The following is a 57,671-nucleotide window of genomic DNA, read 5'->3' on the forward strand; positions in this document are numbered from 1 at the left end:
CTTTAGGAATATTCACTCAGGGTCTTAGGAATACTTACTCAAGGCTTTAGGAATACTCTCTTTAGAAATTCCAACACAAACCAAATATTCTCATCTTGTCTTTTTTCTTTTTTCGTGGGATAATCCAAACTGCCACTTTGGATTATCCCACGAAATTTAATTTTGGAAGAAAATATGGTTTTTATAGAGCGTCATGCAGAAAAAACAATAGAACGGATGTCCCAGTCGTTCCCGGCAGTGCTTGTTACGGGAGCAAGGCAGACTGGAAAGACAACTCTTTTAAAAAACGTAACGGACAAAAAATCCGTCAGTTATCTTACATTTGACGACCCGACGGAGGAGCAGTCCGCAAAAAACGATCCGCAGTCGTTCATTGATTTTCACCCAAGCCCTTTCTTGTTTGATGAAGTTCAGTATGTTCCAGAGTTGTTCCGGTATTTAAAAATCGAAATTGACAAGAACCGGCACAATGGAATGTATTATCTGACAAGAAGCCAGCAGTTTAGGCTTATGGAAAGAGCTACAGAAAGTCTTTCTGGCAGAATCGGAATCGTGCAGCTTTATCCGCTTTCTGCACGTGAAAAACGAGGCGACAGCTTTAATCAGCCTTTTATTCCTTCAAGAGAATACATCTTGCAGAGAAACAGTGAATTTTTCGGAAAGGAATTTTCTGCTTCGGAAACTTGGAATTCAATTTTTACAGGAGGCTATCCAGAAGTTGCAAAAGGCAATGTCTCGCCGAATGATTTTTACTCAAGCTATCTGAAAACTTACATCGAGCGTGATATTCGGAGTTTGACTCAAGTTGCAGACGAGATGCAGTTTCTCCAGTTTATTGCGGTTGTCGCGGCAAGAACTGCGCAGCTTGTGAATTACGGAGACATTGCAAACGAGGTCGGAATAAGCGAGGTTACGGCGAAAAAATGGCTTTCTCTTCTTGTAACTTCGGGGCTTGTTTATCTGCTGCCGCCTTTTTCAGTGAATGTTGAAAAACGTGTTGTAAAAACTCCCAAGCTTTACTTTGTTGATACAGGACTTGCCGCCTATCTTACAAGATGGACGAATTCAAATGTGCTTCGCTCCGGTGCTATGTCGGGCGCGTTTTTTGAAACATACATTGTTGGCGAGGTGCTTAAGTCTTTCTGCAATGCTGGAATTGAGCCGCCGCTTTATTTTTACAGGGACAAGGATAAAATCGAAATTGATTTGATTATTTTTCTGAACAATACAGTCTATCCTGTTGAAATAAAGAAGACCGCCACACCAAAAACAGACGACGCGAAGAATTTTTTTATCACAGGCAGAATCAAGAATGTGGAAGTCGCTACGCCGTGCATTGTCTGCAACTGCGGAAAGCCGGTTTCTGTTGCAAAAGGAGTGATTGCGATTCCGGCAGAGTATGTGTAGTTACTCCGATAATAATATATGAGCAAATTATATATTGTTAATTTTTCAAGGTCGGAGTATGCAATGCATATTCCTGTGTTCAGGGTTCTTTGTCCGTCTTATGCTTCTGAGTACCTTGAAAGCCATAAAATTAAGGGCAAGGAAATTAAGGAAACTGACCAAGTTCTTATTGGGTGCACGGCTGATGAAAGAAAGGCTCTTGAAGCTCTTCTTATTCTAAGAGAAAAAAAGCTTTATATAACGCTTTATTCAGAGAGACCTCCGACTGCTCTTTTTCTAAGCATTGTCCGCAAGCTGGATAACATTTCGCTTCTTTTCTGCCCGGAAAGCATGGAAGACGTTGCTCATTGCGCGGAGTTCTGCAGAATAAAAAAGAAGTTTATGTCAAAGTCGGCGCAGAGAAAAACCGAGACAGATCTTTTAGGCAGATTTATAAACATAGAATCCCTTAGCGAAACAAACAGGCTGCTTGTCTTTGCAATTGCGGAAGGATTGTCCTTAAAAGAAATGCAGTCGCTTACAAGGCGCAAGGAAAGGTACATACAGACTTGCCTTCATAGGCTTAAAGAAAGGTTCAATGTGCTTGAAAGGCGGGAGCTTTTTAGCGCGCTCTTAAAATGGCTTTCCTTGGACGTTCAAGATTTTCAGGCAGGATAAACAATAGACGCGCAGAATTTTTCTTTGTCTTTCCAAGCCGGAACAAGCACGCGGGTATTCTTTAAGGCTTTTTTATATAAAACCGGCAGCAGGCTTGAGAATACTTCCACTTTGTGAGTTCTGGACTTGGACTTTACAGTAAGAAGACAGCCGAGCTCTTTTTCTTTATTAAGAATTGGCTCGGCATCTTTTTCAAGTATTCCCAAAAGCATAACGTTTTCTTTTGTTTCCATGCATTATATATATGCTTTTTTTTACAGAAAATGACTCATTGACAATCAGTAAATTATAAGTTACAAATAACATTTGTTATAAACAATACACTTTGGAGAAACTTGTAATGATAAAAAAAATCAGCTTAGTTGCAATTTTAATGTCCGCTCTTTTTATGCCGGCGTTTTCAAAGGAAGAGCTTATTTTCAACAGCAGTAGAATTAAAATAGAAGAAAAAGAATGGAGCTGGGAAAATTCTGTTACAGACGAAGAAGAATCCAGCGATAGTTTTTTTGGTCTCTTAGTTGATATGCTTATAGCTGAAAACTTTTTGATTTTCTACGGAAAATATCCTTTCTACAACAACGAGCCTTTTATAAATTTTTGCTCTGATGACGAGCCTACTTCCGGAAAGTTCTGGAGAATGGAAGTAGAGACAGGCGCATTCAGTTTTCCCGCAAAAAAATTCATAGGGAGCGAAACTCGCATTGAAGGCGTTCTTTACCATATAATCGGACCGGTAATTGAATACCAGCACATCGCAAAAACGAACAAAGACGACATCATGGGAAACCTTAAGCTTGGCGGACAGTTCTTTATCTTTCAGTCAAACTTTATCTGCGCATCCATAATGTTTCAATGGAATAAAGTTTTTATAATCGAGCCTGAGCATGACAGAGCTTCTGGTCCTGGACTTGGAATAATCTTAAAGTCCTACATCATTCCAAAATGCATTCTTGAATGGAGAGCTTCAGTCGCAGTTGTTTCAGGCTACACAGATGAAAGCTGCGCAATTTCAGAATCACACTTGGAACTTGGATACATGGTCGCAGGTCCTCTTGAAATTTACGCCGCCTGGAAAAGACAGGAAAATGAAATTCTTGACTACAACACAAACGGATTTGCGCTCGGCTTGAAATTCCATTTTTAAGCAATGGGAAAAGATTATCGGGTCAAGCCCGATAATGACAAACTGCAATACTGATAATGACAGAATCCATGTCTGATAATGACAAAATGCCATGCCCGACAATGACAGAGTGCGATGTCATTCCCGCACTTGATGCGGGAATCTATTGCAGAAGATTAAAACCTTTAGTCAGAAATCTTTTTTCCGCTAAGCTCGCCTGGAACAGAAATTGGATATTCGCCGGTAAAGCAGCCTTTGCAGAATCCGTACTGTTCTGGATTGCATTCACGGCAGGCATCAAGCATTCCTTCCGCGCTAATAAACGCCAAGCTGTCAGCACCTATTTCCTTGCAGATTTCCTCTTCGTTGTGAATGCTTGAAATGAGCTCGCCTCTAGTTGGTGTGTTGATTCCGAAGTAGCAAGGAAATTTTACAGGCGGACTTGAAATTCTAAAGTGAACTTCTTTTGCTCCGGCGCGTCTTAAAATCTGTACAAGGCGGCGGCTTGTTGTTCCGCGCACAATGGAGTCGTCGATTACAACAACTCTTTTTCCGTCAACAACAGATTTTACAGCATTGAGCTTTACAAAAACCATGTTCTCACGCTCACGCTGAGTCGGCGCAATAAAGGTGCGTCCTATATATTTGTTCTTTATGATTCCGCTTGCATAGGGAATTCCGGCTTCTTTTGCATATCCCTGGGCAGCGCCAATTCCAGAGTCAGGAACTCCGATTACAACATCAGCAGGAACTCCGCTTTCACGTGCAAGGCAGGCGCCCATTTTTTCACGTGCTTCTGTAACTGGGATTCCGTCGATTATGCTGTCTGGGCGCGCAAAGTAAACGTATTCAAAAACGCAAGTCCGTTTGGAAGTTCGCTCTCCAAATTCAAATGAAAGAACTCCGTCTTCGTTTATTATTACGATTTCTCCAGGCTGAATGTCGCGCACGTAAGTTCCGTTTACAGAATCAATTGCGCAAGTTTCGCTTGCAAGAATCCAGCCGTTTTCAACTTTTCCAAGGCAGAGCGGACGGATTCCATTTGGGTCTCTTGCGCCGATAAGACATTTTTCTGTTGAAACAACAAGCGCAAAAGAGCCTTTTATCATTTGGATTGTATCGGTCAGAGCGCGCTCAAGTCCTTTTTTGTAAGACTTTGCAATAAGCTTTAAAATAACTTCTGTGTCGCTTGTAGAAGAAAATGTGCTTCCTGAATCTTCAAGCATTTCGCGAAGCTGCTCGTAGTTTACAAGCTGTCCGTTGTGGGCAACTGCGACTGCTCCAAGCTTTGATTTTAAAAGAAGCGGCTGGGCATTTTCCAAAGTCGCGCTTCCTGCTGTTGCATAACGGACGTGTCCGCAGGCAATGTTTCCTTTTAAGGCTTCAAGGTTTTCCGGCTTAAAGACTTCCGCAGTTGTTCCCATTGCCTTGTGAATGGAAATATCTTCGCCGTTACTTACAGCAATTCCAACGCTGTCCTGTCCGCGGTGCTGCAATGCGTAAAGCGCATAATAAGCCTGAGTCGCGGCGTTAAAGTCGCTGGCAGAATAAGCCACATATTCTTTTTTTTCTGGTTCGCCCTGCTTAGGTGGATTCAAATAAATTCCGACAACACCGCATTCATCGCGCAGCTTGTCTTCCTCTTCTTCAACAAGAAATTCACAGCACTTCATTTTTTTTCCATTAGATATTTATTAAATTACAGTTCGATTCCTGAACCGCCATTTGATTCTGCATCGGCAGTAATATTTGCGCGGAATTCTATAAGCTTTGTTTTTATTTCAGGATATTTGATTCCGAGGATTTCGAGCGCAAGGTAGGCAGCATTTTTTGCATTTCCGATTCCGACAGTTGCAACAGGAATTTGCGGCGGCATCTGAACAATAGAAAGGAGAGAATCCATTCCCGCAAGTCCGTTTGATTTTCCTGGATTAATGCATTCAAGAGGAACGCCTACAACAGGAAGAACTGTGCGGCTGGCGATAACACCCGGAAGAGCCGCGCTAAGTCCTGCGCCTGCAATAATTACATCGCAGCCTTCTTTTTCTACAGCTGCAATAGTTTTTACAAGCAAATCTCCTGCTCTGTGCGCAGAAATAACGTAAGCCTTGTATTCAACGCCAAATTCTTTTAGAACATCAGCGGACTTTTTCATTGTATCCAAATCAGACTTGGAACCTAAAAAGATAGCAACTTTCATACTGTAAAATATCACAATGAATAAAAGAAATCAACACAGCCCGCTTTTTATTCGCCTGAATACGGAAGCAGGATTTCTGACATCCTGTTTATTTCCGCAGAAAGCAAAGTTGAAATTTGTTCATCCTGAATATAATTTACAAGCTCCTTTAAGCACAAAATAACTTTTAAAAGAAGCTTTATGCCGGTTTCGTTTTCCTGTGCGGAAGGAACAAAGCCAGAATTTTTTCTTGCATTTTCCGCGGAAGCAAAAAGACCTTGCTTTCCAGACAGGCGCGAAATTATATATTCAAGCTGAAGATTTGTCTTGCTTTCAAGAAAATTCTTTTTCTGCTGTTCTGGAAGATAACGGCACAATGACTTTAATTTCTTAAAAAGCTGCGTCTGGGAATTTTCTAATGATTTTTCATCGTTCTCGTTTTTCTCTTCTATATTATCCGCAGCACTTTCATCGCTCAAATTTAAAGAGTCTGTTTCGTTTGCAACTTGAAGCGGCTCTATAGATTTTTCAGGCGCGTCGCTTTCCATAAAGAATTCTTGAGCCGCAAGGTCTTTTTCCTCTTCACCAAAATCATCATCTTCAAAGTTCAAGTTTTCATCTTCAAACAAATCTTCGGAATCTTCAGTTGAATCAGCAGGCTGTTCCGGCAAATCAAAAATGTCATCTTCAGAAAAATCTTCATCATCAATAAATTCTTCCGGCTCAGAAATTTCTTCTTCTTGCACAGGAACTTCTGGTTCTGTTTTTTGCGGCGCAGGAATTTTTTCTTCCGGCATTTTATATTCACGCTTAGGAAGCTCTTTCTTTGCATTTTTTTCTTCAAGCGGAATAGAAGTTACAGCAGGCTTTTCTTCTTCCAAGTCAAAACTTTCTGTTTCAAAATCGGGTTCAAAAGAATTCTCTTTGGGAGCAGAAGTTTTGTCTCCGGATGAAAATGGATTCTGAGCAAAAAAATCTTCTGCGCTTGTTTCGTCTTCTTCAAGCCCGCCAACATCTTCGTCTTGATATTCTTCTGGAACTAAATTGTCAAGGCTCTGGGAATATTTTTCCTTGTCATTATCTTCTGATTCAGCATCAAGTTTTCCGTCTGAAAAAACTTCTTCAACGGCGACTTCTTCATTTTGAAGATTTTCAAATTCCAACTCTGGTTCGCTTATGGATTCTGTTTCAGTTTTTATTTCACTTGGAGCAGAAGGCAGCTGTCCAATTTCAGAAGAAGAAATTTCTGGAGATTCAGTTTTTTCACCAAGTCCAATTTCAAAGTTTTCGTCTGCATCTCCAAATTCATCTTCAATGGAATTTCCTGCGTTTGCAAAAATATTTGTAGAGTCAAGAAGCCTTTTGTTTATTCGCTCAATGCCATTTTTCCAAGCTTTGTTTTCTGAATCGAATTTTTCAATCTGCTTGTAAGTGGACATTGCCTGAGTAAGATTTCCCTGCGCCTCGTAATTTTTTGCAATAGAATGAAGACCGTCTACGTTTTCTGGATTTTGAGCGATATAGCGAAGATAAAATTCTTCCGCTTTTTTTAGCTCGCCTTTTTGTGAATAGCGCATTCCGCCTTCACGGTAAAAATCAGAATAGCTAGGATTCAACGCCTTTATCTTTTTAAAGCAGCCGGAAGCCTTGCGCTCGTCTCCAATGCAAATGTAATACTGCCCCAGCAGATTCAGAACATGGACATCGCTTGGATTTTTTTCGTAGGCGCACTGAATTTTTTTTCCAGCTTCTTCAATTCGGTCTGCGCTCAAAAGAATATGCGCATACTGGCAAAGCATTGAGGAATCTTCTGGAGATGCTGTTTCCATGCGGTCCATTATTTCAAGAGCATCTTCATTTCTTCCAGTTGATTCGTAAGTAGATGCAAGTCCAGAAAGTGCCTTTGAAAATTCCGGGCGGATTTTTAGCGCCTCATTGTATTCAACTTCCGCATTATCAAAGTCGCTTTGCTTTGTGTAGACATCTCCAAGTTTTGTGTGCATGGCGGCATCTTTTGGATTTAAATTCAGAGCGTGCCTTACAAGCTCGCCGGCATTGCGTGTCTTGTTTTTTTTCAAAAGCAAGTCGGCGTAATTTTCTATAGCTTCAAGCCAGCCCGGTTTTGTTTTTAAGGCGGCTTCATATTCAGACTGGGCTTTTTCAAATTCTCCAAGAGAGTCATAGCTTTTCGCAAGATTCAGATGAAGAATCGGATGGTTCGGGTCAATTTTAAGTCCGCGCAGATAAGAAGACACAGCGTCTTTGGGCTGATTTTTCAACGCGTAAATTGAGCCGATATGGTTGAACGCAAGAACATCTTCCGGATTTTCCTCGACAACTCTGTTAAAGCAATTAAGGGCATCGTCATATTTTCCCATCAGCTTGAATGTAAAGCCCAAGTTGTAAAAAGACTGAACGTTTGACTCATCGGCAATAACTGCCTGCTCAAGAACAGAAATGGAATCGTCGTATTTTTTAAGGCGGCGGTAAACACCTCCAAGCGAATTCAAGGCTTCAACATTTTTTGAATCAATGCGGATAATTTCATTAAAATATGCAAGAGCTTTTTCATCATCTCCGCTTTTTACATAAAGATTTCCCAAGGAACTTAGAAGCTCAATGTTCTGAGGATCGCTTTTTAAAAGTCCTCTGTAAATGCGGGCTGCCTGTTCAAAATCCCTGGAAAGAATCGCGGCATTCGCTCTGTCCAAAATTCCATTGTTTCGCTTGCTCTCGTTATCCATAACTTTCTTCCTATTTTCTTGAAGGACGGGCAAAAACTTCTTTAGAAAGTTCGCCCATAATTCTTGAGTCATATTTTGAGTAAGAGGCTATTGCAAAGTAATAAATTTTTCCGTTCTTCAAGCCGTTTAATTTTATAGAAACAGAATTTCCTGCATCAATAGGAGACTGACCTTCCAAGGCTTCTCTGCCTAAATATTCGCCCGGACGCTCTCCATAAAAAATATAGTAGCCGCCAACGCTGTCATCAACTGAATAAGGCCAAGTCAAAACCACAGAGCCGTCCATTGGAACAGCTGTCAATTTGAACGGAGCAAGAGGCGAAGGAATTTCTTTGTAGTTTATGCTTAGCTGTGTAACAGAAGGAGAACGCGAGCCTTTTCCGTCTGGATACAATTCCGCTGCAATCTGAAAGTAAAGTCCAGAAACATTTTCAATTTTTTCTTCAGGCTTTACAGGAATCCATTCAGGGAAATCCTGCGTCCAGTTATAAAAGTTGTCTCCGCTTCGGATAAAAAATTCAACTCCAGTTTCTGAAGGCTTGTCCACAATTGCATCAATGCTTACAACGCTTGAACCTTGGCTTAAAAGAACCGGCTCTGTTTCAAATCTTCCGCCTGAAATTTTATAGTTGTCAATTCTAAGGTCTTCTGAAACTTCACTTTTTGATGCGCGCTGAATTCTAAAGTCGTCAATCAGGCCAGTGTACTGCGGGCAAATATCAATGTCGGCAGGAACTCCCATAATTGGAGAATACACAGAGCCGCCAGTTTCATGCCCAGAAGTTGTAACATATTTTAAGTCTTCAAGTTTGCCGTTGATTCTATATTCAAACGCTCCTGTATCCTGATCAAAGTGAATGGCGTGGTACATCCAAATTTCTGGAATTATTGTCGTGTAGCTTGAAAGTGTTATTTCTCCGCCGTCTTTAACATATCCGTTGAAAACATTTGTAAAAGACCACTCAAGATGATTTCCAAAGAAGCTTGCCGTAATCATCTGGTAAAGCGGATACCCTGCGACAGTTCTTGATGACCGCCATGAAAAAACAATTTCTCCGTTTTCCGCAATTGAAGGCTTGAGCCAGAATTCAATTGTGATTGAGCCGCCCTGCCCTTGCTTTCCAAAAATCGTATCACCTTTGCCGCGTAAACGCACTCCGCCAGTTCCACGTGAAAGCCCTGAATATTTTCCCATAAAAGATTTTTCTGCAGGAACTAAAGAGTTGCTTGTAACAGTATAATTTCCTGAAACGTCTTTTACTTCATTGTTTTCAAAATTAATAAGGAGATCTGTATCTTTATCTAAAGGCCTGCTGTTTGTGGCAAGAACCATCGCGTCATAACCGAACCTGCCCTTTCCCTGAACAATTCCATCCATTTTTGAAAGTGCCGGCCATCCATCTTTTCCGCCAAGCACAATGGATTTTTCCTGGGCAAAGGCAGTATTCAAAAGCGCGAAAAAAAATGCTATAATTGCAATCAAAATATTTTTATTCATAATATGAACGACCATAAAATAAATTCTACGCCAAAACTTTCACATAGAGAGATTCTCCATCAAACCGCGCTAAAGGCACCGTTAAAAAGCGGAGTTTATCTTTGGCGGAATGAAGAACAAACCGTAATCTATGTAGGCAAAGCAAAAAATTTAAAAAACAGGCTCACTTCGTATTTCAGCGGAAACAAGGACATAAAGACAAGACTGCTTATAAGCCGCGCCCGCTCTATTGAGTATATTACAACCGACAATGAATATGAAGCGTTCCTTCTCGAAAACAACCTCATAAAAAAATATTCACCGCGCTATAATATCAGCCTGAAGGACGGAAAATCTTATCCTGTAATAAAAGTTACAAAAGAAAAATTTCCGCGCCTTTTTAAAACAAGAAACATAACGCATGACGGCTCAATTTATTTCGGACCGTTTCCTGACGCTTCGGCATTGGATTCATTCTTAGAAACGCTCTATGAAATCTATCCGCTGCGAAGATGCAAAAAGTTCCGCGAAAAAAATTTTCCGTGCATGTATTACCACATAGGAAGATGCAAAGCTCCGTGCTGCAAAAAAACAAACGAATCCACCTATAATGAATTTATCGAAGAAATTTGCTCGCTACTTGAGGGCAAAGGCGAAGAAACTGTAAAAAAACTTCAAGCCCAGATGAAGGAAGCGGCAAAGAACTTGAACTTTGAAAAAGCCGCAAGGTTGCGCGATGGAATCAAAGCATTGGAAATTCTTCAGCACAGAAACATTGTTGAAAATTTTGAAGGCACAAACAAAGACTACATTGCTCCTTGGCGCGAAGGCGAGCTTGTAAGTTTTACAGTTCTAAAAATGCGCGGCGGAAAACTGCTTGGCAGAGACAATTACAGAACCGTAAGCCTAAACGAAGACTCGGAGCTTATCCCGGAATTCATGGCTTCATATTACAATGAAAAAGAGCTTATTCCTCCGCAGATTTATATAATGCAAAGCGACGGAACTGAATTTATGAAGCGGTGGATTTTTGAAACCTACGGAATCAAAACTGAAATAGTCGCGGTAAATGAAAATTCACCAAGCGTCCATAAAGCCGCAATAGGAATGGCTCAGCAAAATGCAAAAGAAGACATAGTGCGCAGAATGAGGGAGCGCGGAGACTTCCCGGCAATGGAAGAGCTTAAAAAAGAACTGTCGCTTCCAAGTCTTCCTGCAAGAATTGAAGGCTTTGATATTGCGCATATCGGCGGAAAATTTCCAGTGGCCAGCTTAATCAGTTTTTACAACGGAAATCCAGACAAGAAAAACTACAGATATTTCAGGCTGAAAACAACGGACGGAATAATAGACGACTTTGCTTCAATGAAAGAGGCAGTTTCAAGAAGGTACACAAGGCTTGTAAACGAAAAAAAAGAATTGCCTGATTTGATTTTAATCGACGGCGGAATCGGGCAAGTAAATGCTGTTGATTCCATCTTAAAATCGCTTGACCTTGATATTCCAATCGCAGGTCTTGCAAAGCGCGATGAAGAAATTTACCGCCCCGGAAACAGCACGCCAATCTGTCTTCCAAAACGAAGCGACGCTCTAAGATTGCTTCAGCGTGTGCGGGATGAAACCCACAGATTTGCCACAAGCCGAAACCAAGAGCTTAGGACAAAAGAAAACACAGTTTCACCTTTTACAAAAATACACGGAATCGGTCCAAAACGAGACGCGCTTTTAATGAAGAAATTCGGAACGTTAAAAAGCCTTGCAGAATCAAATGAAAACGAAATTGCAGAGACTCTAAAAGTAACAGAAGAAGCCGCTCAGGAAATTTTAGTTTCAGCAAAAAAACTTTTCCAAGAGCAAAACGCTTTGCTTCAAAAACAAAGGCTTTCAATTGGAGCTGCAGGAACAACAAAAGAAAAGGCCGCACGAAGCAAGCTTAATGAAAACTTAGCATCGGCAGCCCTTGAAGTTGCAAGTCCGGATGATTTTTCCTAGAAAGGTTTTACAGTAACACCCAACGCAAGCATTACAACATCCTTTGAAAGTTCCATTGTGTATCCTGCTTTTTTGTAATCCTCGCTGAAATATTTGCAGTACATCGCAGAGCCGGAAATTGTAACAAGTTTTACAGGCGAATATTCAACACCAGCACCAATAACAAAGTTGTCAAGAACCGGGCTGAAGACATTGTTTACATCAGACTTTGCGCCTTGCTTTCCATAAGAAAATCCAGTTCCAAAGCTAAGCTGCTCATTCAGTCTGTAGTCCGCTCCAAGAGCAATTTCCCAAGAATCATCGTAGTCATATTCAGAGCGGTCAATCGGACTTTCAATTGTAGCCTGCTTGTTGAAATAATAGTTGAAACTCATGCTGGCATTAAGCTTGTCAAAGAAAGTGTAGCCTACGCCAAGGTTTAAAACTGCCGGCAAATCATTTTTAAAGTTGTCGCCTTCATCTGCGTTAAGGAAAGAAGACGCATAGGCACCAGTCAAGTCATCGTATTTGTACTTGAGCTTTGTAATTGTCTGATACTGAATTCCAACATCGAGAGTATTCCAAGGCTTGATATGAATACCGAAAATTCCGCCGAATCCATATCCGTTTGACTCATAGCCGATTTTTGAGCTTCCGCCGTTAACTGACTTCAAGCCGTCGCATTTAAGTGTAATGTTCTGCTCACCGTGCATAAATCTTCCTGCCGCCGCAACAGAAACCATGTCGTTGATTTTATATGAAGCGCCAAGGATTTCTCCAAGCTGAACTGAATAAACTTCAAGAGAATGTGAAGAAAGCTGCTCCAAAAGTTTTTGGGCATAAGCCTGAGACTGTGCAAGCGTAAGTTTTCCAGCCATAACCGCCTCAGTAACTTTCGCTTTTACAGCAGATGCCATTCCCTGTTTAAGCGCCAATGAAGTAAGTCCGGTTCCGTCGCTGTAGTCAAGAGTTCCGCCGCCGCCAAAAACGCCAAAGCCAAAGAACGCCGCCCAATTGTCTTTCTTGTAGACAACCTCAGCATTTGGATAAAAGTAAACGTTTTCATCGTCTTCAAATTTCTGTCCGTCAAGTTTGTCAGCGTAATTCTTTAAAACAAACTGGTTTCCAAGCTCAAAGTAAAGTCCGTCGTTCATAAATGCTGTTCCGCCGATATTGTACAAAACAGCTTCCGGACGCAAAGTTTCTGTATTGCGGCTAGGATTTCTCATGTAGCCTTGATTCAAATTTGTCTTGTTATCTACACCGCCTGCAAAAGCAAATCCAAGACCAGCGGTAAAAGCCAGCAAAGCAATTTTCTTCATAATAGTTACTCCAATAAACATAAAGTTTAACTGGAGAAAAGACTAGCACGGATAAAAGATTTTATCAAGACACTTTTTCAAAAAATGTCATAATGACACAAGATGATTTTATGTCATTAAAAATCATTTTATCTAATGTCGAGTTTTACACATTACTGTCATTATCGGGCTTGACCCGATAATCTGCTGAAAACTCAAAGCAAATTCCTAATCGAATTATTTCTTGTCCTGCCTTAAATTCGGAATCACTTCTGCCAAAACTATTGCGCAGAAAATCAAGGCGCAGCCAACGAACATTTTTGGCGTGAGGCGTTCACCAAGGAAAATGCAGCTGCAAAGAACTCCGAAAACGCTTTCCAAAGAAAGAAAAAGAGAAGCCAGCGCAGAAGGAACATATTTCAATCCGACGTTCTGAAGCACAAAGCAAACCATTGAACTGAAAATTCCAAGGTAAAGCATGGAAACAACAACCGTTGAATTTTTTATAAGTGAAATGTCAAAGTTTCCGTCTAAAAAAGGCGCAGTTACAAATCCCAGAACTCCGCTAGCCGCAAACTGAAAAAATGTAAGAAGAATCACATCTTCTTTCTTTACAAAAAATGAACCTGCAATTATATGAAGCGCAAAGAAAATTCCACAGATTAAAGTAAGAACATCTCCGCGGTTCATGATGTACCAGGCACCGTCTCCGTCAAGAGCAAGCAAGCCGATTCCTGTAAGAGCCACAGCCGCCGCAACCCAGACATACCAGCCCGGCTTTTTCTTAAAAACTGGCCAGCCGATAAGCGGAACAAGAATTACATAAAAAGTTGTAAGGAAAGCGTTTTTTCCGGCAGTTGTAAAATTGCAGCCAATTGTCTGGGTAAGATAGCCCAAAAACAAAAGAACTCCCAAAAAGCATCCGTGAAAAAAAATGTCTTTATTTAAATGCTTAAACCGTTTTATAAAAATCAAGCCGAAACAGACAGCGGCAATTGTAAAGCGGATTGCAACCATCCAAGTAGGTCCGACAAAATCCAAGCTGTCTTTTACAACAACAAAAGCAAATCCCCAGATTGCGGCAGTAAGAACCAGTCCCGCTCCAAAAATAATAGAAAGTTCACGTTTTTCCATAGCGGATAAGATAATAAGTTTTCAGTCTAAAGGTCAATACGGCCATGGCAAACGCATTATAAATGTATTCAGCATAAAACTGGCTCCCAGGCACGGTTTCCTGGTTCAAAATCGCACAATAATGCGCTACACACTGATTGTTGCAAAGTAACTATAGAATTACCCGCTCACGCGGTCGCAACAATCAGAGTGTTTTTGCCCAAGGAACCGTTCCCTCGCGCAAACTTTACTTAAATTATTTATAATGCGTTTGCCCTGTCAATACGGCTTGGACAAACCCAAAATAAAAAAACTCCGTGCAGAAAAATCCACACGGAGCCGAAACGGGTTATTCAAAAAGCAACTTTTATGTCATTTTCGGGCTTGTGTCAAAAAGTCTTTGCCAACACAAAGTTTATTAGATTGCCGGATCAAGTCCGGCAATGACATTTTAACTTATTGAACAAACCCAGTGCCAAAAGTTATTTTACAACGACTTTCTTCAAGTGCCAGATGTCTTTTACGTAGTCTTCAATTGTGCGGTCGCTTGAGAATTTTCCGCTGTTTGCAATGTTGATTAAAGCTTTTCTTGCCCAGGCTTTTTTGTCAGCATATTCAGCGGCAAGTTTTTCGTGAGCCTTAACATAAGAATCAAAGTCAGCAAGAATAAAGTAAACATCAGGCTGCTGTCCTTCAACACCGTAAACAATCGAATCGTGAAGTTCCTTGAACAAAAGTCCGCTTGGATCGTAAGTTCCGTCAACAAGCTGATTTACAACTTTTGCAAGAGATGGATTTCTGTCAAGATATTTTGTAGGATTGTAAGAATGCTCCTGCTTCATCTTGACAATTTCGTCCGCCTTAAGACCGAAGATAAATGCGTTGTCTTCTCCAGCCTCTTCAACGATTTCAATATTTGCGCCGTCCAAAGTTCCGATTGTGAGCGCGCCGTTCATCATAAACTTCATGTTTGAAGTTCCAGAAGCCTCAAATCCTGCTGTTGAAATCTGCTCGGAAACATCAGAAGCCGGAATGATTTTTTCTGCAACTGAAACGCGGTAGTTTTCAACAAACACAACACGAAGCTTGCCACGGACGCGGCGGTCATTGTTAACTCTTTCTGCAACAGTGTTGATAAGCTTGATAATTGCCTTTGCGCGGCGGTAACCAGAAGCTGCCTTTGCGCCAAAGATAAATGTGCGTGCAGGAGGATTATAGCTTGGATCTTCCACAATCTTGTTATAAAGATACATGATGTGGAACACGTTCAAAAGCTGTCTCTTGTATTCATGCAAACGCTTTACCTGTGTATCGAAAATGCTTTCCGGGTCAAGGAATTCATTCTGGCTATGCTTTAAGTATTCAGCAAGCTTTTCCTTGTTGTGGCGTTTGATTGCAATGAGTTCTTCCAAAGAAGCGTCGTCATCAACATATTTTTCAAGGCCTTTGAGAAGAGAAAGCTCTTTTTCCCAGCCGTGTCCGATTCTCTTTGTAATGAAATCAGAAAGTTCTGGGTTTGCGAACAAAAGCCATCTTCTCTGTGTAACGCCGTTTGTCTTGTTGTTGAATTTCTCTGGATAAATTTTGTACCAGTCCTTAAGTTCCTGCTCCTTAAGAATTTTTGTATGAAGGGCAGCAACGCCGTTTACGCTGAAACCTGCATGAATTGCAAGCCATGCCATATAAACTTTTCCGTCATGGATAATTGCCATGTGGTTCTGCTTTTCATAATCGTTAGGGAACTGCTGGCGAAGCTCAATTACAAAGCGGCGGTTGATTTCTTCAACAATCTGATAAATACGCGGAAGAAGTTTCTGGAAAACTTCGATTGTCCATTTTTCCAAAGCTTCTGAAAGAATTGTGTGGTTTGTATAAGCGAAAGTTTTCTGAACAACGCTCCAAGCATCGTCCCAGCCCACATTGTATTCATCAATGAGAATTCTCATAAGCTCAGGAATTGCAACTACTGGATGAGTGTCGTTAAGCTGAATAACATGATATTCAGGGAACTTTGAGAAATCAGCTCCGTAAGTATTTACAAAGTGATGAACCAAATCCTGAAGAGATGCAGAAGTAAAGAAATACTGCTGGCGCAAACGAAGTTCTTTTCCCATAGGACCATTGTCATTTGGATAAAGAACACGGCTGATATTCTCAGCATCGTTCTGGCGTTCAACTGCGCGGTGGTACTGCATATCATTGAAAAGCTGAAGATCGAATCCGTTAGGACTTGAAGCCTGCCACAAGCGCAATGTGTTTACATTGTTTGAACCGTAAGCAACAATCGGCATATCGTAAGGAGTCGCTGTAATTTCCTCTGCGTTTTCAAGATAGAATCTGTCCTGTCCGTCAGGAGTTTTTCCATATTTAATCTGTCCGCCGAATTTTACAGTTACAGCAAGGTCGCTTCTTTTTACTTCCCAAGGATCGCGGTGCTTAAGCCAGTTGTCAGGGAATTCAACCTGCTCGCCGTTGATGATGTGCTGCTCAAACATTCCGTATTCATAGCGGATTCCGTATCCATGTCCTGGATATTCAAGAGTTGCAAGTGAATCAAGGAAGCAAGCCGCAAGACGACCAAGACCGCCATTTCCAAGACCAGCATCAGGCTCTTCGTCTTCAATAAAGTCATAGCTGATGTTCATGTCTTTAAGGACATCTTTCACCTGCTCCATAATGCCAGAATTAATCAGGTTGTTTCCCAGCGCGCGTCCCATCAAAAACTCTGCGCTCAAATAATAAAGCTGCTTTGTAGGCTTAGCTTCATACTCTTTGCGGGTATTCATCCAGTTTGGCATGATAATTTCAAGCGCACTCGCGCTTACTGCATCAAACAAGTCGTGCTTATTTGCCTGTGTGATGTCTTTTCCATACTGGCGGCGCAGACGGGCTGTGAGATTTTCCTTAAACTGCTCTGCATCAAAAGTCATTTTTATATTCCTCCAATCAGCCTGTTAAGCTAAAAAGCAAAACGGCATTATGTTTACCTAGTATAATATGGAAACGTTTCCTTATTCAAGTTCCCGCCCGATTTTATTTTGCAACCAGAATCAGCATAGAGCTGGCAGGAAGCACATAGCGGTCTTGAGAAAGCAAAGTTTCAGCATTTTCCACAGAAAGAAGCGACGTTTCATCTTCAATAGAAGTGTCCGCGACTCTATACCATTTGCGTGAATCCGTAATAGCCGGAATTCTAAGCATTATATCCTGACGGTCTGTGTTTGCAGCGATAAAAAAATCGTTGTCGGAAATTTTTCCTGCCCCGGAATCAAATGTTCCCAAAAGCCTGAATGCAAGAAATCTTGAAATTTTGCTCCAGTCCGGATTGCTTCCATCGGCGGCGTACCACTGAATGTCCGGCTGCTTTCCTGCCATGCTGCCTTTAAAGAATTCAGTGCGGCGGAAAACAGGATGATTTTTTCTTAGTTCGATTGCTTTTCTTGTAAACGAGACAAGCGCAGAATTCAAGCCGCAGTTTCCCCAGTCAAACCAGCTGATGTCATTGTCCTGACAATACGCATTGTTGTTTCCCTGCTGTCCCCTGCGGAATTCATCTCCGCCCAAAAGCATCGGTGTTCCCTGCGAAATCAAAATTGTAAGCATATAGTTGCGCATCTGTCGGTTTCGCATTTTTTCGATTACAGGATTCAATGTAGGACCTTCGTAACCGTGATTGTAGCTCCAGTTTGAGTCTGAGCCATCGCGGTTGCCTTCACCGTTTTCATCGTTATGCTTTCCATTGTAGCTTACCAAATCGTTCATTGTAAAACCGTCATGGCAGCAAACGTAATTTATGCTGTGATACGGAGCGCGTCCAGAAATTGTAAACAAATCGCTTGAGCCGCTGATTCTTGTAGCCGCATTTGTAGAAACATATTCATCTCCGCGCCAAAATCTTCTTATATCATCACGGAAGCGGTCGTTCCATTCAGCCCATCTTCCGCCGGGGAATCCTCCAAGCTGATAAGCTCCGCCAGCATCCCAAGGCTCTGCAATTATTTTTGTTTTGCCAAGAACCGGGTCTTCTGCAATTGCATTTGTAAGCGGCGGAAATTTCAAAAGCTCGCCTTCCTGTCCTCTGCTCAAAATTGAAGCAAGGTCAAACCTGAATCCGTCAATGTGATAGTTCAAAACCCAGTAGCGCAAACTGTCAATTATAAAATTTCTTACGATAGGATGATTGCAGTTCACGGTGTTTCCGCAGCCTGAAAAATTCATGTAGTATTCTTTGTGGCTGCCAACAAGAGTATAGTAAACGCTGTTTTCAAATCCGCGGAAATTCAAAGCGACTCCATGCTCGTTTCCTTCCGCAGTGTGATTGAAAACAACGTCAAGAATAACTTCGATTCCAGCCTTGTGAAGTTCCCGAACCAAAGCCTTAAATTCATTTACGCAGCCACCGGGAGTTTTGTCCGCCGCAAAAGAAGCTTTCGGTGAAAAGAAATTTATTGTGCTGTAGCCCCAGTAATTTTTCATCCGTTCGCCAGTGCGCGGGTTCACATTTGAATTTTCAAATTCATCAAATTCAAAAATAGGAAGAAGCTCAACCGCAGTAATTCCCAAATCTTTAAGATAAGGAATTTTTTCAATAAAGCCAGCATAAGTTCCAGGGCAAGAAACTCCGGCATTTTTTCCAGCGGTAAAGCCCTTTAAATGAACTTCATAAATTACGCTTTCTGACAAAGGCCTGTTAATCGGCTTGTCTCCCTGCCAGTCAAAATTTTCATTGTCAACAACAACGCATTTTGGAAAAACTTTTGCGCACTGATTTTTTCCATGCTCGATGTCATTCTTGTCAAGCGGCGCAGAATAGTCAGGCGGAAGATTATAAAAAACAGAAACTGGAGTAATCGCCTTTGCATAAGGATCAAAAAGGCGTTGATGCACATTGAACCTATGGCCTTTTGAAGGCTCGAACGGTCCGTCTACCCTAAAAAGATAAAGAGAGCCGGGCTTTATTCCAGGCACAAACGCATGCCAAATATCGCCGGTTCTATTTTCAGAAGGACTGAATTCAACTTGAGCATAAGGCTCGCTGTCCTCGCTGGCAGAATAAAATTCCAAAAATACCTTTGTGGCATTCCGGCTAAAAACTGAAAAATTAACGCCGTCTTTAGCAACAGAAGCTCCAAGTGGAAGTGGTGTTCCGGGTAGAGAGTTCAAAATTTCCATGCCAAGATTATATCAGTTTTTCATTGGATTTTCCACTTTTTAATGAAAAAATCCATATTTGTTCCAACAAAAGCTGCACAATACATAATTATACTAAACGCAAAAAATAGCGACAACGGAAAAACAAAAAATTCTGCAGAAGCAAAAAACGCAAGCATTTCAAAAAGAACAACGCACAAAATCAAAGCCGCGCCAGCCACCAGCCACTGCCGCATAGAAACACGCTCTTTTTGCAAGTTGTACATTTCATAAGCTGAATCAAGGCGGCGCATGATTTCAACAACATTCTTTGAGTCGCATGAAATTTTTTTCATGTTTTCCTTGGAACATTTTTTTTCAAGCAGTGAAAATTTTCTTACAAAGTTTCTGCATTTTTTGCAAAACAAAAGATGAACAGTAAGACTTGCAGGCAGCCGCTCATTTTTATCCAAGGCGAAAAATTCATCCATATAAAAGTCGCAGTTCTTTTTCATTTATAATCCTCCAGCTTTTTTCCAAGAATTTTTTTTGCGCGGAAAATATGCGACTTGATTGTGTTTACAGGAATTCCTGTAGCTTTTGAAATTTCCTCATGGCTCATTCCGTTGAAAAAATAAAGCCGCACACATTCAGCATAACGTTCAGGCAAAATTTCAAGAGAGCCTTTTACAGCTTCCACAGTTGCAGAATAAATCAGTTCTTCCTCAGGCGTTTTTATTTTTCCCGGAATCAAATTTTCATCAGAAAGAGTTTCCGCATCGTGGCTTCTTTCCTTTTGATTCATCGCAGTTGTAAAGGCAATTCTTGTAAGCCAAGTTGAAAAAAGACTTTCGCCTTTAAAGCTTGAAAGTTTTTCATAAGCCTTCAAAAAAACATTCTGTGCAAAATCTTCAGAGTCAGCCTGATTATGAAAAAACCGCATTCCAATTGCAAAAATACGCTTATAGTAAAAACCCGTCAGCTTGGAAAACGCACGGGAAGAACCGTTCAAGGTTTCCTGCACATAGTAAAAATCACGTTTTCTAATAACAAGATTTTCCAGAGACGAAGAAATTGTTTTTTTCATAGATAAAAACTAAAACTAAAAAATTACTTTGAAATCCTGTGGAAAAGCAAAAGCATTATGCCGACTGCAAGCGGAATAAGTCCGCCTAAAAGTCCCCAGGAAAGATGCTTTAAAAGCACAAACATCAATGAAAGAACAATTCCCACGCCAACAAGACAAAGTCCCAAAAGCAAAGAAAAATTCCGCAAGTCAATTCTCGGCGGATTGTACGAGTCTTTTTGAATCAGCATTACATTTTCGTGGTGCTTCCATAACAAGGCGAAAAAAATAATTGATGCCGCAAAACAAATTCCAACAATCGGAATAATTGAAACAATAACCTGTGCAGCAGGCGAAACAATCTGGTTCATATAATCTGTAACCTCTTAAAATATAAGACACAATTTTATAAAAAAAGTTGCAAGAAAAAAAGGCATGATGCAAAACACACCATGCCTCTAAAAATGAAACTTAACGCAACATTAAAGTGTCGGCTTTCTGTCGAAATACGCCTTTGTCTCCTTTGCCACAATGCCGCTGAGAACAATCAGCGAGATGCAGTTCGGGATTGCCATGAGCGCGTTCGTGATGTCAGCGATTGTCCAGACCGCGGAAATCGTCATGTAAGGTCCAATTGCAACCGCAAGAATGTAGAGCCATCTGTAGACTTTTACGACCGTCATGTTTCCGTTTGAAAGGTACTCAAGACATTTTTCTGAATAGTAGTCCCAGCCGAGGATTGTCGTGAACGCGAAGAACACAAGGCAGAGCATGAGCAGGAACTGAACCGAATGCTGGTCGCCGCCGAGAACTTTTGAGAACGCAGCCGAAGTGAGTGCCGCTCCTGAAAGTCCGCTGTTCCATACATCGCCGCCCGCAATCACGATTGAAAGTCCTGTCATCGTGCAGATAACAAGAGTGTCGATGATTGTTCCGGTCATGTTTACCATTCCCTGCTCGACAGGCTCGTTTGTCTGAACTGCGGAAGCCGCAATCGGAGCTGAACCGAGACCGGCCTCGTTGGAGAAGATTCCGCGCGCGATTCCCTTCTGCATCGCCATTCTGATTATTGTTCCGGCTGTCGCGCCTGCAAGAGCCTGCATTCCAGTGTCCGCACCGAACGCTCCTTTGAATATGAGCGCGAAAGCTCCAGGAATTTTTGTCGCGTTCATGATAAGAACTGAAAGACCGAGGAACACGTAGATTATCGCCATGGCAGGAACAACTTTTTCGGCAACCTTCGCGATTCTCTTCAAACCGCCGATTACAACGAGGGCTACGGAAATTGTGATTACCGCGCCGCCGATTACAGTCGCCCAGGAATATGAGTTTCCGCCGAGCGTGAATGCGACCACAGACTTGTTAGGGTCAAAAGCGTTCTGAACCGCGCCGCAGATTCCGTTTACCTGAGTGAAAGTTCCGATTCCGAAAAGTCCTACGAGCGTTCCGAAAATTGCAAAAAGAACCGCAAGCCATTTCCAGTTCTTGCCCATTCCCTTCTCAATCACATAGAAAGGTCCGCCCAGAACGTGTCCGTCCTCCTTGACCTCGCGGTATTTGATTGAAAGCATACATTCCGCGTACTTTGTGGCAGTTCCCAGAATCGCCATGAACCACATCCAGAAAAGAGCTCCCGGACCACCTGCAAGAATAGCGGTTGCGACTCCGACAATGTTTCCGGTTCCGATTGTGGCGGAAAGAGCCGTGCAGAGCGCGCTGAATCCCGAAAGCTCGCCGTGGCCTTCATTTTCCTTAAAGATTCCCTTGAAGGCGCGTCCGAATTTTGTGAACTGGATTCCGCGGGTACGGATTGTCATCAGTAGACCTGTGACAAAAATCAGGATGATGGTTGGAAGTCCCCATACGACATCATCAATAGTGTTGAGGATTGCTTCAAAAGACATTTTGTGTCCTCGCAAGAAAAAAAATAAGAGCCGCCCAGTTTTACCTGAACAGGCTCTCCAAAGAGTGATGAACGGACATTTTTTATGCTCTGTCCACTTTGCCTGAGATGTCGGCTTGAATAGCCTTAACCCTTCGGCGCTCCACAAGGATTTATGGAGACTCTCCAGAGAATCAAAAAATCAACAACGCTGTTTTCTTGACAATTCAAACTATCATTTTTTTTTAATTTAATCAACAGAATTTTTTTCTATTTGCAATGGCATTTTTTGCAAGCAGCGGCTCCGGGACATCCTATGCAGATGTGGTTTCCGCTTAAACGGGCATTTCTTTTCTGCTTTACAATATAAACAATGACAGCAACAAGCCATACTGCAAGCACAAGAATTCCAACAATGTTTCCAATCATAATCAGCCTCTGAAAAAAAATAAATAAACTTTATAAAAAAAACAAGGCTTTCCAAGAAAAAATTCCCAGAAAGCCTTATTCAGTTCAAGAACAAAACTTTCTCAAGCTTCATCCTTTTTTTGTTTATGCTTTTTTATTTTTTCTACGATTGTGATTACCGCGACACACATAACATAAAGAACTGCAAGCACGGCAATCATTATTCCCATAGAAAATTTGCCTATGGAACCGCCCATATTTTTTATGATGCGCTCTTTGAATCAAAGTACTGTCCCTTGTAAGGATCTTTTCTGAACAAAGCGAAAATAATTCCTGCAAGGAAAATAAAAGCGAATACAGTTCCCACGCCAAAGTGTCCGTGAACAAAAAGCATTCCAAGCTGGTAAACAATCAATGTCAAAACGTAAGCGAAAATATTCTGGAACAAGATTGCAAACCAGAACCATTTGCGGCTCTTAAGCTCGTTTGCCATTGTAGCAATTGCGGCAAGACAAGGAGAATCAAGCAAGTTGAACATAAGGAATGCAAAGGCTGCCAACGCTGTAGCAAACCATCCGCTGATAGCTTCAGCAACAACTGCGTCATCTTCAACATTTTCCTCATCAACATTTGCAAGAACGCCCATTGTAGAAACAATCGCTTCTTTTGCGCTGAATCCAGACAAGCTAGCTGCCGCGCTCTGCCAGCCGCCAACTTTTTCACCAAATCCAAGTGGCTTGAATACGTAGCGGATAACATTTCCAACGTCAGCAAGCAAAGATTCGTCTGCGTCAACAAGTCCGAATCCGCCTTCAACTGCCTCTTCAACAACTTCGCCGTTTTCTACAACTTCATCTTTTGGAGAAGCGAATCCGTAAGAAGAAAGGAACCAGATTACAAGACAAGCAACGAAAAGAATTGTTCCGGCTTTTACAATAAATCCTCTAAGGCGTTCCCAAGTGTGCATGAGAACTGTCTTAAGCTGCGGAAGGTGATACTGCGGAAGCTCCATAACGAAAGGCGCGGCTTTTCCGTGGAAAGGCTTTGTTTTCTTGAGCATAATTGCTGCCATTACAACAGCTCCGATTCCGATTACATACATCAAAAGTGTAAGAGAACCGCCGTCCCATCCAGTGAGTTTTGCACCGATAACACCAGCGATAAGCGCAATTACAGGAAGCTTTGCTCCACAAGGAATCCAAGTAGTAGTAAAGATTGTAAGACGTCTGTCGTTGTCATTTTCGATTGTGCGGCTTGCCATAATTCCAGGAACGCCACAGCCAGAACCTACAAGAAGCGGAATAAACGATTTTCCAGAAAGACCGAACTTGCGGAAAATGCGGTCCATAACGAACGCAATGCGAACCATGTATCCGCAGTCTTCAATCAAAGAAAGAAGAAGGAACAAGACAGCCATCTGAGGAACGAATCCAAGAACCGCTCCAACACCGCCAATAACACCGTTGACAATGCAGTCAATAAGAACTTCGTTTGCGCCGGCATTTGTAAGAGCTTCTTCCACGGAAGCCGAAATTCCCGGAATAGCAAGTCCTTCAATTCCAAGGAAGTTCCAGCCATCTCCAAAGAGTCCGTCATTCGCCCAGTCAGTCAAAACTGTTCCAAGAGAAGAAACTGCAATGTAATAAACAACCCACATTACTGCAAGGAAAATTGGAATTCCAAGCCAGCGGTTTGTAACAATGCGGTCGATTTTGTCTGAGCGGGTCATTTTCTGTCCAGACTTTCTTACGCAGCGGCTTACGATTCCCTGAATGTAAACGTAGCGTTCATTTGTTATGATTGACTCAACGTCATCATCTTTTGCTTTTTCCAATGCCTTTGAGATTTCTTCAGCTTTTGCAGAATCCGCAGAAGAAAGAGCAAGCTGTCCAAGCACAACAGAATCGCGTTCAAGAAGCTTTATTGCGTACCATCTTTTCAATTCTGATTTTACAGTTGAAGGAACAAGAGCTTCCATCTTTGAAATATATTCTTCAACATCTTTTGAGAAAACTGCAGTCGGAATAAAAGCTTTTCCAGATTCAGCAGCTTTCTTTGCAGCGGCGGCAGCTTCCTTTACGCCAGTTCCTTTGAGCGCGCTTGTTTCAATTACAGTGCAACCAAGTTCAGCCTGAAGTTTTTCTGTATCAACAGAATCGCCTGATTTTTTAAGAACATCAATCATGTTCAAGGCAATTACTGTAGGCTTTCCAAGTTCAAGAAGCTGAGTTGTAAGATAAAGGTTTCTTTCAATATTTGTAGCATCAACCAAGTCAAGGATTGCGTCCGGATTGTCTTTGATAAGATAATCGCGGGAAACAACTTCCTCTGATGTATAAGGTGAAAGTGAATAAATTCCAGGCAAGTCTGTTACAACAACATCCTTCATGCCTTTCATTTTTCCTTCTTTCTTTTCAACAGTAACTCCAGGCCAGTTTCCTACGTACTGGTTTGAGCCTGTAAGGTTGTTGAACATTGTGGTTTTTCCGCAGTTTGGATTTCCTGCAAGAGCAATTCTGATTTCTGACATTTTATTCTACCTCAATATTTTCAGCGTCATCTTTGCGAACGCTAAGCTCGTAGCCACGAATTGTAACTTCAACAGGATCGCCAAGAGGTGCGACTTTGCGGACATAAACTTCGCATCCGTTTGTAAATCCCATGTCCATAAGACGTCTTTTTAAAGCGCCTTCACCGTTCAACTTTTTTACCTTTACAGTTGAACCAACTTGTGCTTCACGCAATGTACCCATTTATTTTTACTCCTATAAAAAGCCAATGAGAAGTTTCAGTTTTTGATTTTAGTTTTAGAAAATCAGACAATAATCTTGGAAGCCATGCTGCTGTCCAATGCGACACGGGCTTCCTTGACTTTTACAATCAAGCCGGTCTTTACTTTCTGAACAATAGTGACTAAAGAGCCAACATTGAATCCAAGCTCATTCAAGTGCTGTCTTACCTGCGGATTTCCATTAACACCAGAAATTTTTACTTCATCTCCAGGATTTGCAAACAATAATGGCATAAAAACCTCCTGACAAGTTAACAAAGAGCAACAATGATTACCTAAAACAAATAAAAATTAACCTGCCCTAACCTTCGTTATCTTACACTAACTAAAATGATATGTCAATAAATTCTGAATTTCTAAAAATCAATTTGTCTTTTAGAATGGAAATAAAAAAAACTTCCAGCTTCAAAAGAAACCGGAAGTCTTGCAAAGTTCAAATAAAAAATTTGCTTATTAAATTTTTGGCTTTACAAATGCCGCCCAGACACGGTCAGCTTTTGCAATGTGATTCAAAATCCAGCCAACCATGTAAGAATAGAATCTTGCGCCGTCATCTTTGCGGTCAGAAGAAAGCTGCTTAATCTGATGGTTAACTTCATTTATAAAGTTGTCATGCGCAGTCTTGTGAATGTCAACTCCGGAATATCCGTACTTGCGCATAAATTCCTCTTCATTTGAAAAATGGTAAACCGTGTAGTCTGTAAGTTTTTTTAGAACCTTCGCCATATTAAGACCATAAGCTTCATCAGTACCAGTAGCCGCAGCGTAAAGTTCATTTGCAATCTGAATCAGTTTTTTGTGCTGATTGTCAATTTCAGGAATTCCCAAAAGATAAGAGTCGCTCCATTCAATTTTTTCAACCATCTTTTTACCTCCAATGGCAAATCTATTCAAGCTAAAATCAGCTGAAGTTTTTCAGTCCTTCAAAATCCAATGTAGCAAAATAATCCTCGACTGTTTCGCGGCGGCGGATTTCTTTTACAGATCCATCTGAACGCAAAAGAAGTTCTCCGGCACGAAGCTTTCCGTTGTAGTTAAAGCCCATTGCTCTTCCGTGCGCGCCGGCATCGTGGATAATCAAAAGGTCTCCAGTTTCAATTTTTGGAAGATTTCTCTGAACTGCAAATTTATCGCAGTTTTCGCACAAGCTTCCAGAAACATCATAAATATAATCTTTAGGAGCGTTTTCTTTTCCGCTGACAGTAACTTCATGGTAAGCTCCGTACATTCCAGGGCGCATCAAGTCCGCCATGCTTGCGTCAACTCCAATGTAGTTGCGGTAGATATTTTTTTCGTGAATCGCTTTTGTAACAAGCCAGCCGTAAGGTCCTGTAATAGGACGTCCGCATTCAAAGCAAAGCTTTAAAGGATCTAGTCCAGCCGGAACAATCATCTTATCGTAAAGAACTTTTGTTCTTTTTGCGACATAATCAAGGTCAACTTTTTTCTGTCCGCTCTTGTAAGGAATTCCAACTCCGCCGCCAAGATCCGCAAACTCAATATTAACGCCGCACTCTTTTTGAACCTCAAGAATAAGCTCAAAAACTATGCGCGCAGTGTCAACAAAGAAATCAGGGTTAAGCTCGTTGGAAGCAACCATCGTGTGAATTCCAAAATGCTTTACGCCTTCCGCCTTGCAAATTTTATAAGCCTGAATCATCTGCTCTTTTGTAAGACCGTACTTGGCTTCTTCCGGCTTTCCGATTATAGAATTTCCGCCTTCCTTTAAAGGTCCAGGATTATATCTAAAGCAGATTGTGTCTGGAAGCTTTCCGCCGAGAGCATTTTTCAAAAACTCAATATGAGTAATGTCATCGAGGTTTATAATTGCTCCAAGTTTCTGCGCATAAACAAATTCCTGGGCGGGAGTGTCGTTGCTTGTAAACATTATTCTGCGCCCGGTTATTCCAGATTTTTCGCAAAGCATAAGTTCCGGCAAGCTAGAACAGTCTCCGCCGCAGCCTTCACTTTCAAGAACTTTTAGAATGTAAGGATTGGGAAGCGCCTTGACCGCAAAATATTCCGTAAACGAAGGAAAAATGCTGAATGCTTTATAAAAATATTTTACATTTTCGCGGATTGCTTTTTCATCATAAATATAGAAAGGAGTAGGAAATTTTTTTGCAAGCTCAACAAGCTGGCTATGGCTCAACGGAAAATCTGAACTCATAAAATGCCTCCAAAACAAGCTGGTAATTTTTGCAATAGTATTGCACTTTTTTGGAGGGAAGACAAGCCACCTTTTTTTTCAGCTTAGCGAATTGATGCGACTTTTCTTGCCGCATATTAAATTTTCACATTCTTCAAGAGAATTATTTTGCAAGGATTTCGGATAAAAGTGCAAGCAACGCCTTTATGTCAAATGGCTTGGAAACAAAATAATCCATTCCAGATTTCAATGCCTGCTCCTTGTCTTCTTCAAAAGCATTCGCCGTCATCGCAACAATTGGAATAGAAGACTTGGACTTGCTTTTCATCTCGCGGATTTTCATAGAAGCCTCGTATCCATTCATGACAGGCATCATCACATCCATAAGAATAACTTTGTAATATCCGTCCGGGCAAGCAGAAAGCATATCCAGCGCGATTTTTCCGTTTTCAGCCTCGTCAATAACAAAGCCTGCGCCCTTTAAAAGTTCCCTTGCAATGTCGCGGTTAAGGCTGTTGTCTTCCACCAAAAGAATTCTAGTTCCTTTCAAGTCCACTGATTTTTCCGGGGAATCAGAAATTTCTTTTTTGCCAGATTCTGTTTCAGGAGCATTTTCAAAGTCAAAACATATAAGAAATTCTGTTCCAACATCTTTTTTGCTTTTTAGAAAAATCGAACCGTCCATTTTTTCAACAAGATTTTTTGAAATTGAAAGTCCAAGCCCTGTTCCCTGAACATGAAAGTTTTCAATATTTTCGTCCCGCTCAAACGGATTAAAAACTTTTTTCTGAAACTCTTCCGACATTCCAATTCCGTTGTCCTTGATTCTGAATTGATACGAAGAATATCCATCCGAAACAGAAGGAGTTTCCGCGGCGGTGAATTTTATTGAGCCGTTTTCTCCAGTGTATTTTACAGAGTTTCCGAGGATGTTTATAAGAATCTGCTTGAGCCTGAGCTTGTCGCAAAAAACTTTACGGCTAAGATTTCCATGGCGCAAAACTGAATAATTAAGTTTTTTAGATTGAAGTTGCGGCTGAATAACGCTGTCAACTTCCGCAAGAATATCTTCAATTGTATTCGATGTGAGCTTTATTTTTATTTTTCCGCTTTCAATTCGGGACATATCAAGCACATCATTTATAAGGCAAAGCAAATAGCTTGAACTTGTCTTTATGCGCGCAAGATCCGACTTTATAAGTTCCGGGTTTCCAATGTGCTTTTCCGCAAGCGAAGTGTAGCCGATAATTGCGTTCATAGGAGTTCTAATGTCGTGGCTCATGTTGGAAAGGAATCGCGACTTTGCGTGGCTTGCAAGTTCCGCCATGGACAACGCTTCCTGCAATGCTTTCCGCTGTTTCATCTCATGTTCGGTTTCCGTGTCAACATTCATAAAGCCCATAAGAACATTTCCTGTTTCGCGGATATTTCCAATTCTAACAACAGTAAGCTTCATGTAGGAAATTTTGTTGTTTATATACGAGCGGAAATTTACGTAATAACTTTCACGCTTGGAAAGCTGCTTTAAAATATTTTCACGGGAAAAAGCACGTTTGATCATGTCGCGGTCATCTTCATAAACTGAAACGCTGGCGTAAAAATCAAGCACATCGTCATAAGGAAGACCTTCCAAAGATTCATTGTAAAAAGAACTTACTCTGTCGTTGATTCTTACAATGCGGATTATTCCAGACATTACATTTATCATAAAAACATTGCTGTATTCAATTGTAAGAGCGTTGATAATTTCCAGCTGATAAAGTTTTTCTTCTTTTTGCCTGTAGCCGCTTGTAATATTTTTTACAACAGCAAGTCCCATTATGTCGCCAGTGTTTTCGTCCTTTGTAAGAATTATTGTTGTGCGTGTCCAAAAAGATTCGCCGTTGTAAGTAGACCTGCTTGAGTCAAACTGAATTTCATATTTTTCCATTATAAACGAATCCAAGAGACAGTAAACGTTCATCTTCTCAAGGAATCGTTTTTTTTCTTCATCCGACAAATCCCAGCAAAGCGCGTCAATAAAATCAGTGTAAGAACAGTTTTCAGGAAGCCCCATCGCAGGCTTAAGCTGAATAATCCGGTCGCTCATTCTCTGCACAGGATTTCCTACAATCAAGTCTTTTGAAAGATTGAATTCATAGAGAATCATTGCGTCGGCAGCGATTGCCTTTTTGTACTGATTTGTTTTTATATCGCCGCTATCCAAAATGTAGCCGCTAACACTTTTTTTTATCTGGGAAAACTCATGTTCCTTGTCGTCTGAAAAAATAGAAATATTTTGCATTTTCTTAATTGTAATCCTAAATGAAAGAAAACACAAATAAAAACAAAAGCCAGAAATGAGTAAAAAAAATAAGCCGCCTGCAAAAAACTTTTCAGCTTAATGCAAACGGCTTTAAATTTTTTCAGCAAAAGTAAAGCTAGATGCGCTCTACAACAAGCTGGCCCATTTCCTTTGTGCCGACAAGTTTTCCAGAAGACTTAAGCTCTTCAAGGTGGCTTCCGGCAATGTCGCCTGTTCTGTAGCCTTCATCAAGAACTGAATTAACAGCGTCTTCAATAACTTTTGCTTCTTTTTCAAGTCCAAAGCTATAGCGCAAAAGCATCGCGGCAGAAAGAATTGTCGCAAGAGGATTTGCAAGATTTTTTCCGGCAATGTCTGGAGCAGAACCGTGAATCGGCTCGTAAAGTCCAGGACCTCCGTCGCCCAATGAAGCTGAAGCCAGCATTCCGATTGAGCCTGTAATCTGGCTTGCTTCGTCAGAAAGAATGTCGCCGAACATATTGCTTGTTGCAATTACATCGAACTGACGCGGGTTGCGGACAAGCTGCATAGAAGCATTGTCAATATAAAGGTAAGAAAGCGCAACATCAGGATAGTCGCCTTTTACAGATTCTGTAACTTTTCTCCAGAGCTGGCTTGAATTCAAGATGTTCGCCTTGTCAACTACGCAAAGACGCTTCTGGCGTTTCTGTGCGAATTCAAATCCCATGCGGACAATGCGCTCAATTTCACTCCAAGTATACTTTTCTGTGTCCCAGGCAGATTTTCCGTCAGCGGCAGTTCCTCTGTCCCCAAAGTAAATTCCGGAAATCAGCTCGCGGACAATGAGAATGTTAAGTCCATCGCCGACAATTTCATCTTTTAAAGGACAAGCATCTTTAAGCTGCTTCCACATTACAGCCGGACGAAGATTTGCAAAAACTTTCATTCCTCCGCGAAGACCAAGCAATGCTTTTTCAGGACGAAGTTCAGACGGAAGGTTGTCCCACTTTGGACCGCCCACAGCGCCAAGAAGAACAGCATCGCTTTTAAGGCACTTGTCAAGTTCTTCCTGTGGCAATGGCTTTCCGAACTTATCGATTGCGCATCCGCCGGCAGTAACAGTTTCATAATTAAATTTATGACCGAATTTTGAAGCAACTGTGTTCAAGACATTTACAGCTTCGGCAACAACATCAGGACCAATTCCATCTCCAGGAATCAAAGCAATATTTTTTTCCATAATCAAACTCCTATAAAAAGTCAACGAAAACTTTACTAATACTAAAGTTTATAAAGTATTTATAAAATACTCCAAAGCAACATTTATGTAAAGGACATTAAATGAATTTGTGATATTTTTTTTCAATATCCTTAATCAGTTTGTATTCAAAAGAATCAACCAAGGCAAGCCAGGAAGCTTCAATAACATCGCAGCTCACACCGATTGTCGTCCAGCTGTCAGTTCCGTCTGTAGATTCAATCAGAACACGGACACTTGCGGCTGTGGCTGATTTTCCGTCAAGAACGCGGACTTTATAGTCTGTAAGGTGAATATCCTGCACGCTCGGATAAAAAGATTTGAGCGCAGTGCGCAACGCAAAGTCAAGAGCGTTAACAGGACCGTTTCCTTCGCCGGCGGCAATTTCTTCATGACCGTCAACTTCAATTTTAAGCTGGGCAAAAGAATAAAGTCCTTCTTCAATAAGCGGAGACTCATCGGAAGTTTTATAGTAACGCAATTTAAAGAACGGCTGGTATTTTCCAATCGACTTGCGGACTAAAAGCTCAAAGCTTCCGTCTGCGCCTTCAAACTGGTAGCCCTGATGCTCAAGTTCTTTTACCTTCGCCATGATTTCTGAAACAACCGGACTTGACTTTGTAATTGACGGATCAAACTTTCTGATTTTTTCAATAACCATGCTTCTTCCAGCAACTTCGCTCATAAGGAACACGCGGGAATTTCCAACTGACTCAGGCTCGATGTGCTCATAAGCAAACGGATTTTTTAGAACCGCATCGATGTGCATTCCGGCTTTGTGCGCAAAAGCATTCTGGCCGACATAAGGAAGCCCCGGGTCAAGCGTAATGTTTGTAATTTCCGCAACGCGCTTGCATATTGGAGTGAGCTGTTTTATGTTTTCTTCTGGAATACACTTGCAGTTCATCTTAAGCTGAAGATTTGAAATTATTGTAGAAAGATTTGCGTTTCCTGTGCGCTCGCCGAATCCAAGAAGAACACCCTGAACATGAGTTGCGCCGGCTTCAACTGCGACAAGAGAATTTGCAACGGCAAGCCCAGAATCATTGTGCGTGTGAATTCCAATCACCGCGCCCGCCCCGAATTTTTCAACAGCGGCACGGACACCTTCGCGGCACTCTTCAATCATTGCGCCGCCTTTTGTCTCGCAAAGTGAAAGGACGCTCGCCCCACCCTCAATCGCAGCACCCAAAGCCTTTAAAGCGTAATCTTTGTTCGCCTTGAATCCTGTAAAAAAATGCTCGGCATCAAAAATAACATTGCGGCCACGCTGCTTTAAATATGCGCAAGTATCCCTTATCATTTCAAGATTTTCTTCAAGGGAAGCATGAAGAATTTCCGTAGCCTGAAAATCCCAAGTCTTTCCGAAGATAACGACAGTTTCCGTTTCCGCAGAAAGAAGGCTTTGCAAGTTAGCGTCTTCCGCGCATGAAGAGTCTTTCCTTCTTGTTGAGCCGAACGCAACAATCTGAGAATTTTTCAGTTTAAGGCTTTTTGCACGCTGAAAGAATTCCATGTCCTTGGGATTCGAGCCAGGGTTTCCGGCTTCAATATATTTTATGCCCAAGTCGTCCAAAGCCTGCACAATATGAATTTTATCCTGAACAGAATAGCTTATTCCTTCTCCCTGCGAACCGTCGCGCAAAGTAGAATCAAGTATCTCAATCTTTCTTTCCATAGCGGAAAATATATCAGAAATAATTTTTTTTTAATAGCGTGATTCAGGAATATTTAATTTTCCTCTGGAATTCTTTAAAAGCTTCAAGAATATTGTATTTTCCAGATGGAATTCGTCAAAAAACTCAAGAATATGGAATTTTCCTGAAGAATATGCATAAAAAGTCTGGAATATCTTGTATTCTTCAATATTTATGCAAATTCTTCAAGAATATACAATATTCCAGAAGAATATCATTTATTCCTGTATATTTATGCATATTTTAACAGAAAATCGGCTTAAAATTGCACAATGGTTCAGATTCTGATAAACTAAGGCAAATTTTATTCGGAGAAAAATATGTACATTACATGCTTAGATTTAGAGGGCGTTCTTGTTCCTGAAATTTGGATTGCATTTGCAAAGGCTTCTGGAATCCCAGAGCTTACACGCACAACACGCGACGAGCCGGACTACAACAAGCTCATGAACTGGAGAATCGGAATTCTTAAGGAACACAAGCTTGGGCTCAAGGAAATTCAGGAAGTAATTGAAAAAATAGATCCGCTTCCTGGCGCAAAGGAATTCCTTGACGAGCTTAGATCAATCTGCCAGACAATAATAATCAGCGACACATTCACGCAGTTCGCTTCTCCGCTGATGAAAAAACTCGGACAGCCTACAATTTTTTGCAACTCGCTTGAAGTTTCTGATTCCGGGGAAATCACGGGATTTAAAATGCGCATCGAAAATTCCAAGCTGACAACAGTAAAAGCTCTTCAGTCAATTGGATACGATACAATCGCATCTGGAGACAGCTACAACGACCTTGGAATGATAAAGGCAAGCAAAGCGGGATTTTTATTTAAAAGCACAGACAAAATAAAGTCGGAAAATCCAGAGCTTCCGGCGTTTGAAGAATACAGCGAGCTTCTTGACGCAATAAAAGCCCAGCTGAAAAAATAATAATTTTTGCAAAAAAGCATACTCTGGATTTTTCCAAAGTATGCTTTTTTTTTATTTATGGTTTATCAAAACCTTAAAAACGGATGAGCCAAGGCCTTGAGTGCAATCGTGCCTTGACCAGACGTATTAGAACAGTCCTGAAATTATTCCGTTGTCATCAACGTCTATATTAAGAGCCGCAGGAGCTTTTGGAAGTCCAGGCATATCAACGATGTCGCCGGCAAATGCAACAACAAATCCTGCTCCAGAATAAAGCTGAACATCGCGGATCGGGAACACGTAATCTTTTGGCGCGCCCTGCAAAGATTTGTCGTGGCTTATTGAGTTCTGGGTTTTCGCCATGCAGATTGGAAGAGATCCAAATCCCTGCTCTTCAAACTGCTTGAGTTTTTTCAAAGCCTTTCCTTCAAATTCAACAGAAGAAGCTCTGTAAATTTCCTTTGCAAGAATTTCAATTTTTTGTTTAAGCGGAATATCAAGCGGATAAATATTTTTGAATTCAGAAGGTGAATCGCAAAGCTCAACAACTTTATGAGCAAGGTCAACAGCTCCGTTTCCGCCTTTTTCCCAGCCTTCGCAAACTACAGCGTTGCATCCATTTTCCGAGCAAAGTTTCTGCACAAGCGCAATTTCTGAATCAGTGTCTGTAATAAATTTATTGATTGCAACAGCGACAGGCACTCCGAATTTTTTCATGTTCTCAATATGAGCCTTGAGGTTTGCAAATCCGATTTCAACAGCCGGAATATTTTCTGCGGCAAGGTCTGCCTTTGCAACACCGCCGTGCATTTTAAGAGCGCGCACAGTAGCAACAATCACAGCGGCATTTGGAGCAAGTCCGTTCATGCGGCATTTTATGTCAAAGAATTTTTCAGCTCCAAGGTCGGCGGCAAAGCCAGCTTCGGTAACAACGTAGTCTCCCAAGGCAAGCGCGCAAAGTGTGGCGTTGATTGAATTGCATCCGTGGGCAATATTCGCAAAAGGTCCTCCATGTATAAATGCAGGATTTTTTTCAAGTGTCTGAACCAAGTTTGGGCGGATTGCATCTTTTAAAAGCGCGGCGACAGCTCCAGTGCAGCCAAGGCTTCCGAATGTAACAGGATTCTTGTTGTAATCTGCGCCGATTGTAATTTTGGAAATGCGCTCTTTCAATTCTGAAATTGTTTTTGACAGGCAGACAATCGCCATTATTTCGCTTGCAACTGAAATCTGAAAATGGCTTTCACGCGGAACTCCGTCAATTTTTCCGCCAAGCCCGACAATCACATTTCTAAGAGAGCGGTCATTCAAGTCCACGCATCTTTTCCAGGAAATTGTGCGGGGATCGATGTTTAAGGAATTTCCCTGTTGAATATGGTTGTCAATAAGAGCCGCCATAAGATTGTTTGCAGCAGTGATTGCATGAATGTCGCCGGTAAAATGAAGGTTTATATCTTCCATTGGAACAACCTGCGCATAACCGCCGCCGCAAGCTCCGCCTTTTATTCCAAAGCAAGGACCAAGCGAAGGCTCGCGCAAAGCAATTACAGAGTTTTTTCCAATTTTTCTAAGGCCGTCTCCAAGCGCAATCGTTACTGTTGATTTTCCTTCGCCAGCAGCAGTCGGAGTCATCGCAGTAACCAAAACAAGTTTTCCGCGGGAAGAAGAGTCAAGTGCTTTTTTCTGCAAGGCATTGAGTTTTTCAAAGGAAATTTTTGCTTTGTAGTTTCCGTAAAGCTCCAAAGATTCCCGGTCAATTCCAATTTTTTCCGCGATTTTTTCAACTGGCTCCATTACATTTTTCTGGGCAATTTCAATGTCAGTCATTTTTTTCCTCTACATCTAAAAGTCTTATCTCTTCCTTTGTGAGCGGTCTGTAGCTTCCTTCTTCCAAAGTTTCATCCAGAAAAAGATTGTTGATTCTTATTCTTTTTAAGTAAACAACTTCGTTTCCAAGGGCTTTGAAGATTCGCTTTACCTCGTGGAATTTTCCTTCCGTAACAGTAAGGCAGCAAACTTCTGAAGGATTTTCGCTAGTTTTGGTATAATACTGATTTTTATCTTTCCATTCAATTACGGCAGGGCGGCAGTCAGCTTCTCCGTCTTTTCCTTCGGCTTCAATGTGAACTCCGGCGGCAAGTTTTTTTTCGTAGCTTAGCTTTTCTGAATCATCAACGGAATCGCGCAAATAGACAAGATAAGTTTTTGGAACTTCATACTTTGGAAATGTAACCCGATGAATTAAATTTCCGTCGCTCGTAATAACAAGAAGTCCTTCGGTATCCGCGTCAAGCCTTCCGACTGTGCTAAGATTTCCGCCTGGATATTTTCTGTTGTCTTCTGGTGAAATATATTCAAAAACAGTTTTTCTTCTGTCGGATTTTGTGGAGCAGACTGCGCCGCAAGCCTTGTTCATCATAAAGTACGCATTTTGTTCAACAGTAAGAATTTTTCCGTCCACAAGAATTTCGTCAGTGCTTCCGTCTGCGTGAAATTCCGGTTCTCTTACAATAATTCCATTTACAGAAATTTTTCCGCTTCTTATAAGACGCTTTACATCACGGCGCGTTCCCATTCCATTGTTTGAAAGAATCTTATCAAGGCGTTCTGTGTTTTTTAAATCAGACATTTTTCAACCTAATTTTTAACTGCAATAAAAAGCAATGCAGCGCAAGCAACACAAAATGCCGCCACACTGCAAATGAAATAAAATTTTATTTTAAATTATTTTTTAGCTTTTGGATTTACAGGCTCTTCAAAAATAATTCTGTCGCCAGTTTTTATTTTTAGTCCGCCTCCAAAAGCAAGATTTGACAAAACATAATTTCCGTCATCGTTCAAGGAAATTTCGCCAATCGCAATTTTGTCTTTTCCGCGCCAAAGTGAACAAGGTAAAATAAAATCACGGTATTCAGGATTAGTGAAAATATTGCGGCTGAATTCGGCAATGTAAATTTCAGTGCCAGAATAATCACTTTGTTTTGCAATAATTCCGTCAGCTGTGCTTTTTCCAAAAGGCTCTGAACAAATCGCTTCAAGGAATTCATTGTAATCCGAAGAAACACGTTCATAATCATTTTCCACGGAAGTTTTTTCCGCAATGAGCCTGTTGACTTCCGAAACGCTTGCAACTGAAATTTGATTTCCGGCAGTGTACGCATAACGCTTAATTGAGCGAACAAACGAAGCAACCGCATTTTCATCTTTAAATGGAAGCTGCTCTAAAAGCTCTGAAATTTTTTCAATTGAATCGTACAAATCTCTTTGAATTTCAAACACGTCTTTAAAGTCTTCTGACGCATCTTCGGAAACAGGAATTTCAATATCCTCGTAAACAGGTCCTGTGTATTCGTCAGTGAAATTTTCTGCAACTTTAACAAGAGTCTTTGCATCTGCGTTGTCTTTTGGAATCGGCGGATCATACTGATTGATTGTAAACGCAAGAAGCTCTTCCTGCCGCTTTAAATCTTCAGCCTGAGTTTGCTTTAAAAGATTTCTTGAATCTTCAAGGCGGGCCTCATAATCGTTGATTATTTTTTCCTTTTCCTTTTCGTGCAAAAAACGCTCGCTGTTTATAATCGCCTTTTGCTTTTCCGCTTCCTGAACTCTTGTAGCATCGAATTCATTGCGCTGCTCCGTATACATTTTTAAATCTTCGTTGTAGTTCGCAATGAATTTATTATATTTTTCCACGGAAGCCAAATCAGCTTTGTAAGTCTGCTCAATCTGCTGCTCCTGCTGAAGACGCCGGGTTTTATTTTTAATATTCAATGCGGCAAGTGATTTTAATGCGGCGGCGCGGATTCCTTCGATTCGTTCGATTTCCGCATTGCGCTGCTCTTCAATCGCTTTTTTCGCATTTTCAATTTCGTGGATTTTTTGGTCGATGTCGTTTACTTTGTTCAGCAAGCTGGTAAGATTCAAGCTTTTAAATTCGCTTACTTCAACTTTTATTTCTCTGTTTGAATTTGCAACAAAAAGCACAAGGAAAACTGTAATCGCAAAAACAACTCCAAAGCAAATAAGAAGCCTAAGCCACATATTTTGCCACATGAACGAAAAGCTGTTTTTCTTTGTCTTTGAAAATTCATCTTCTATGCTGAAAGATTCACGCTTGTTGTCCATTGCAATTCTGTTTAGTTCATTTTCAAGAAGAAGCGCAACTTCCTTATGAACATTCGCAGCCGCAGGAACCATTGAATTTATTTTGTCGTCATTGCCCATATTCCACTCCAGTCTTCTGGTGAAGATTTCATTCCGATTCTTTCAAGGAAAACTTTTGCAACATCCAAGCCTGATTTTTTAAATTCAGCTCTTGCAGTTTTCCAGTCGCCGTCATAATAAGCTTTTAGTCCGTATTCGAAAATTTTAAACTTTTCATCAAGGTTTTCAAACTTCCATTCTTCAAGAGAACATTCTTTGTCAAGCGGGAAATAAATTTTTACGCCTTCAGTTTTTCCTTTGACTTGAACTGTGTCAATTTCATAAAATTTATAGCGTGAAGCAGCCTCGTTGTCGCGAAGAGTTTCTTCCATAATATACGAGCTTACAATAACTGGGACTTTGTAAATTCTTGTAAGGCCTTCCAATCTTGAAGCGGAGTTTACATTGTCGCCAATTACAGTATTTGCCATTCGCTTTGAAGAACCGATATTTCCGTAGAAAACATTTCCTCCGTCAATGCCAACTCCAACATCAAGCATTACAGCCTGATAAACGCGCTCTTCGCTTTCTGTAAGCGGACGTTCTTTTTCAAGGACAGCGCGGCGGTCTGACATTTTCTTTCTAAGTTCCGAAGTGACAGCCGTAATTTCCCATGCGGTTTTTATCGCATCGTAAGATTTGTTTGTTTCAACGTGCTCTTCAATTCCGTAGCTTGCAAGAATCGCATCACCAATAATCGAGCCGATAATTCCATTGTTGTCGCTGACTTTTCTGATAACGGAATCATAATGAACATTCAAAAGACCAATGATGTCGTTTCCCAAAACTTCAGTTCGATAAGTAAAACTTTTTATGTCGCTGAAAAGAATTGTAAGCTCGCGCTGGCTTCCTTCCAAACGGATAAACTGCTCTTCATGCGCCTTGCGAACAACGTTTTCAGGAACAAACTTTTGGAAAATCTGAAGAAGATTTGTTATCGTGGAAGAAAGAGAGTTGAAGTTTGCGGCAAGATAAGTGATGTCATCATTCGGAGATTCTGAAATATCAATGAGATTAAGTTTTTTGTCCTGCTGCATTTTGTAAAGCTGCGTTGAAAACTTATTGATATTTGAAAGAAGCCCGTCAAGAATTTTTGTTCCCATAAGAATGAAAAACGCTGACATTATAAGAACAAGCACAACGGTAATCCACAGAACTTGATACATTGCGCGGTTTGTGTCGGAACGACGGTTTGCACGGATTATATAAGTGAGCCAGTCCGGATGATATTTATAAACTCCAAAATACTCGTCTCCATCAGGAGAAATGAAAGAAACGGAACCTTCATGTGTTTCAGAATTTTCCATCATTTCGAGGCAATCTTTATCTGTAAAGCGTTCCCATTTCAGTTCTTCATTTGGAGTAGCAAAAAACAAAAGAGAGCCGTCTGGATTCACGCCAAGCGCAACGCTATTTTTTTCATCTTTTGCAAATCCGTTTTTCGCGCTTTGAGCAATTGAATCAATGGAAGTTTGCGTGTCCTGCGAATAAGCTTCAATTTGCTTCTGGCTATTTGCAACGTTGTAAAGTTCCGTGAGTTTATCAACAAGAACAATATTTGAAAGCTGAATTGTTTTTCTCTGTGAAAGCATAATCGCAACAAGGTTTGTTGAAAAAGTAGAAAGCAAAAGCATTGCCACAAAGAAAATAATTATTTTCAATTTTGTAGGAACAATCGGAGTGTCGCCAACATATTGAAAAAACTTTAAATGACGTTTTCCAGTCTTCAAAATTTTCCTCCCGTTGCTCTCCTTTAAAAATAATCCTTTAGCGATTGCTTTATTTTATTAAGCGGATTATTCTATATATTATATGTCTACTTCTCAAAAAAATAAAGAAAAAAATGCGCAAAATTCACTTTTAGCAAAAGGAATTTCACTTTCAATGCTTACCTTGGCCTCAAGAATTCTTGGACTTTTAAGGGAAATGACAAAGGCACGCTTTTTAGGAACTTCGGCTTTTTCAGACGCATTTGGAATCGCTTTTATGATTCCGAATCTTTTCCGCAGGCTTTTTGCTGAAAATTCGATTTCAGTGGCTTTTATTCCGACTTTTAAAAATCATCTTGAAGAATGCGGAACTCCAGAAGGAAAACAAAAAACGCAGGATTTTATAAGCGCGACTTTTACGTTGGTTGTTTTTCTGACATCAGTTTTTGTTGTCGCCGGAATTATTTTTGCGCCGTTCATTCTGCGGATTTTTTATGCTGACAAAAATTCAATGGAAGAAGCTGTTGTTTTGACAAGGATAATGTTTCCTTATCTTTTTGTAATTTCCGTGGCGGCTTTTTTTCAGGGAATTTTAAACGGACTTAAAATATTTTCGCCGTCAGGATTCACTCCGATTCTTTTCAATATAACTGTAATTTTGTCAACGTATATTCTTTCTCGCTTCACGGAAAATCCCGCAAGAGCAATGGCAATAGGCGTAATTTCAGGCGGAACAATCCAAGCGATTTTTCAGCTTCCGTTTGTTTTAAAAAATGACTGGCGCATAACTTTTGTAAATTTAAAAAAAGCATTTTCAAATGAAGGAAGCAAAAAAGTTTTTGCGTTGATTGGTCCGACAATAATCGGAATGGCAGGCTACCAGATAAACGACATTGTGTCTTCGGCATTGGCGGCGCGCGCAGGGGAAGGAATCGTTTCAAGCCTTCAATATTCGCTCAGGCTTCAGGAATTGATTTTGGGAATTTGCGCTGTAACAATCGGAACTGTAATTCTTCCGGACTTAACTGGTTTTGCAAAAAAAAATCTGTGGGAAAATTTCAACTCGCTTTTAATTCAGTCAATAAAAATAATGGCGTTGATTGCAATTCCTGTAACTTTTTATTCGCTTGCAATGGGCGAAAATATTATCACGTTAATTTTTGCAGGCGGAAAATTCAATTCAGAATCAACAAAGATGACTGTTGAAGTTTTTAACTTTCACATCGCGGGACTTTTTTTTATTGCCGTAAACAGAATCGTTTCCCCGGCATTTTATGCTCAGCAAAACACCAAAAGCCCCACAATTGCAGGACTTATAAATTTCGCCGTGAACATTGCGCTGGCTTCAATTCTTTCAATCAAGTTCAAAGGAAAAGGAATTGCGCTGGCTCTCACAATTGCAAGCGCGGCAAACACATTGATGCTTTTTATTTTTTTAAGAAAAACAAAATCAATTCATGTTGGAAACATTTTAAAGCTTGCAGTTTTATATGCAATAAAAATCGCGGCGTTTTCTGTAATTGCAGTTATTCCTGTTATTCTGACAAAAAATTATTTTATTAAATTTTTCAGCGGAAATCCAAGAATCATTTCACAAGGAATTCCTGTTTTTGTAACCGCGGCAATTTTCGGAGCAATCGGAATTTTGCTTCTTTTCATTTCAAAAGATTCACTTTTAAAAACAGCATTTGAAAAAATTTCAAGACGAAAATAAATTTTCAGAGGAAAAAAATGGAATTTAATTTAAAGCAAATTTATGAAGACAGACGAAAAAAAGTCAGCGAGTATTTAAAGCAAAACAACATCAAGGTGGCAATTTTTGAGGATTCAGAACAAAGAAGAGATGTTGCCGTGCGTTATCTTTGCGGACATCCAAGCGACGCATCTTTAATTATTTTAGACAACGGAAAATCATTTTTAATTCCATGGGACGAAAATCTAGCAAAGGACAAAGCATTTGCTGACGAAATAATCCCTTCTGAAAAATTTAAAAGAAGCTATATAAATGCCGCGGAAGAAATTTTGACTTCAGCCATTTCCGAAAAAAAATCAAAAATCTGCATTTCTCCAGAAACCCCATATATTCAGTTTAAAAAATATTCAGAAAAACTTGGAAGCTTTAAAATCTGCGCTGAAGAAAATTCTGCGCACGACTTTGTAAAATCACTTCGCGCTGTAAAAGACAAATATGAAATTGCCTGCACAAAAAAAGCCGCTTCAATCACAGATGAAATGACAAAAATCATTGTAGAAAATTTGCGCCAAGGAAAAATAAAAACAGAAACTGACGTTGCGCTTTTTGCAGAACGTGAGCTAAGAATAAAAGGCGCAGAACGCACAAGTTTTGACACGCTTGCAGCAGGACCAGAACGAAGTTTTGCAATCCATGCTTTTCCGGGCTACACGCAAGGCAACTGGGGAACACAAGGATTGTCAATTTTGGACTACGGAGTTTGCTATGAAGGCTATGCGAGCGACTGCACAATCACAATTGCAAAAGGACCGCTTTCAAAAGAACAGGAACAGCTTTTAAATTCTGTGCAAGAAGCCGCAGATGAATGCAAAAAACTTTACATGCCAAAAGAAAAAATTTCGTGTGCAGTAAAAAAGGCCGATGAAATTTTCGCAAAGATAAATAGAGTTATGCCGCATGGACTTGGACACGGAACTGGCCTTGAAATTCACGAAGAACCGTTTGTAAGCATGAGGGCAAGTGAAAATGATGTCTTTAAAGCCGGAAACATAATAACTCTTGAGCCAGGACTTTATGACAAAACGCTTGGCGGAACTCGTCTTGAAAACGACATTTTGATAACGGAAACTGGCAATGAAATATTAACTCACTCAGAAATATTCAGACTTTAAATTTCATTGCGCCAAACTTTGCAAAGCCGGCTGTCAATTTGAAAAATAAAATTTTCTTTTGTCAGCCGAAACTTTGTTTCTGTCAATTTTGAAAAATAAGACATAACATTAGAAAAAAATCTTCCTACCCTGCCATTGAAGAAAATATTTTTTGAAATTAAAAATTGCGACACAAAAACAAAGCCGCAAAGCCGGCCAGCTTTTACAAGTCCCAAATTCAAAGCTCCCAAAGTTATATTTAATTTTCCAAAAGAAAATAAAATTTTTCCATGCGGAGAAAACAAAGAAAAAAATACAACAAAAAAAATCAAAAGCACAGACGGTAAAATTTTCAAAACTCTTTTTTTTATAAAAACTAAAAAGGCAAAAAGCACAACAATAAAATAAATTTCAAGAACTGAATTTCTAAAAGCCAAAACAGAAAAACCGATTGCAGAAAGAGCAATGTTAAAAAAATTTATCTTTTTATTTTTTGAAAATTCTGAATCCATTTTTGAAGGAATTCCAATGGCAAGCTCATTAAACCAAACTGATTTTCTGCAAAATTTTTCTGCAAAAATTCCCAAAGCTAGCGAAGTGCAAAATGAAACGCTAAGCATTGGAGGCGCAATAAATTTCACATTTGAGCCAAATATAAAAATGCCAGCTAAAAAAATCTGCGCAACATTATTTGCAAGCCCGCCGCAAATCGAAACACCAATGAAAGAAATTTTGCTCCTAAAAATAAAATACGCAAGCATCATGGAAAGACCAGAAGCGACAGAGCCTGCAAAAGAAAAAATAAAAACGTAAGAAAATAAAGTTCCGCTTACAACTGCCTGCAAAAAAATTTTTAAGAAAACAAGAAGCAAAGTTTCTTTTTTTTTTAACACTGAAAGACTTATCAAAATCGGAAGATTTGCAAATCCAATTTTAAAAAAAGGCAGAGGCTTTGGAACTGCATATTCCACAGCGGAAAGAAAAAAGCAGAGAGCAGAAAAAAAAGCAATTTTGTTCCAGTCAACTTTTTCCATTAGCGAAGATAAACCATTAAAAGCATTATGTCGCTGTTTCTGATTCCACTTATTCTTGAGGCCTGTCCCAAAGTTAGCGGCCGGACTTTTTCAAGTTTTGCACGGCTTTCAGAAGACAATGCGACAATTTTTGAATAATCAAAATCAGCTGGAATTCTTGCGTTTTCCATGCGGTGCATTTTTGCAACTCTGGAATCCTGCTTTTCAATATAATAGCGGTACTTAAAATCTTCTTGTGCCAAAGTCCATTCAAGATTATTGAAAGCACCCGGATTTTCAGCATCTGGATGCTTGCTCAAAAATTCAAGAGCTTCATCAACTTTTTGATATTTCAAATTCATCTGCTCAAACTGCGATTTTGAAATAAGTCCTGCATCAAATCCTTTTTTCCGCAGACGTCTGTCAGCAGTGTCATGCCTAAGTTTCAGCCTGTATTCAGCGCGGGCAGTGAACATTCTGTACGGCTCTTTTGTTCCAAGCGTAACAAGGTCGTCAATAAGAACGCCAATGTATGCTTCATCGCGGCCAAGAACAAGCGGCTCATAAGACGGAATTTTTTCAAAAGAATCAAAGCCAAATTCCTTTTGAGTTTCCCTCAATTTTTTAGACAAGGCTTCTGTTTCCCGCGCGGAAATTTCAGCAAAATTTTTCAACTCGTCAGAATTGAAAACTGGCTTGGGCATAAATTTTCCAGGCTCAGAACTTGCAGGAGAAGAACCAAATGTTGAGTCGGAAGCGCAAATCGGTCCGCACAATTTTTTATGCTCTCTTGCATAAAGCGCGGCATTTATTCCGGCAACAAGTCCCTGCCCCGCCGCTTCTTCATAACCAGAAGTTCCATTAATCTGACCAGCATTAAAAAGACCAGCAACACGTTTTGTTTCAAGAGAAGGAAAAAGCTGAGTCGGCTCAACATAGTCGTATTCAACTGCGTACCCCGGACGGCTTACGATACAATTTTCAAATCCAGACATAGTTCTCAAAAAAGCATCCTGAACTTCTTCTGGCAAACTGGAGCTTAATCCGTTCAAATAAATTTCGTCAGTTTCAAGTCCTTCCGGCTCAACAAAAAGCTGATGCCTGTTCCGCTCCGAAAAACGCATAACCTTGTCTTCGATGCTCGGACAATAACGAGGACCAACTCCGCTGATTTTTCCAGAATACAAAGGCGAGCGGTTTATATTTTCTCTGATTATTTTATGAGTTTCTTCATTTGTGTAAACCAAATGGCAAGGCACAATCGGGCGTTCAATTTTTTCATCATCAAAGCTAAACGGAACAATTTCCGAGTCTCCTTCCTGAAGTTCAAACTCTGAAAAATCAACTGTGTGCTTTAAAATACGCGGAGGCGTTCCGGTTTTCAGTCTGCCTGTTGTAAATCCAAGGCGGCTCAAACTTTCCGTCAAACCAAATGCGCCGGTCTCTCCCAAACGTCCGCACGGAGCATCATATTCGCCGATAAAAATTCTTCCGCCCAAAAAAGTTCCCGTTGTAAGAACTGCGGCACGGCAAGGAATAATTCTTCCACGCTCCGTAACAACACCAATAATTTTCTGTCTCATTCCGCTGCGGCACGCTTGTGTGGCAAAAGTATATGAAGAGTCCGAGCGTTTTTCCCCAGGAATCGAACCAGCTTTCAAAGAACCAGAACTGTCTTTTGGCAGCGGCACATCCGAAGCAACCGTCAAAACGTCAACAACTGTGTCCATCAAAGTTGAAAGATTTTCTGTAGTTTCCACAACATGGCGAGCAAGAGATGAATAAACAATTTTGTCGGCTTGGGAACGAGGAGCTTGAACTGCAGGACCGCGGCTTTTGTTCAGCATCCTGAACTGAATCATCGAGCGGTCAATCATCTTTCCCATTTCTCCGCCAAGAGCATCAATTTCCCGGACTATATTTCCTTTTGCAATTCCGCCGATTGAAGGATTGCAGCTCATTCTTCCAATTGAGTCAATCGACTGCGTAATTAAAATTGTCTTTAGCCCCATTCTAGCGCAAGCAAGGGAAGCTTCAATTCCGGCATGACCTCCGCCACAAACTGCTACATCGAATGAATCATAAAAAGCCATAGTTCCTCTATTTTTTCAAGCGGAAAGTTTTTAAAAGCAAAATTTTTCAGCGCAAAATAAAAACTCAAAAACCTGAATTTTCAATTTTCTAAATGCGCCAAGTATACCAAATTTTAAATCTAAATGGAAGAAACTCTTTCCACAGAAAAATTGATTCTGATTATTTTTTGTCAACTTGTCTTATGCAAAAACATTTTGTATCTTTTATTATGACAGAAAAAATTGCAAAAGATTTTTATAACGACTTGCTTTTGTTTGGAGGAAAAATGAAAATAACTGAAAATCCAAATTCTGAAATTGCGCAAACTGTAAAAGAAGGCTTAAAGCAAAAAGGCGGATACTGTCCGTGCAGAGTTGAAAAAACTCCAGACACAAAATGTATGTGCAAAGAATTCAGAGACCAAATAAAAGATCCTGAATTTGAAGGTTTTTGCCATTGCATGCTTTATTATAAACAAAAATAATTTTGGAGGAAATTATGGAAGTAAAAATCACAGAATCAAATTTCAAAGAAGAAGTTTTAAACTCAAACAAACCTGTCCTTGTTGACTTTTGGGCAACTTGGTGCGGACCTTGCAAAATGCTGTCTCCTGTAATTGAAGAAATTGCGGCGGAAAAATCAGAAACTTTAAAAGTCGGAAAAGTGAATGTTGATGAAGAGCCTGCGCTTGCAACACAATTCGGAGTCGTAAGCATTCCGATGCTTGTGCTTTTCAAAAATGGCAAAGCAGTAAAAACAAGCGTCGGCTATCAGCCAAAAGAAGAAATTCTAAAATTCATAGAATAGCAGCAAGAAATCCGTCTGAAGATTTTTTATCATTAGGCGGATTCTTTTAGTGCTTTAAAGGAATAATTCCCTGTGGAACAAATTCTCCGCTCAATGCCCCAAACAAAGCCGCAAACGAGTAGCTTGAATAGCTGTACCCGCAAAGAATCGTGTCCGCCCAGTCAAAATCATCAAGAACAAAAACCGGCGACATAATAGAAAAAACAACAACGCGCTTGTCCATATACCGCAAACGTTTCGCAATGTTGGCCGTGTGCTTGTCATAAACGCAGATAATGATTGTGTCATAGCTGTCCGCAACGGAAACTAACGAAGCCGCGTTCCAAATGTCAAAATTGCTGTTGTCGTTTTTCAATTCATAGCTAAAATGAAAAGTTGAAACATTTGGATAACGCTTCCGCCCTTCACTATAAAGCGAAAGAAAAGGTCCTGCTATTAAAATGCGTTCGCCTTCCGCAGGCTTTAACGGAAAAGCTGAACCTTGCTTGTAAACACTCACAGAACGGCAGGCTTGCTCAAGAAAAAATTTCTGTCCGTCTTTATCTGGAATGTGCTCAAAAATTGAATTCTCATCAGGATAAAGAGGCGCATGATTTTCACTTTTAAAATAATTCAGCTTGGCAAAAACAACACGGCGGGCAGCATCTTTTACACGTTCTTTAAATTCTGAATTTGTTCTCATCCGCTCAAGATTGCGTGTCCACATATTGTCATAAAGTCCGGCAGTCGTGGAAGAAATTATAATGTCGTTTCCAGCCTCAATCGCCATCATTACAGCACGATGAAAAGAGCCAGCAAATAAAGTCGCGCCGTTCATCATCATGTCATCAGTAATTATAAGGCCATCGTAATTCATCTGGCGGCGCAAAATATCAGTAAGAAATTTTTTTGAAAGGCTTGCAGGAGTTCCGTCGCTTTCAATCTGCGGAAACGAAAGATGCCCGCTCATGATTGCCGGAATTTTTGCCTTTATCAAATATTCAAACGGAACAAGCTCACGGTTCACCAAAGTCCGCGCATCAATTTCAATCTGCGGAAGTCTTCCGTGGCTGTCAAGGCTTGTGTCGCCATGTCCGGGAAAATGCTTTGCAGTCGGAATAACACCAGCGTCCATAGAGCCAGCCGCAAAAGCTTCACCCAAAATTCCAGAATAAACAGGATCAGAGCCAAACGACCGCGGACCAATTACACTTGAATTCAAATTCGTATACAAATCCACAGTAGGAGCAAAATTCATATTAATTCCAAGCGCACGGATTTCACGGTTTATATAAAAGCCGGAATAATAAGCGTCAAGAGGATAACCAGAAGCTCCAATCGCAAGATTCCCCGGGGTATCAGAAGTTTCACCTTTTACATGGCGAATCCAGCCGCCTTCCTGGTCAGTAGCAACAAACAGAGGAATCTTTAAAGGCCTGCTTGCCGCCTCCTGCTGAAGAATGCGCACTGACTTTGCAACTTTCTGAATGTTGTCAGTATTCCAACCGAAAACTTTTACACTGCCAAGTCCACGTTGCGTCACCCAGGAATTCAGCAAGTCGCTCGGCTCTGCCCCAGCCCAGCCAAACATTAAAATCTGCGCAAGAAGTTCTTCATCGCTCATGGATTCAACAAGCTTTTGAGAAAGAGGTTCTGGCGGAATATCGCTCCAAAAATCTATTTTTGCAGAATCAGCAAAGGCAACTGAAAAAATTGCTGAACAGAAAAAAAACGCTACAACTTTTAATTTCATTGAAAAAATATTTTAGCTTAAACAGACAAAAAATGCAATTTTATAAAAAAATGCCGCCCGAAGGCAGCAATATATAAAATCGGATTCCAGCTTTGCTTGTAAAATCCGTAAGCGCAAAAAAAAGATGCCTTAAAAAAGACATCTTCAATTGCGAAAGGCGTCAATCGGAATCGAACCGATGCATAGTGGTTTTGCAGACCAGTCCCTTACCACTTGGGTATGACGCCATAACGTGAAAATACTATAGCAAGAAAAAAGATTCTTGTCTAGTGGAATTTACAATTTTTCAAAACGTTCTTTTAGAACAAGATAAGAGCCCAAAATTCCGCACAAACATACAATTACAATCACATAAGTTTTTAGCGGAATCAAAATCGGAAGAAGTTCAACAAGAGCGCAAAGAAGCAAGCTGCTTACAAACGATGCACTGGCTTTGGAAATTTCTTTGCCTTCTTTTTTCATTGCATTTTTTTTCGCTGAAATTTTCATGCAGTAAAAAAACAAAACGCAAAGATAAATTATAATTCCTGCAATGCAAACAAAAAAACTAGCGCGCATTTTTTATCTCCAGATATTTTAAAAGAGCTTTTTTTGCAGACTCGAATGCCAATGGAATTTTTTCTATATCCGCCAAAGATTCAGCTTTTACCCATTCAAGTGAAATGACTTCGCTCTGCTGAGTTTTAAATTCAAAATCAGAAGGCAAAGACGCAGAATAAAACAAGTCGCAGGTTTTATAAATTATTTTTTTATAAACATAAGTATTTGGAAACGCCCCGACAAATTTTATGTTTTCCGGCACAACTCCAATTTCCTCGGAACATTCACGCATTACGCTTTTTTCAGGCTCTTCGTCAGGCTCGCAAAATCCTCCGGGAAACGCAAGAAAATTTTTTCTAGGTTCTTTTGCCCGGCGTTCAAAAAGAATTTCATATTTTTCATTTTCAAGAATCACACCAACCGCAGAAGCAACGTTGTTAAAAAGCTCAAGTCCGCAATCAGGACAGAACCATTGTCTTCCGTTCAAAAGTGTTTGGACTTTTTTTGAGCCGCAATCAGGACAAAAATTAAATTTATTATTTTCCATAAAAAACATTATATCACAAATCGAGCGCAATGAAAAACTGCTATTTTATTTTTTACAAATTAAATGTATATTTACTTCATGGATAACATTCAAAAATTTTTTTCAGATGTTCAAAAAATCAAAAAACATTACCGTTCAGAAAATCCGGTTTATGACGGAAAAAAAGTTTGCATTCAAATTCAGAATTTATTTTCAAACTCAAATAAAAATTTAAAGTCGCTTGCAGATGCTTTTTCTGATTACTGGATGAACAAATATATTTTAAATTCAACTCAGCCAGAAAACGAGCCAACTGACGAGCACATAAAAATTCTTGGAGCAATGCAGGCGCTCATAGAAAATGACGTTTCTTCAACGGAAGCTTTGAGCAACGAAGACTGGAAAGAACTTTGCCAAATTACAAATTGCGAGGCGGAAGAAATTCCAATTGAAACTTTAAACAGCTTGATGATGATTTTTTTAGACAAGCAGGCAATGTAATCAATGGAAAAGAATTTTTACCAGAGTTGCATTCAGTGCCCAAGAAAATGCAAGTCAGACAGAACAAACGGAAAAACAGGATTCTGCGGAGAAACAGAAAATGTAAAAGTTGCTTCTGCAGGATTGCATTTTGGAGAAGAACCGCTCATTACAGTTTTTGGCGGAAGCGGAACAATATTTTTTACAGGCTGCACTTTAAAATGCTCATTCTGCCAAAATTACCAGATAAGCCAACAAGGAATGGGCGCAAATGTAGATGAAAAGGAATTTGTAGAAATCTGCATCAAGCTTCAAGAACTGGGAGCTGAAAATATAAATTTAGTTACAGGAAGCCATCACATCCCAAAAATCGCGCAGTTCTTAAAGGTTGCAAAAAATTCAGGACTTAAAATTCCTATTGCATGGAATTCCAGTGCTTACGAATCAATTGAAAGTCTTGAGCTTTTAAAAAATCTTGTCGATATATGGCTTCCGGATTTTAAAACAATCAGCAGCAAAGCAAGCAAAAAACTTTTTATGGCAGAAGACTATCCGCTTGTCGCAAAAAAAAGCATAAGCTGGATGATAAAAAATTTTCCGCTTGAAATAGAAGAAGTTTCTAAAAACGGAGAAAAGAAAGAAAAAATAAAACGCGGCGTTATAATAAGACATCTTGCATTGCCTGGAAAAATCGATGACACAATTCTTGCGCTTGAATGGCTTAAAAAAAATGCGGATGGAAAAAGCTGCATTTCACTCATGTCGCAATACACGCCAGTTCCTTTTAAATCAAAAACTGAAACTGAAAAAAGCTGGAGAGAAAATTCGCTTAGCACTTTTGAAAACCGCTTGATTAACAAAGACGAAGATGAAACTTTGCGCGACATTATTGAAGTCTACGACTTTGAATATTTGTTCTATCAAGATTTAAGCGACGACACAAGCTGGCTTCCTGACTTTAACAGAACACAGCCTTTCAGCAACGCACTTGCAAAACCAATTTGGCATTGGAAAGAAAAATTTTTAATACCTTTAATTTCTAGTTTTATAACTTAATGTCATTATCGGGCTCGACCCTGCGATGTTTCTGAAAGAAACTCGATTGATAATCCGCTGAAATTCTTCAATAGATTGCCGTGTCAAGCACGGCAATGACAAACTTGTCAGCACTGAAATGACCGTCAAATGACAGTTTTGTCAAAACTCGACATTCAGGACTAGTTTTCAAATTACTTTTTCCAAAATTCAATATGTTCACTGCCAATTAAAAGTGAATCTAAAATTTCTTTTTCAACAGGAGACTTATGATTTGCAATTACAACTGCGATTCTGCTTGCAGAACTTGAAGGACATTCTGGAACAAAGTCTCCCTTGTGCTTGTAAATGATTTTTTTTCCAGAAAGAAGCTTATAGTCGTCATTGAAAATTTTTCCGCTTTTTGTAGGAAGATAATTGAACTGAGAAAGATAATTTTCATCTGAAGAAAAAACATTATTTTCATTTTGATTAAAAACATTCAGAACAGCATCTGCGTAGACATTTTTTTTACAGCACTTTAAAAGCTCTTCAATTCCGCCGCCAACTCTAGGCGCAAAATCAATTGGAACAAAATCGTCTTCGCAATCTTCAATAAAATCAAACTGACCAAACGAAATATTTTCTTTTTCAAATAAAGTATTGCACCATTTTTCAAGAACTGATTTTATTTTTTCATTAGGATTTAAAAGCTGATAAACCGCAGTGCACGGCGTTTCATGAATAAAAACAATTTCTTTTTTACAAAGCCGGACTAAAGAAATTTTTCCTTTAAAATAAAAAATATCCGCGCTGTATTCTTTGCCAAAAATATATTCTGTAACAAGCGCATTGTTGTTTTCAATTTCAAAAAGCTTTAACGCACGGTTATTCACATTGCGAGCATTAAAAATAAATTTTTCAACTTCATCAATATTTTCTTTGCTTGCAATTTTTATTCCGTAGCCAGAAAAAAGTCCATCGGGTTTTACAATAATATTTTTTCCAGTTTGATTGACAAAATTTTTTGCCTGCTGAATCGAATCAAAAATTTTTGGAACTTTAAAAATGCTCAGCAAACTATAAAGTTTTTTTTTCGAGCGCGAAGCCAGCAATGCGTTTTTTGAAATCCTGCAATTATTACTTTTTATACATTCAGAAATCCAATATTCAGACAGCGGAACAACAATTTTATTTTCTGAAATTTTTTCAGTAAATTCTATTTTTTCTTTTTCTGAAATTTTTTGATACTTGAGCATATAGGGAACTTCCGCAAAAGAAGATTCAATTCCAATACTCAAAAATGCATCTCTTATTTCGTCCAAGCCAAAAACAAAAGAAGCACCCGCTAAAACTATTTGCTCCATTGCAGTGCAATCCTTTCACAGGCATTTTCACCGTCCATTGCAGAACTTACAATGCCGCCGGAATATCCGCTTCCTTCTCCAGCCGGAAAAAGATTCCTCAAACCAATGCATTCAAAACTTTCCTTGCCACGAAGAATTCTTACAGGAGTGCTTGTGCGTGTTTCCGAAGCAATCAAAAGCGCGTCATCGCAGACAAAGCCTTTCATTGACTTGTTGAATTCCACAAAAGCTTTTTCAAGGCGATTTGAAATTTGAGCGGGAAGCCATTCATCCAAACGGCTTGCGACAACTCCGGGAGCATAGCTTGCAGGCGGAAGGCTTTCACTTGACTTGCGATTCAGAAAATCCACAAGACGTTGAGCCGGAGCTTTTTGTCCTATTCCATTTTCAAAAGTTTTCTGCTCAATAAATTTTCTAAAAAGAAGCCCCGCAATTTTTTCAGTTCCAATTGACTTTGCTTTTTCAACAAATTCATTAGGAATATCTTCCGGGCGAGTTTCTACAACAATCGCTGAATTGCTCCACTTGCTATTGCGTCCTGCGGCAGACATTCCATTCACGACAATTTCAGATGGACCGGTGCTGCTTGGAACAACAAAACCTCCCGGGCACATACAAAAACTGTAAACACCACGCCCGTCAATTTGCGAAGTAAGTCTGTATTCTGCAGCTCCTAGTTCCTGTTTTTTTTCTCCATGAAACTGAATTAAGTCAATCAAAGTTCTTGGATGCTCAACACGAACACCCATTGCAAAAGTTTTTGCTTCAAGAGATTCCGGGGAATTTTTTGCAAGCAAAGTATAAATACTGTCAGCTGAATGCCCTGTTGCCAAAAGAACAGCATCCGCAAAAATACTTTTTATTTCGCCATGATTTTTTACAACAACGCCTTTTACAATTTTTTCACTGCCGGATTTTTCCAAAATGAAATCAACACATTCAGTATCAAAAAGAAATTCGCCGCCCTGTTGCAAAATAAAATTCCGAATGTTGTTTACAATTGCCGGAAGTTTGTCTGTGCCGATATGAGGATGAGCGTCCGTAAGAATTTTTTTGTCCGCCCCGAAATGCTCAAAGATTTTTAAAATGCCATTTATGTTTCCGCGCTTGTTGCTGCGTGTGTAAAGTTTTCCATCGCTGAAAGTTCCAGCTCCTCCTTCACCAAAACAGTAATTTGAATTTTCATCGACAATTCCAGTTGTGCTTATCATGGCAATGTCGCGTTTACGCTTTGAAGTTTCGCTGCCACGCTCAATTACGACAGGCCTAACTCCATGCTCCAAAAGTTTCAGCGCTCCAAAGAGTCCTGCAGGTCCAGAACCGATTATAGCAACAGTTCTTTTTCCATCCGCAGTTTTCCATTCAGGCAAAGCAAATTCATCAGAAGGATTTTCCCCGATGTAAACTTTATAGCGCAAGAAAAGCTTTATATTTCTATGGCGCGCGTCAATCGATTTTTTTACAAATACAGTTGAAATGTCTTTTTCTTCAAAGCTGATTCCTTGTTTTTTTAATGCAAGGCAGATTTCTTTTTGTATGAAATTTTCATCCTTTTCTTTTTCAGGCTGAATCACAATGGAAACTTCTTTTATCATGCAGACAGTCTATATAGAAAAGAAAGAGGAATCAACAGCCAAAGTTCTCCGGGGCAAGCCCGAAGATGACATTTTTTTGCCAGAATATGACAAGTTTATTTTACCTGTCATACTCTGGCTTGCTTGGAGTATCACGTGCTTCCTGTCATTACAGTGCTTGACACGGCAATTTCAAAGGCTAAAAATCCAATGAAAGAGAACCATCTGCGCCTGCCGTCCATCTCTTGAGTCCGGAATCAGAACTTGCGGAAACATAAGCGTTCAGCATTTGAATCAGAGTGCCGCTGTATGCAAGTGTCTGCGCGCTCTTACATTCTGACGTAGTTCCGGCAGTAACAGAAGCGGACGGACTGTTTGTGTCAAACCAGCCGCAGCCTGTGATTTTTGACGGGTCTGGAATACAGTTTTCTTCAGTATAATCACCATAATTTGTATAGGCAATATGATTTTTTAAATTTCCATCTTGATTTATGCTGTCTTTAAGCCAGTAGCAATTAGTTAAATAGCCATCTGTTCTTGCAGCGATTGCAGCAGCAATATTATTTAATCGTTCCTTATTATCTATAAGACTTTTTGTTTTTATATTCACAGCACTTACAACATTTTCTACAGTTCCATAGTTTATTGCACAGATTCCACCCGTTTTCTGATATGAACCACGCCAGTAAGCATCCAATTGATTTTCTATATTGCCGGTTACAAAACAGTTTACTACTTTTCCGCTTTCAGTATTAACTTTACATATTCCGGCAGTGTCACTTCTTGTACCTATGGCAATATCTGACATTACAATACAGTTTTTTATATTTCCATAGTTATATGCACAAATCATTCCTCCACGGCTCAGCATACGGTTGCTAAGATCTCCTGAATAAGTCTGATTAACAACAAGATTTTCAATTGTTCCGTAATTATCAAAAAACAAACCAAACACTTGGCTGTCAAGTCCATCTTCTCGTTTTTTTATTTCGTACGAAATTGTTTTTCCGTTTCCGTTGAATGTTCCCCTAAATGGCATATTATTACTGTCCGCATCACTGTCTTCAGTTGATTTTATAAATCCAATCGGTTGCCAGTCGTCCGCATAATCTGCCAAATCAACGTCATCCGCAAGCGTAATCGTAATTCCTTCCAAGTCGCTTCCGGACTTTATCCATTCACCAAGTTTTACCATGTCAGCAGAAGAAGCAACTGCAAGATATTTATATTTAGAACTAGAAGGAACGGAATCAAATGTAGAAATACATTTTGTAAGAGCCAAAGCCAATGCGCAGTCCGTGCTCTCTCCAGCATTTACTGTTACGCTAGAGGTTCCCCAGCCAACAACAAGATCGCCTTCATTCGAATCAAAGGCTTTAGCTTCTATTGTATAGTCTCCGGGATTAAGTTCGTCAAATTCTATTACCCCCCCCGAAAACCCAGTTTTTGTGTCAACAAGTTTAGAGCCCAAACTTATAGTTACAACAAATTTATCTGCCTTGTCCTGACTAAAAGAATAGCGCGCACTTCCCGGCAAAACAACACGCACCGAGCCGCCTTCACCAGAAGAGCCGGACATATTCATGCACGAAGCGAACACAAATAAAAACGCAAATAAAGCAGGAAAAATAAATTTCTTCATAAAATACCTCCAGTAAATTAACGCATATTTTATATTATGATTCAGTTCATTTGCGAATGTCAACTTTTTACAAAAGAAATTCAATTTTTTTAATAAACTGTCATTACCGTGCCTGACGATTATAGGGTCAAGTCCGATAATGACAGCAAAACATATTGAAATTATCTGCAATTTTTTTATAATAGCTAATGCACGGGGAGCTTGCGCAAAGCTTGCTGAGAGTAGGATGTGTTCCTTGACCCGCAACCTGATTTGGATAATGCCAACGTAGGGACTTGTAAAAACAAACCTCTTTAAATTCACCGCGGAATTATTCAAATCATAATTTTTAAAGAGGCCGATATGTTTAAAGAATGTCTTGATTCAGTAAAAGAAAATTCTCCGCTCATCCACAACATCACAAATTATGTAACAGTCAACGATGTTGCAAACGCAATTCTCGCAGTGGGCGCAAGTCCGATTATGGCAGATGAAAAAAAAGAAGCCGCAGAAATCACTTCAATTTGCAATGGCTTGAACATAAACATTGGAACGCTCAACCGCAACACAATAAGAGCCATGCTTGCAGCCGGAAAAAAAGCACAGAGCCTGAATCACAAGATTTTGTTAGATCCAGTCGGTGCCGGAGCAAGCACTCTTAGAACAAAGACCGCGCTTGCACTTATAAGCAAAATCAAATTTGATGTAATCCGCGGAAATATTTCAGAAATAAAAACTCTCGCAACCGGAAGCGGAAAAACAAAAGGTGTGGACGCAAACATTGAAGACGCAGTTTCAGAAAGCAACCTTGAATCCGCAGTTGCATTTGCAAAAAATTTCGCGGAAAAACAAAACTGCGTTGTCGCAATCACAGGTGCAATCGATTTAGTTTCAGACGGAAAAAAATGCTTTGTCATCAGAAACGGCAAACCGCAGATGGGACGCATAACGGGAACTGGCTGCCAGCTAAGCGGAATTATGACAGCTTTTATCTGCGCAGGAAAAAACACATTGGAATCTAGCGCAGCAGCAGTTTGCGCAATGGGACTTGCCGGAGAAATCGCATGGCAAAAAATGCAGGAAGGCGACGGAAATTCAACTTACAGAAATAGAATCATAGACGCGCTTTTTAACATGACTGGCACAGAACTTGAAGCAGGCGCAAAATATGAAATCCGCTGAACTAAAAAAATCCCTTTTGCTTTATGCCGTTACCGACAGAGCTTGGCTTGGAAAAAATTTCTGCTGCGAAACTTTAAGCGATGCAGTTTTGCAGGCAATTGAAGGCGGCGCAACTTTGATTCAGCTTAGGGAAAAAGAACTTTCAGAAAAAGAATTTTTAGAAGAAGCCTTCAGCATAAAAAAAATTTGTACTTCAAAAAAAATTCCTTTAATCATAAACGACAATGTAAAAATTGCAAAAGAAACAGACGCTTATGGAGTTCACATCGGACAAAGCGACATGGAATTAATTGAAGCAAGAAAAATTTTGGGTGCAGATAAAATCATCGGAGTTTCTTGCCAGACAGTTGAGCAGGCTTTGCAGGCAGAAAAAAACGGAGCTGACTATCTTGGAGTTGGAGCAGTTTTTTCAACATCCACAAAAACGGATGCGGACAATGTTCCGCTTTCAACTTTAAAGGAAATTTGCAGCTCTGTAAAAATTCCTGTTGTAGCAATCGGAGGAATTTCTTTGCAAAACATGAGCCAGCTTAAAGGCAGCGGCATTGCAGGAGTTTCAGTTATAAGCGCGATTTTCGCACAGCAAGATATACGCAGTTCAACAAAGGAACTCAAGTCTTCCGCAGAAAAACTTTTTCTGTCATTTATAGATTGTTAACCGAATTTGCTATGCAAACATCGCAGTATCAAGTACGACAATGACATTAAATTATAAAACTCGAATTTCTAAAACAAAGCAGCAACTGGGAGCACCACTTTTGCCGCTATAAAAAATAATGATTGTTTTCAAGCCATGGAGGTAAAAATGAAAACTGCATTAACAATCGCTGGATCTGATTCTAGCGGAGGCGCCGGAATTCAAGCAGACATCAAGACAATGACAGCGAACGGAGTTTACGCAATGAGCGCTGTTACTGCCCTGACTGCCCAAAACACAACTGGCGTAAAATCAATTTTGGAGTCCACGCCAGAATTTCTAAAAGACCAGCTGGACTGCGTGTTCACGGACATTTTTCCGGATGCTGTAAAAACCGGAATGGTTTCTTCTGTTCCGCTCATCAAGGTAATTGCAGACCGCCTGAAATTCTACAACGCAAAAAACATCGTGATTGATCCAGTCATGGTTTCAACAAGCGGATTCAAGCTGATTTCAGATGACGCTGTAAAAACATTGTGCGAAGAGCTTTTTCCGCTGGCAACTGTAATCACTCCGAATATTCCGGAAGCTGAAATTCTTTGCGGCAAAAAAATTTCTTCAGAAGAGCAGATGGAAGAAGCCGCAAAATCAATTAGCGAAAAATTCAATGTCGCAGTTTTACTAAAAGGCGGACACAACTTGAACGATGCAAACGACTTGCTCTTTCAGGCTGGAAAAGCAAAATGGTTCAAGGGCAAAAAAATAAACAACAGCAACACTCACGGAACTGGCTGCACACTTTCAAGTGCAATAGCTTCAAATCTT

49 protein-coding genes, 1 tRNA gene and 2 riboswitches (1 of these 52 running past the window's edge) are annotated in these 57,671 nt (G+C 40.2%); of the genes, 14 read left to right on the forward strand and 36 right to left on the reverse strand.

Features of this window, described 5'->3' with window-relative positions; translation table 11 throughout:
* Window positions 1-174: 174 nt before the first annotated feature.
* Window positions 175-1,407: an ATP-binding protein gene (locus tag Q0N70_RS03725; RefSeq protein WP_294013984.1), complete on the forward strand. Its 1,233-nt coding sequence runs from the start codon at window positions 175-177 to the stop codon at window positions 1,405-1,407.
* Between the two features lie 18 nt (window positions 1,408-1,425).
* Window positions 1,426-2,064, forward strand: coding sequence for a hypothetical protein (locus Q0N70_RS03730; protein WP_277078298.1), 639 nt, complete (start codon window positions 1,426-1,428; stop codon window positions 2,062-2,064).
* Here Q0N70_RS03730 and Q0N70_RS03735 read toward each other — a convergent pair.
* Window positions 2,052-2,297 (reverse strand): hypothetical protein, encoded by a 246-nt coding sequence (locus Q0N70_RS03735; RefSeq protein ID WP_273467324.1) that lies wholly within the window; start codon window positions 2,295-2,297, stop codon window positions 2,052-2,054. The genes Q0N70_RS03730 and Q0N70_RS03735 overlap by 13 nt on opposite strands.
* A 107-nt stretch (window positions 2,298-2,404) precedes the next feature.
* On the opposite strand from Q0N70_RS03735, the gene Q0N70_RS03740 reads away from it, so the two are divergent.
* Window positions 2,405-3,208: a hypothetical protein gene (locus Q0N70_RS03740; RefSeq protein ID WP_277300433.1), complete on the forward strand. Its 804-nt coding sequence runs from the start codon at window positions 2,405-2,407 to the stop codon at window positions 3,206-3,208.
* Window positions 3,209-3,372: 164 nt separating this feature from the next.
* Here the strand turns inward: Q0N70_RS03740 and purF are convergent, their stop codons facing one another.
* From purF to Q0N70_RS03760, 4 genes are read right to left on the reverse strand one after another with little or no spacing between them, the layout of a single operon-like run.
* Complete coding sequence (gene purF / locus Q0N70_RS03745; protein ID WP_277078296.1) at window positions 3,373-4,860, reverse strand: amidophosphoribosyltransferase; 1,488 nt, start codon at window positions 4,858-4,860, stop codon at window positions 3,373-3,375.
* Between the two features lie 26 nt (window positions 4,861-4,886).
* On the reverse strand, window positions 4,887-5,387 hold the full coding sequence (gene purE / locus Q0N70_RS03750) for a 5-(carboxyamino)imidazole ribonucleotide mutase (RefSeq protein WP_294013995.1): 501 nt from the start codon (window positions 5,385-5,387) through the stop codon (window positions 4,887-4,889).
* Window positions 5,388-5,434: 47 nt separating this feature from the next.
* Window positions 5,435-8,110 (reverse strand): tetratricopeptide repeat protein, encoded by a 2,676-nt coding sequence (locus Q0N70_RS03755; protein WP_288757317.1) that lies wholly within the window; start codon window positions 8,108-8,110, stop codon window positions 5,435-5,437.
* Between the two features lie 10 nt (window positions 8,111-8,120).
* Entirely contained in the window at window positions 8,121-9,623 is a 1,503-nt protein-coding gene (locus Q0N70_RS03760; protein ID WP_294013997.1) for a fibronectin type III domain-containing protein, read from the reverse strand.
* On the opposite strand from Q0N70_RS03760, the gene uvrC reads away from it, so the two are divergent.
* Window positions 9,612-11,579 carry an excinuclease ABC subunit UvrC gene (uvrC, locus tag Q0N70_RS03765; protein ID WP_294013999.1) on the forward strand — a complete coding sequence of 656 codons (1,968 nt, stop codon included), beginning with the start codon at window positions 9,612-9,614 and terminating at the stop codon, window positions 11,577-11,579. The genes Q0N70_RS03760 and uvrC overlap by 12 nt on opposite strands.
* On the opposite strand, the gene Q0N70_RS03770 is transcribed toward uvrC, so the two are convergent.
* From Q0N70_RS03770 to cimA, 18 genes are all read right to left on the reverse strand, one after another.
* Window positions 11,576-12,880, reverse strand: a complete 1,305-nt coding sequence (locus tag Q0N70_RS03770; protein WP_294014001.1) for an OmpP1/FadL family transporter — start codon at window positions 12,878-12,880, stop codon at window positions 11,576-11,578. The two genes, uvrC and Q0N70_RS03770, sit on opposite strands and share 4 nt — an antisense overlap.
* A gap of 216 nt (window positions 12,881-13,096) precedes the next feature.
* A complete protein-coding gene (locus tag Q0N70_RS03775; RefSeq protein ID WP_294014003.1) occupies window positions 13,097-13,993 on the reverse strand; it encodes a DMT family transporter in 897 nt (298 codons plus the stop codon).
* 461 nt (window positions 13,994-14,454) lie between these two features.
* Window positions 14,455-16,902 (reverse strand): glycogen/starch/alpha-glucan phosphorylase, encoded by a 2,448-nt coding sequence (locus Q0N70_RS03780; protein ID WP_294014005.1) that lies wholly within the window; start codon window positions 16,900-16,902, stop codon window positions 14,455-14,457.
* A 103-nt stretch (window positions 16,903-17,005) separates the two neighbouring features.
* Entirely contained in the window at window positions 17,006-19,144 is a 2,139-nt protein-coding gene (gene glgX / locus Q0N70_RS03785) for a glycogen debranching protein GlgX (protein WP_294014007.1), read from the reverse strand.
* 20 nt (window positions 19,145-19,164) lie between these two features.
* Window positions 19,165-19,617: a hypothetical protein gene (locus Q0N70_RS03790; RefSeq protein ID WP_294014009.1), complete on the reverse strand. Its 453-nt coding sequence runs from the start codon at window positions 19,615-19,617 to the stop codon at window positions 19,165-19,167.
* A complete protein-coding gene (locus tag Q0N70_RS03795) occupies window positions 19,614-20,189 on the reverse strand; it encodes a sigma-70 family RNA polymerase sigma factor (protein WP_294014011.1) in 576 nt (191 codons plus the stop codon). Before Q0N70_RS03795 ends, Q0N70_RS03790 begins: the two co-directional genes overlap by 4 nt.
* Window positions 20,190-20,212: 23 nt before the next feature.
* Window positions 20,213-20,539 (reverse strand): hypothetical protein, encoded by a 327-nt coding sequence (locus Q0N70_RS03800; protein WP_294014013.1) that lies wholly within the window; start codon window positions 20,537-20,539, stop codon window positions 20,213-20,215.
* 111 nt (window positions 20,540-20,650) lie between these two features.
* Complete coding sequence (locus Q0N70_RS03805; protein ID WP_294014015.1) at window positions 20,651-22,072, reverse strand: sodium:alanine symporter family protein; 1,422 nt, start codon at window positions 22,070-22,072, stop codon at window positions 20,651-20,653.
* A 79-nt stretch (window positions 22,073-22,151) separates the two neighbouring features.
* A riboswitch (glycine riboswitch) is annotated at window positions 22,152-22,250 on the reverse strand.
* Window positions 22,251-22,320: 70 nt separating this feature from the next.
* Window positions 22,321-22,479 (reverse strand): hypothetical protein, encoded by a 159-nt coding sequence (locus Q0N70_RS03810; RefSeq protein ID WP_294014017.1) that lies wholly within the window; start codon window positions 22,477-22,479, stop codon window positions 22,321-22,323.
* A gap of 101 nt (window positions 22,480-22,580) precedes the next feature.
* Entirely contained in the window at window positions 22,581-22,715 is a 135-nt protein-coding gene (locus Q0N70_RS03815; RefSeq protein ID WP_294014019.1) for a hypothetical protein, read from the reverse strand.
* A gap of 5 nt (window positions 22,716-22,720) precedes the next feature.
* A complete protein-coding gene (gene feoB / locus Q0N70_RS03820) occupies window positions 22,721-24,988 on the reverse strand; it encodes a ferrous iron transport protein B (RefSeq protein ID WP_294014021.1) in 2,268 nt (755 codons plus the stop codon).
* A gap of 1 nt (window position 24,989) precedes the next feature.
* On the reverse strand, window positions 24,990-25,211 hold the full coding sequence (locus Q0N70_RS03825; protein WP_294014023.1) for a ferrous iron transport protein A: 222 nt from the start codon (window positions 25,209-25,211) through the stop codon (window positions 24,990-24,992).
* Window positions 25,212-25,273: 62 nt separating this feature from the next.
* Window positions 25,274-25,483: a FeoA family protein gene (locus Q0N70_RS03830; protein WP_294014025.1), complete on the reverse strand. Its 210-nt coding sequence runs from the start codon at window positions 25,481-25,483 to the stop codon at window positions 25,274-25,276.
* A 219-nt stretch (window positions 25,484-25,702) separates the two neighbouring features.
* Window positions 25,703-26,113 (reverse strand): bacteriohemerythrin, encoded by a 411-nt coding sequence (locus Q0N70_RS03835; RefSeq protein WP_276780089.1) that lies wholly within the window; start codon window positions 26,111-26,113, stop codon window positions 25,703-25,705.
* Between the two features lie 37 nt (window positions 26,114-26,150).
* The gene (locus Q0N70_RS03840) at window positions 26,151-27,419 is read right to left on the reverse strand and encodes a diaminopimelate decarboxylase (RefSeq protein WP_294014029.1); all 1,269 of its coding nucleotides are present in this window, start codon (window positions 27,417-27,419) and stop codon (window positions 26,151-26,153) included.
* Between the two features lie 142 nt (window positions 27,420-27,561).
* Complete coding sequence (locus tag Q0N70_RS03845) at window positions 27,562-29,682, reverse strand: response regulator (RefSeq protein WP_294014031.1); 2,121 nt, start codon at window positions 29,680-29,682, stop codon at window positions 27,562-27,564.
* A gap of 136 nt (window positions 29,683-29,818) precedes the next feature.
* On the reverse strand, window positions 29,819-30,904 hold the full coding sequence (gene leuB, locus Q0N70_RS03850; protein ID WP_294014033.1) for a 3-isopropylmalate dehydrogenase: 1,086 nt from the start codon (window positions 30,902-30,904) through the stop codon (window positions 29,819-29,821).
* Window positions 30,905-31,001: 97 nt separating this feature from the next.
* Window positions 31,002-32,600, reverse strand: coding sequence for a citramalate synthase (gene cimA / locus Q0N70_RS03855; protein WP_294014035.1), 1,599 nt, complete (start codon window positions 32,598-32,600; stop codon window positions 31,002-31,004).
* A 339-nt stretch (window positions 32,601-32,939) separates the two neighbouring features.
* On the opposite strand from cimA, the gene thrH reads away from it, so the two are divergent.
* Window positions 32,940-33,545 carry a bifunctional phosphoserine phosphatase/homoserine phosphotransferase ThrH gene (thrH, locus tag Q0N70_RS03860; RefSeq protein ID WP_294014038.1) on the forward strand — a complete coding sequence of 202 codons (606 nt, stop codon included), beginning with the start codon at window positions 32,940-32,942 and terminating at the stop codon, window positions 33,543-33,545.
* A 126-nt stretch (window positions 33,546-33,671) separates the two neighbouring features.
* On the opposite strand, the gene Q0N70_RS03865 is transcribed toward thrH, so the two are convergent.
* From Q0N70_RS03865 to Q0N70_RS03880, 4 genes are all read right to left on the reverse strand, one after another.
* On the reverse strand, window positions 33,672-35,351 hold the full coding sequence (locus Q0N70_RS03865) for a formate--tetrahydrofolate ligase (protein WP_294014040.1): 1,680 nt from the start codon (window positions 35,349-35,351) through the stop codon (window positions 33,672-33,674).
* Window positions 35,344-36,153: a pseudouridine synthase gene (locus Q0N70_RS03870; protein WP_294014042.1), complete on the reverse strand. Its 810-nt coding sequence runs from the start codon at window positions 36,151-36,153 to the stop codon at window positions 35,344-35,346. The genes Q0N70_RS03865 and Q0N70_RS03870 overlap by 8 nt, the downstream gene beginning before the upstream one ends.
* Window positions 36,154-36,248: 95 nt before the next feature.
* The gene (locus tag Q0N70_RS03875; RefSeq protein WP_294014044.1) at window positions 36,249-37,748 is read right to left on the reverse strand and encodes a hypothetical protein; all 1,500 of its coding nucleotides are present in this window, start codon (window positions 37,746-37,748) and stop codon (window positions 36,249-36,251) included.
* A complete protein-coding gene (locus Q0N70_RS03880) occupies window positions 37,727-39,457 on the reverse strand; it encodes an adenylate/guanylate cyclase domain-containing protein (protein WP_294014046.1) in 1,731 nt (576 codons plus the stop codon). The genes Q0N70_RS03875 and Q0N70_RS03880 overlap by 22 nt, the downstream gene beginning before the upstream one ends.
* An 82-nt stretch (window positions 39,458-39,539) precedes the next feature.
* Between Q0N70_RS03880 and murJ the strand changes: the two genes are divergently transcribed.
* On the forward strand, window positions 39,540-41,150 hold the full coding sequence (gene murJ / locus Q0N70_RS03885) for a murein biosynthesis integral membrane protein MurJ (RefSeq protein WP_294014048.1): 1,611 nt from the start codon (window positions 39,540-39,542) through the stop codon (window positions 41,148-41,150).
* Between the two features lie 17 nt (window positions 41,151-41,167).
* Window positions 41,168-42,301 carry a Xaa-Pro peptidase family protein gene (locus Q0N70_RS03890; protein WP_294014050.1) on the forward strand — a complete coding sequence of 378 codons (1,134 nt, stop codon included), beginning with the start codon at window positions 41,168-41,170 and terminating at the stop codon, window positions 42,299-42,301.
* Here Q0N70_RS03890 and Q0N70_RS03895 read toward each other — a convergent pair.
* On the reverse strand, window positions 42,298-43,314 hold the full coding sequence (locus tag Q0N70_RS03895; RefSeq protein WP_294014052.1) for a Gx transporter family protein: 1,017 nt from the start codon (window positions 43,312-43,314) through the stop codon (window positions 42,298-42,300). The genes Q0N70_RS03890 and Q0N70_RS03895 overlap by 4 nt on opposite strands.
* Window positions 43,314-45,386, reverse strand: coding sequence for an FAD-dependent oxidoreductase (locus tag Q0N70_RS03900; protein ID WP_294014055.1), 2,073 nt, complete (start codon window positions 45,384-45,386; stop codon window positions 43,314-43,316). The genes Q0N70_RS03895 and Q0N70_RS03900 overlap by 1 nt, the downstream gene beginning before the upstream one ends.
* A gap of 209 nt (window positions 45,387-45,595) precedes the next feature.
* Here Q0N70_RS03900 and Q0N70_RS03905 point away from each other — a divergent pair, with 209 nt between their 5' ends.
* Together Q0N70_RS03905 and trxA are read left to right on the forward strand one after the other, a co-directional pair.
* Window positions 45,596-45,850: a ferredoxin-thioredoxin reductase catalytic domain-containing protein gene (locus tag Q0N70_RS03905; RefSeq protein WP_294014057.1), complete on the forward strand. Its 255-nt coding sequence runs from the start codon at window positions 45,596-45,598 to the stop codon at window positions 45,848-45,850.
* Between the two features lie 14 nt (window positions 45,851-45,864).
* A complete protein-coding gene (trxA, locus tag Q0N70_RS03910; RefSeq protein ID WP_294014059.1) occupies window positions 45,865-46,173 on the forward strand; it encodes a thioredoxin in 309 nt (102 codons plus the stop codon).
* A 46-nt stretch (window positions 46,174-46,219) separates the two neighbouring features.
* Here the strand turns inward: trxA and Q0N70_RS03915 are convergent, their stop codons facing one another.
* The 4 genes from Q0N70_RS03915 to Q0N70_RS03930 form a co-directional block, all read right to left on the reverse strand.
* Window positions 46,220-47,905: a glycoside hydrolase family 3 protein gene (locus Q0N70_RS03915; RefSeq protein ID WP_294014061.1), complete on the reverse strand. Its 1,686-nt coding sequence runs from the start codon at window positions 47,903-47,905 to the stop codon at window positions 46,220-46,222.
* A 155-nt stretch (window positions 47,906-48,060) separates the two neighbouring features.
* Window positions 48,061-48,132, reverse strand: a tRNA-Cys gene (locus Q0N70_RS03920).
* A 49-nt stretch (window positions 48,133-48,181) separates the two neighbouring features.
* A complete protein-coding gene (locus Q0N70_RS03925; RefSeq protein ID WP_294014063.1) occupies window positions 48,182-48,463 on the reverse strand; it encodes a hypothetical protein in 282 nt (93 codons plus the stop codon).
* Window positions 48,453-48,992, reverse strand: coding sequence for an NUDIX domain-containing protein (locus Q0N70_RS03930; RefSeq protein WP_294014065.1), 540 nt, complete (start codon window positions 48,990-48,992; stop codon window positions 48,453-48,455). Before Q0N70_RS03930 ends, Q0N70_RS03925 begins: the two co-directional genes overlap by 11 nt.
* Before the next feature lie 78 nt (window positions 48,993-49,070).
* Here Q0N70_RS03930 and Q0N70_RS03935 point away from each other — a divergent pair, with 78 nt between their 5' ends.
* Together Q0N70_RS03935 and Q0N70_RS03940 are read left to right on the forward strand one after the other, a co-directional pair.
* The gene (locus Q0N70_RS03935; protein WP_294014067.1) at window positions 49,071-49,472 is read left to right on the forward strand and encodes a hypothetical protein; all 402 of its coding nucleotides are present in this window, start codon (window positions 49,071-49,073) and stop codon (window positions 49,470-49,472) included.
* Window positions 49,473-49,475: 3 nt separating this feature from the next.
* Entirely contained in the window at window positions 49,476-50,507 is a 1,032-nt protein-coding gene (locus Q0N70_RS03940; protein WP_294014069.1) for a radical SAM protein, read from the forward strand.
* A 173-nt stretch (window positions 50,508-50,680) separates the two neighbouring features.
* On the opposite strand, the gene Q0N70_RS03945 is transcribed toward Q0N70_RS03940, so the two are convergent.
* The 3 genes from Q0N70_RS03945 to Q0N70_RS03955 form a co-directional block, all read right to left on the reverse strand.
* Complete coding sequence (locus tag Q0N70_RS03945; RefSeq protein WP_294014071.1) at window positions 50,681-51,832, reverse strand: ATP-grasp domain-containing protein; 1,152 nt, start codon at window positions 51,830-51,832, stop codon at window positions 50,681-50,683.
* Window positions 51,820-53,427, reverse strand: a complete 1,608-nt coding sequence (locus Q0N70_RS03950; protein WP_277078568.1) for an NAD(P)/FAD-dependent oxidoreductase — start codon at window positions 53,425-53,427, stop codon at window positions 51,820-51,822. Before Q0N70_RS03950 ends, Q0N70_RS03945 begins: the two co-directional genes overlap by 13 nt.
* Before the next feature lie 178 nt (window positions 53,428-53,605).
* Complete coding sequence (locus tag Q0N70_RS03955; RefSeq protein ID WP_273354502.1) at window positions 53,606-55,048, reverse strand: hypothetical protein; 1,443 nt, start codon at window positions 55,046-55,048, stop codon at window positions 53,606-53,608.
* Window positions 55,049-55,231: 183 nt separating this feature from the next.
* Window positions 55,232-55,341: riboswitch (TPP riboswitch) on the forward strand.
* Window positions 55,342-55,390: 49 nt separating this feature from the next.
* On the opposite strand from Q0N70_RS03955, the gene thiM reads away from it, so the two are divergent.
* The 3 genes from thiM to thiD all read left to right on the forward strand — a co-directional run.
* On the forward strand, window positions 55,391-56,209 hold the full coding sequence (gene thiM / locus Q0N70_RS03960) for a hydroxyethylthiazole kinase (protein WP_013701030.1): 819 nt from the start codon (window positions 55,391-55,393) through the stop codon (window positions 56,207-56,209).
* Window positions 56,196-56,867: a thiamine phosphate synthase gene (gene thiE / locus Q0N70_RS03965; protein ID WP_294014076.1), complete on the forward strand. Its 672-nt coding sequence runs from the start codon at window positions 56,196-56,198 to the stop codon at window positions 56,865-56,867. Before thiM ends, thiE begins: the two co-directional genes overlap by 14 nt.
* Before the next feature lie 147 nt (window positions 56,868-57,014).
* Window positions 57,015-57,671, forward strand: the 5' portion of a protein-coding gene (gene thiD / locus Q0N70_RS03970; RefSeq protein WP_013701028.1) for a bifunctional hydroxymethylpyrimidine kinase/phosphomethylpyrimidine kinase. Its footprint extends 135 nt past the window's final position; only the first 657 of its 792 coding nucleotides appear in the window; it begins with the start codon at window positions 57,015-57,017; the stop codon falls past the right edge of the window.

The sequence above is a fragment of the uncultured Treponema sp. genome (assembly GCF_945873775.1).
Lineage (GTDB): Bacteria > Spirochaetota > Spirochaetia > Treponematales > Treponemataceae > Treponema_D.

Coding starts and splice junctions, on each gene's coding strand:
- Q0N70_RS03830 (WP_294014025.1), bottom strand. CDS start 25,483: ATGCCATTATTGTTTGCAAATCCTGGAGATGAAGTAAAAATTTCTGGT.
- cimA (WP_294014035.1), bottom strand. CDS start 32,600: ATGGAAAGAAAGATTGAGATACTTGATTCTACTTTGCGCGACGGTTCG.
- Q0N70_RS03775 (WP_294014003.1), bottom strand. CDS start 13,993: ATGGAAAAACGTGAACTTTCTATTATTTTTGGAGCGGGACTGGTTCTT.
- Q0N70_RS03735 (WP_273467324.1), bottom strand. CDS start 2,297: ATGGAAACAAAAGAAAACGTTATGCTTTTGGGAATACTTGAAAAAGAT.
- Q0N70_RS03795 (WP_294014011.1), bottom strand. CDS start 20,189: ATGAAAAAAACAATTTCTTCGTCTCTGGAAAATCTTGTTATTAGAAAA.
- Q0N70_RS03755 (WP_288757317.1), bottom strand. CDS start 8,110: ATGGATAACGAGAGCAAGCGAAACAATGGAATTTTGGACAGAGCGAAT.
- murJ (WP_294014048.1), top strand. CDS start 39,540: ATGTCTACTTCTCAAAAAAATAAAGAAAAAAATGCGCAAAATTCACTT.
- Q0N70_RS03930 (WP_294014065.1), bottom strand. CDS start 48,992: ATGGAAAATAATAAATTTAATTTTTGTCCTGATTGCGGCTCAAAAAAA.
- glgX (WP_294014007.1), bottom strand. CDS start 19,144: ATGGAAATTTTGAACTCTCTACCCGGAACACCACTTCCACTTGGAGCT.
- Q0N70_RS03815 (WP_294014019.1), bottom strand. CDS start 22,715: ATGGGCGGTTCCATAGGCAAATTTTCTATGGGAATAATGATTGCCGTG.
- Q0N70_RS03925 (WP_294014063.1), bottom strand. CDS start 48,463: ATGCGCGCTAGTTTTTTTGTTTGCATTGCAGGAATTATAATTTATCTT.
- uvrC (WP_294013999.1), top strand. CDS start 9,612: ATGAACGACCATAAAATAAATTCTACGCCAAAACTTTCACATAGAGAG.
- leuB (WP_294014033.1), bottom strand. CDS start 30,904: ATGGAAAAAAATATTGCTTTGATTCCTGGAGATGGAATTGGTCCTGAT.
- Q0N70_RS03915 (WP_294014061.1), bottom strand. CDS start 47,905: ATGAAATTAAAAGTTGTAGCGTTTTTTTTCTGTTCAGCAATTTTTTCA.
- Q0N70_RS03940 (WP_294014069.1), top strand. CDS start 49,476: ATGGAAAAGAATTTTTACCAGAGTTGCATTCAGTGCCCAAGAAAATGC.
- purF (WP_277078296.1), bottom strand. CDS start 4,860: ATGAAGTGCTGTGAATTTCTTGTTGAAGAAGAGGAAGACAAGCTGCGC.
- Q0N70_RS03790 (WP_294014009.1), bottom strand. CDS start 19,617: ATGAAAAAGAACTGCGACTTTTATATGGATGAATTTTTCGCCTTGGAT.
- Q0N70_RS03870 (WP_294014042.1), bottom strand. CDS start 36,153: ATGTCTGATTTAAAAAACACAGAACGCCTTGATAAGATTCTTTCAAAC.
- Q0N70_RS03825 (WP_294014023.1), bottom strand. CDS start 25,211: ATGGGTACATTGCGTGAAGCACAAGTTGGTTCAACTGTAAAGGTAAAA.
- Q0N70_RS03740 (WP_277300433.1), top strand. CDS start 2,405: ATGATAAAAAAAATCAGCTTAGTTGCAATTTTAATGTCCGCTCTTTTT.
- Q0N70_RS03955 (WP_273354502.1), bottom strand. CDS start 55,048: ATGAAGAAATTTATTTTTCCTGCTTTATTTGCGTTTTTATTTGTGTTC.
- Q0N70_RS03895 (WP_294014052.1), bottom strand. CDS start 43,314: ATGGAAAAAGTTGACTGGAACAAAATTGCTTTTTTTTCTGCTCTCTGC.
- Q0N70_RS03725 (WP_294013984.1), top strand. CDS start 175: ATGGTTTTTATAGAGCGTCATGCAGAAAAAACAATAGAACGGATGTCC.
- Q0N70_RS03835 (WP_276780089.1), bottom strand. CDS start 26,113: ATGGTTGAAAAAATTGAATGGAGCGACTCTTATCTTTTGGGAATTCCT.
- Q0N70_RS03905 (WP_294014057.1), top strand. CDS start 45,596: ATGACAGAAAAAATTGCAAAAGATTTTTATAACGACTTGCTTTTGTTT.
- Q0N70_RS03935 (WP_294014067.1), top strand. CDS start 49,071: ATGGATAACATTCAAAAATTTTTTTCAGATGTTCAAAAAATCAAAAAA.
- purE (WP_294013995.1), bottom strand. CDS start 5,387: ATGAAAGTTGCTATCTTTTTAGGTTCCAAGTCTGATTTGGATACAATG.
- Q0N70_RS03800 (WP_294014013.1), bottom strand. CDS start 20,539: ATGAACCAGATTGTTTCGCCTGCTGCACAGGTTATTGTTTCAATTATT.
- thiM (WP_013701030.1), top strand. CDS start 55,391: ATGTTTAAAGAATGTCTTGATTCAGTAAAAGAAAATTCTCCGCTCATC.
- feoB (WP_294014021.1), bottom strand. CDS start 24,988: ATGTCAGAAATCAGAATTGCTCTTGCAGGAAATCCAAACTGCGGAAAA.
- thrH (WP_294014038.1), top strand. CDS start 32,940: ATGTACATTACATGCTTAGATTTAGAGGGCGTTCTTGTTCCTGAAATT.
- Q0N70_RS03730 (WP_277078298.1), top strand. CDS start 1,426: ATGAGCAAATTATATATTGTTAATTTTTCAAGGTCGGAGTATGCAATG.
- Q0N70_RS03945 (WP_294014071.1), bottom strand. CDS start 51,832: ATGGAGCAAATAGTTTTAGCGGGTGCTTCTTTTGTTTTTGGCTTGGAC.
- Q0N70_RS03865 (WP_294014040.1), bottom strand. CDS start 35,351: ATGACTGACATTGAAATTGCCCAGAAAAATGTAATGGAGCCAGTTGAA.
- Q0N70_RS03770 (WP_294014001.1), bottom strand. CDS start 12,880: ATGAAGAAAATTGCTTTGCTGGCTTTTACCGCTGGTCTTGGATTTGCT.
- thiE (WP_294014076.1), top strand. CDS start 56,196: ATGAAATCCGCTGAACTAAAAAAATCCCTTTTGCTTTATGCCGTTACC.
- trxA (WP_294014059.1), top strand. CDS start 45,865: ATGGAAGTAAAAATCACAGAATCAAATTTCAAAGAAGAAGTTTTAAAC.
- Q0N70_RS03760 (WP_294013997.1), bottom strand. CDS start 9,623: ATGGTCGTTCATATTATGAATAAAAATATTTTGATTGCAATTATAGCA.
- Q0N70_RS03810 (WP_294014017.1), bottom strand. CDS start 22,479: ATGATTGGAAACATTGTTGGAATTCTTGTGCTTGCAGTATGGCTTGTT.
- Q0N70_RS03845 (WP_294014031.1), bottom strand. CDS start 29,682: ATGCAAAATATTTCTATTTTTTCAGACGACAAGGAACATGAGTTTTCC.
- Q0N70_RS03840 (WP_294014029.1), bottom strand. CDS start 27,419: ATGAGTTCAGATTTTCCGTTGAGCCATAGCCAGCTTGTTGAGCTTGCA.
- Q0N70_RS03805 (WP_294014015.1), bottom strand. CDS start 22,072: ATGTCTTTTGAAGCAATCCTCAACACTATTGATGATGTCGTATGGGGA.
- Q0N70_RS03890 (WP_294014050.1), top strand. CDS start 41,168: ATGGAATTTAATTTAAAGCAAATTTATGAAGACAGACGAAAAAAAGTC.
- Q0N70_RS03780 (WP_294014005.1), bottom strand. CDS start 16,902: ATGACTTTTGATGCAGAGCAGTTTAAGGAAAATCTCACAGCCCGTCTG.
- Q0N70_RS03950 (WP_277078568.1), bottom strand. CDS start 53,427: ATGATAAAAGAAGTTTCCATTGTGATTCAGCCTGAAAAAGAAAAGGAT.
- Q0N70_RS03900 (WP_294014055.1), bottom strand. CDS start 45,386: ATGGCTTTTTATGATTCATTCGATGTAGCAGTTTGTGGCGGAGGTCAT.
- Q0N70_RS03875 (WP_294014044.1), bottom strand. CDS start 37,748: ATGGGCAATGACGACAAAATAAATTCAATGGTTCCTGCGGCTGCGAAT.